This window comes from Gemella haemolysans, from assembly GCF_012273215.1.
Taxonomy (GTDB): domain Bacteria; phylum Bacillota; class Bacilli; order Staphylococcales; family Gemellaceae; genus Gemella; species Gemella haemolysans_A.
Genome location: NZ_CP050965.1, coordinates 918,852 through 976,522 on the forward strand (window position 1 = coordinate 918,852; position 57,671 = coordinate 976,522).

At 30.2% G+C, this 57,671-nt stretch carries 50 protein-coding genes, 6 tRNA genes and 1 pseudogene (2 of these 57 cut by a window edge); 10 read left to right on the plus strand and 47 right to left on the minus strand.

What is annotated here, in order from left to right; translation table 11 throughout:
• The 26 genes from FOC48_RS04335 to FOC48_RS04460 all read right to left on the minus strand — a co-directional run.
• Positions 1 to 41 carry the 5' portion of an acyltransferase family protein gene (locus tag FOC48_RS04335; protein WP_003145891.1) on the minus strand. It extends 1,831 nt beyond the left edge of the window, so only the first 41 of its 1,872 coding nucleotides appear in the window; the start codon lies at positions 39 to 41; the stop codon falls past the left edge of the window.
• A gap of 11 nt (positions 42 to 52) precedes the next feature.
• Positions 53 to 2,221 (minus strand): Tex family protein, encoded by a 2,169-nt coding sequence (locus tag FOC48_RS04340; protein ID WP_003145889.1) that lies wholly within the window; start codon positions 2,219 to 2,221, stop codon positions 53 to 55.
• 1 nt (position 2,222) lies between these two features.
• Positions 2,223 to 3,350 carry an alanine racemase gene (gene alr, locus FOC48_RS04345; RefSeq protein WP_003145888.1) on the minus strand — a complete coding sequence of 376 codons (1,128 nt, stop codon included), beginning with the start codon at positions 3,348 to 3,350 and terminating at the stop codon, positions 2,223 to 2,225.
• Positions 3,351 to 3,354: 4 nt separating this feature from the next.
• Positions 3,355 to 3,708 carry a holo-ACP synthase gene (gene acpS, locus FOC48_RS04350; protein ID WP_003145887.1) on the minus strand — a complete coding sequence of 118 codons (354 nt, stop codon included), beginning with the start codon at positions 3,706 to 3,708 and terminating at the stop codon, positions 3,355 to 3,357.
• A gap of 351 nt (positions 3,709 to 4,059) precedes the next feature.
• Positions 4,060 to 4,785 carry a zinc metallopeptidase gene (locus tag FOC48_RS04355; RefSeq protein ID WP_003145886.1) on the minus strand — a complete coding sequence of 242 codons (726 nt, stop codon included), beginning with the start codon at positions 4,783 to 4,785 and terminating at the stop codon, positions 4,060 to 4,062.
• 272 nt (positions 4,786 to 5,057) lie between these two features.
• Entirely contained in the window at positions 5,058 to 6,365 is a 1,308-nt protein-coding gene (gene der / locus FOC48_RS04360) for a ribosome biogenesis GTPase Der (RefSeq protein WP_003145884.1), read from the minus strand.
• Positions 6,366 to 6,467: 102 nt separating this feature from the next.
• The gene (gene rpsA / locus FOC48_RS04365; protein ID WP_035466759.1) at positions 6,468 to 7,676 is read right to left on the minus strand and encodes a 30S ribosomal protein S1; all 1,209 of its coding nucleotides are present in this window, start codon (positions 7,674 to 7,676) and stop codon (positions 6,468 to 6,470) included.
• An 81-nt stretch (positions 7,677 to 7,757) separates the two neighbouring features.
• The gene (gene trmD / locus FOC48_RS04370; protein WP_003145881.1) at positions 7,758 to 8,489 is read right to left on the minus strand and encodes a tRNA (guanosine(37)-N1)-methyltransferase TrmD; all 732 of its coding nucleotides are present in this window, start codon (positions 8,487 to 8,489) and stop codon (positions 7,758 to 7,760) included.
• Positions 8,489 to 8,998, minus strand: a complete 510-nt coding sequence (rimM, locus tag FOC48_RS04375) for a ribosome maturation factor RimM (RefSeq protein ID WP_003145879.1) — start codon at positions 8,996 to 8,998, stop codon at positions 8,489 to 8,491. Before rimM ends, trmD begins: the two co-directional genes overlap by 1 nt.
• Positions 8,999 to 9,022: 24 nt before the next feature.
• Entirely contained in the window at positions 9,023 to 10,582 is a 1,560-nt protein-coding gene (locus FOC48_RS04380; protein WP_003145878.1) for a PhnE/PtxC family ABC transporter permease, read from the minus strand.
• Positions 10,557 to 11,294: a phosphonate ABC transporter ATP-binding protein gene (gene phnC / locus FOC48_RS04385; protein ID WP_003145877.1), complete on the minus strand. Its 738-nt coding sequence runs from the start codon at positions 11,292 to 11,294 to the stop codon at positions 10,557 to 10,559. Before phnC ends, FOC48_RS04380 begins: the two co-directional genes overlap by 26 nt.
• Positions 11,295 to 11,508: 214 nt before the next feature.
• Positions 11,509 to 11,856 (minus strand): DUF6568 family protein, encoded by a 348-nt coding sequence (locus tag FOC48_RS04390; protein WP_003145875.1) that lies wholly within the window; start codon positions 11,854 to 11,856, stop codon positions 11,509 to 11,511.
• A 150-nt stretch (positions 11,857 to 12,006) separates the two neighbouring features.
• Positions 12,007 to 12,082: transfer RNA gene (locus FOC48_RS04395), tRNA-His, on the minus strand.
• Positions 12,083 to 12,108: 26 nt separating this feature from the next.
• Positions 12,109 to 12,181: transfer RNA gene (locus FOC48_RS04400), tRNA-Phe, on the minus strand.
• A gap of 5 nt (positions 12,182 to 12,186) precedes the next feature.
• Positions 12,187 to 12,262, minus strand: a tRNA-Asp gene (locus FOC48_RS04405).
• A 31-nt stretch (positions 12,263 to 12,293) separates the two neighbouring features.
• A tRNA-Glu gene (locus FOC48_RS04410) sits at positions 12,294 to 12,368 on the minus strand.
• Between the two features lie 11 nt (positions 12,369 to 12,379).
• Positions 12,380 to 12,467, minus strand: a tRNA-Ser gene (locus tag FOC48_RS04415).
• 2 nt (positions 12,468 to 12,469) lie between these two features.
• A tRNA-Asn gene (locus FOC48_RS04420) sits at positions 12,470 to 12,543 on the minus strand.
• A gap of 196 nt (positions 12,544 to 12,739) precedes the next feature.
• Positions 12,740 to 13,624 (minus strand): phosphate/phosphite/phosphonate ABC transporter substrate-binding protein, encoded by an 885-nt coding sequence (locus FOC48_RS04425; RefSeq protein WP_003145874.1) that lies wholly within the window; start codon positions 13,622 to 13,624, stop codon positions 12,740 to 12,742.
• A 157-nt stretch (positions 13,625 to 13,781) separates the two neighbouring features.
• On the minus strand, positions 13,782 to 14,552 hold the full coding sequence (locus FOC48_RS04430; RefSeq protein WP_003145872.1) for a YlmH family RNA-binding protein: 771 nt from the start codon (positions 14,550 to 14,552) through the stop codon (positions 13,782 to 13,784).
• A gap of 4 nt (positions 14,553 to 14,556) precedes the next feature.
• Positions 14,557 to 14,838 carry a YggT family protein gene (locus FOC48_RS04435; RefSeq protein WP_003145871.1) on the minus strand — a complete coding sequence of 94 codons (282 nt, stop codon included), beginning with the start codon at positions 14,836 to 14,838 and terminating at the stop codon, positions 14,557 to 14,559.
• 2 nt (positions 14,839 to 14,840) lie between these two features.
• Entirely contained in the window at positions 14,841 to 15,257 is a 417-nt protein-coding gene (locus FOC48_RS04440; RefSeq protein ID WP_254263198.1) for a cell division protein SepF, read from the minus strand.
• A gap of 268 nt (positions 15,258 to 15,525) precedes the next feature.
• A complete protein-coding gene (locus FOC48_RS04445) occupies positions 15,526 to 16,674 on the minus strand; it encodes an AI-2E family transporter (RefSeq protein WP_003145869.1) in 1,149 nt (382 codons plus the stop codon).
• A gap of 20 nt (positions 16,675 to 16,694) precedes the next feature.
• A complete protein-coding gene (locus tag FOC48_RS04450; protein WP_003145868.1) occupies positions 16,695 to 16,901 on the minus strand; it encodes a DUF1146 family protein in 207 nt (68 codons plus the stop codon).
• Positions 16,902 to 16,925: 24 nt separating this feature from the next.
• Complete coding sequence (gene corA, locus FOC48_RS04455; protein WP_003145867.1) at positions 16,926 to 17,879, minus strand: magnesium/cobalt transporter CorA; 954 nt, start codon at positions 17,877 to 17,879, stop codon at positions 16,926 to 16,928.
• Positions 17,880 to 17,947: 68 nt separating this feature from the next.
• Entirely contained in the window at positions 17,948 to 18,703 is a 756-nt protein-coding gene (locus tag FOC48_RS04460; RefSeq protein WP_003145866.1) for a TrmH family RNA methyltransferase, read from the minus strand.
• Positions 18,704 to 18,824: 121 nt separating this feature from the next.
• Here FOC48_RS04460 and FOC48_RS04465 point away from each other — a divergent pair, with 121 nt between their 5' ends.
• Positions 18,825 to 19,211: a rhodanese-like domain-containing protein gene (locus FOC48_RS04465; RefSeq protein WP_003145865.1), complete on the plus strand. Its 387-nt coding sequence runs from the start codon at positions 18,825 to 18,827 to the stop codon at positions 19,209 to 19,211.
• 163 nt (positions 19,212 to 19,374) lie between these two features.
• Positions 19,375 to 19,635, plus strand: a complete 261-nt coding sequence (locus tag FOC48_RS04470; protein ID WP_003145864.1) for a TM2 domain-containing protein — start codon at positions 19,375 to 19,377, stop codon at positions 19,633 to 19,635.
• Between the two features lie 104 nt (positions 19,636 to 19,739).
• Here FOC48_RS04470 and FOC48_RS04475 read toward each other — a convergent pair whose 3' ends face one another.
• From FOC48_RS04475 to dnaG, 4 genes are all read right to left on the minus strand, one after another.
• On the minus strand, positions 19,740 to 21,164 hold the full coding sequence (locus FOC48_RS04475) for a peptide MFS transporter (RefSeq protein ID WP_003145863.1): 1,425 nt from the start codon (positions 21,162 to 21,164) through the stop codon (positions 19,740 to 19,742).
• A 417-nt stretch (positions 21,165 to 21,581) separates the two neighbouring features.
• Positions 21,582 to 22,922, minus strand: coding sequence for an ISL3 family transposase (locus FOC48_RS04480; protein WP_003148113.1), 1,341 nt, complete (start codon positions 22,920 to 22,922; stop codon positions 21,582 to 21,584).
• Positions 22,923 to 23,121: 199 nt separating this feature from the next.
• A complete protein-coding gene (rpoD, locus tag FOC48_RS04485) occupies positions 23,122 to 24,207 on the minus strand; it encodes an RNA polymerase sigma factor RpoD (RefSeq protein WP_003145858.1) in 1,086 nt (361 codons plus the stop codon).
• Between the two features lie 12 nt (positions 24,208 to 24,219).
• Positions 24,220 to 26,010 (minus strand): DNA primase, encoded by a 1,791-nt coding sequence (dnaG, locus tag FOC48_RS04490; protein WP_003145856.1) that lies wholly within the window; start codon positions 26,008 to 26,010, stop codon positions 24,220 to 24,222.
• A gap of 428 nt (positions 26,011 to 26,438) precedes the next feature.
• Here dnaG and trkA point away from each other — a divergent pair, with 428 nt between their 5' ends.
• Both trkA and FOC48_RS04500 read left to right on the plus strand, forming a co-directional pair.
• On the plus strand, positions 26,439 to 27,818 hold the full coding sequence (trkA, locus tag FOC48_RS04495; protein WP_254263199.1) for a Trk system potassium transporter TrkA: 1,380 nt from the start codon (positions 26,439 to 26,441) through the stop codon (positions 27,816 to 27,818).
• Positions 27,819 to 27,821: 3 nt separating this feature from the next.
• On the plus strand, positions 27,822 to 29,315 hold the full coding sequence (locus FOC48_RS04500) for a TrkH family potassium uptake protein (protein ID WP_003145853.1): 1,494 nt from the start codon (positions 27,822 to 27,824) through the stop codon (positions 29,313 to 29,315).
• Positions 29,316 to 29,336: 21 nt separating this feature from the next.
• On the opposite strand, the gene FOC48_RS04505 is transcribed toward FOC48_RS04500, so the two are convergent.
• The 7 genes from FOC48_RS04505 to FOC48_RS04535 are packed head-to-tail and all read right to left on the minus strand — an operon-like array spanning position 29,337 to position 34,161.
• Positions 29,337 to 29,663, minus strand: a complete 327-nt coding sequence (locus FOC48_RS04505; RefSeq protein ID WP_003145851.1) for a hypothetical protein — start codon at positions 29,661 to 29,663, stop codon at positions 29,337 to 29,339.
• A complete protein-coding gene (gene rsmI, locus FOC48_RS04510; protein ID WP_003145850.1) occupies positions 29,647 to 30,477 on the minus strand; it encodes a 16S rRNA (cytidine(1402)-2'-O)-methyltransferase in 831 nt (276 codons plus the stop codon). Before rsmI ends, FOC48_RS04505 begins: the two co-directional genes overlap by 17 nt.
• Positions 30,478 to 30,789: a GIY-YIG nuclease family protein gene (locus FOC48_RS04515; RefSeq protein ID WP_035466757.1), complete on the minus strand. Its 312-nt coding sequence runs from the start codon at positions 30,787 to 30,789 to the stop codon at positions 30,478 to 30,480. It abuts the gene before it with no gap.
• A complete protein-coding gene (locus FOC48_RS04520; RefSeq protein WP_003145848.1) occupies positions 30,773 to 31,507 on the minus strand; it encodes a tRNA1(Val) (adenine(37)-N6)-methyltransferase in 735 nt (244 codons plus the stop codon). Before FOC48_RS04520 ends, FOC48_RS04515 begins: the two co-directional genes overlap by 17 nt.
• Before the next feature lies 1 nt (position 31,508).
• On the minus strand, positions 31,509 to 32,345 hold the full coding sequence (locus FOC48_RS04525; protein ID WP_003145846.1) for a DNA polymerase III subunit delta': 837 nt from the start codon (positions 32,343 to 32,345) through the stop codon (positions 31,509 to 31,511).
• Entirely contained in the window at positions 32,335 to 32,961 is a 627-nt protein-coding gene (gene tmk, locus FOC48_RS04530) for a dTMP kinase (protein ID WP_003145843.1), read from the minus strand. The genes FOC48_RS04525 and tmk overlap by 11 nt, the downstream gene beginning before the upstream one ends.
• 21 nt (positions 32,962 to 32,982) lie before the next feature.
• Positions 32,983 to 34,161: an aminotransferase class I/II-fold pyridoxal phosphate-dependent enzyme gene (locus tag FOC48_RS04535; RefSeq protein WP_003145842.1), complete on the minus strand. Its 1,179-nt coding sequence runs from the start codon at positions 34,159 to 34,161 to the stop codon at positions 32,983 to 32,985.
• Between the two features lie 294 nt (positions 34,162 to 34,455).
• Here FOC48_RS04535 and FOC48_RS04540 point away from each other — a divergent pair, with 294 nt between their 5' ends.
• Positions 34,456 to 35,541, plus strand: a complete 1,086-nt coding sequence (locus tag FOC48_RS04540) for a branched-chain amino acid aminotransferase (RefSeq protein ID WP_003145841.1) — start codon at positions 34,456 to 34,458, stop codon at positions 35,539 to 35,541.
• Positions 35,542 to 35,725: 184 nt separating this feature from the next.
• Here FOC48_RS04540 and FOC48_RS04545 read toward each other — a convergent pair whose 3' ends face one another.
• From FOC48_RS04545 to rny, 3 genes are all read right to left on the minus strand, one after another.
• Complete coding sequence (locus FOC48_RS04545; protein ID WP_003145840.1) at positions 35,726 to 36,511, minus strand: formate/nitrite transporter family protein; 786 nt, start codon at positions 36,509 to 36,511, stop codon at positions 35,726 to 35,728.
• Positions 36,512 to 36,772: 261 nt separating this feature from the next.
• Positions 36,773 to 37,564: a formate/nitrite transporter family protein gene (locus FOC48_RS04550; RefSeq protein ID WP_003145839.1), complete on the minus strand. Its 792-nt coding sequence runs from the start codon at positions 37,562 to 37,564 to the stop codon at positions 36,773 to 36,775.
• Between the two features lie 439 nt (positions 37,565 to 38,003).
• A complete protein-coding gene (gene rny, locus FOC48_RS04555; RefSeq protein WP_003145838.1) occupies positions 38,004 to 39,557 on the minus strand; it encodes a ribonuclease Y in 1,554 nt (517 codons plus the stop codon).
• A gap of 481 nt (positions 39,558 to 40,038) precedes the next feature.
• Here rny and rplK point away from each other — a divergent pair, with 481 nt between their 5' ends.
• On the plus strand, positions 40,039 to 40,464 hold the full coding sequence (gene rplK / locus FOC48_RS04560) for a 50S ribosomal protein L11 (RefSeq protein WP_003145837.1): 426 nt from the start codon (positions 40,039 to 40,041) through the stop codon (positions 40,462 to 40,464).
• A gap of 13 nt (positions 40,465 to 40,477) precedes the next feature.
• Positions 40,478 to 41,170: a 50S ribosomal protein L1 gene (rplA, locus tag FOC48_RS04565; protein ID WP_003145836.1), complete on the plus strand. Its 693-nt coding sequence runs from the start codon at positions 40,478 to 40,480 to the stop codon at positions 41,168 to 41,170.
• 145 nt (positions 41,171 to 41,315) lie between these two features.
• Here rplA and FOC48_RS04570 read toward each other — a convergent pair whose 3' ends face one another.
• The 3 genes from FOC48_RS04570 to FOC48_RS04580 are packed head-to-tail and all read right to left on the minus strand — an operon-like array spanning position 41,316 to position 43,213.
• A complete protein-coding gene (locus FOC48_RS04570) occupies positions 41,316 to 42,131 on the minus strand; it encodes a hypothetical protein (RefSeq protein WP_003145835.1) in 816 nt (271 codons plus the stop codon).
• Complete coding sequence (locus FOC48_RS04575; RefSeq protein ID WP_003145834.1) at positions 42,124 to 42,837, minus strand: ATP-binding cassette domain-containing protein; 714 nt, start codon at positions 42,835 to 42,837, stop codon at positions 42,124 to 42,126. Before FOC48_RS04575 ends, FOC48_RS04570 begins: the two co-directional genes overlap by 8 nt.
• Positions 42,824 to 43,213 (minus strand): GntR family transcriptional regulator, encoded by a 390-nt coding sequence (locus tag FOC48_RS04580; RefSeq protein WP_003145832.1) that lies wholly within the window; start codon positions 43,211 to 43,213, stop codon positions 42,824 to 42,826. Before FOC48_RS04580 ends, FOC48_RS04575 begins: the two co-directional genes overlap by 14 nt.
• Positions 43,214 to 43,450: 237 nt before the next feature.
• On the opposite strand from FOC48_RS04580, the gene FOC48_RS04585 reads away from it, so the two are divergent.
• The 3 genes from FOC48_RS04585 to arsS all read left to right on the plus strand — a co-directional run bounded on the left by FOC48_RS04585 (position 43,451) and on the right by arsS (position 45,727).
• Positions 43,451 to 44,134 (plus strand): TIGR04283 family arsenosugar biosynthesis glycosyltransferase, encoded by a 684-nt coding sequence (locus FOC48_RS04585; RefSeq protein ID WP_003145830.1) that lies wholly within the window; start codon positions 43,451 to 43,453, stop codon positions 44,132 to 44,134.
• Positions 44,135 to 44,436: 302 nt separating this feature from the next.
• Positions 44,437 to 44,775: an arsenosugar biosynthesis-associated peroxidase-like protein gene (locus tag FOC48_RS04590; protein WP_003145829.1), complete on the plus strand. Its 339-nt coding sequence runs from the start codon at positions 44,437 to 44,439 to the stop codon at positions 44,773 to 44,775.
• A gap of 7 nt (positions 44,776 to 44,782) precedes the next feature.
• Positions 44,783 to 45,727 carry an arsenosugar biosynthesis radical SAM (seleno)protein ArsS gene (gene arsS, locus FOC48_RS04595; RefSeq protein ID WP_003145828.1) on the plus strand — a complete coding sequence of 315 codons (945 nt, stop codon included), beginning with the start codon at positions 44,783 to 44,785 and terminating at the stop codon, positions 45,725 to 45,727.
• Between the two features lie 81 nt (positions 45,728 to 45,808).
• On the opposite strand, the gene FOC48_RS04600 is transcribed toward arsS, so the two are convergent.
• From FOC48_RS04600 to FOC48_RS04615, 4 genes and pseudogenes are all read right to left on the minus strand, one after another.
• Positions 45,809 to 46,126, minus strand: coding sequence for a hypothetical protein (locus tag FOC48_RS04600; RefSeq protein WP_003145827.1), 318 nt, complete (start codon positions 46,124 to 46,126; stop codon positions 45,809 to 45,811).
• A 231-nt stretch (positions 46,127 to 46,357) separates the two neighbouring features.
• Positions 46,358 to 53,860, minus strand: a complete 7,503-nt coding sequence (locus tag FOC48_RS04605; RefSeq protein ID WP_172497872.1) for a Rib/alpha-like domain-containing protein — start codon at positions 53,858 to 53,860, stop codon at positions 46,358 to 46,360.
• A gap of 693 nt (positions 53,861 to 54,553) precedes the next feature.
• Positions 54,554 to 55,018: pseudogene (gene tnpA, locus FOC48_RS04610) on the minus strand (IS200/IS605 family transposase).
• A 507-nt stretch (positions 55,019 to 55,525) separates the two neighbouring features.
• Positions 55,526 to 57,671 carry the 3' portion of a BspA family leucine-rich repeat surface protein gene (locus tag FOC48_RS04615; protein WP_172497874.1) on the minus strand. It continues 1,358 nt past the right edge of the window, so 2,146 of the gene's 3,504 nt are visible here — the last part of the coding sequence; the start codon falls outside the window, past its right edge; the stop codon is at positions 55,526 to 55,528.

Consider the following 57,671-nt stretch of genomic DNA (forward strand, 5'->3'; position numbering starts at 1 on the left):
CTATCTATACTCGGAAGGTATTTTGATTTGTTATTACTCATTTCTACCTCCTCTAATCTTTAAACATCGCTAGTGCAACACGACCTCGTTCTTTGTCTACGTCAATAACATAAACATCAACAATTTGTCCTACACTCAACACGTCTAATGGGTTTTTAATATAATTTTTACTAATTTTTGAAATATGAACCATAGCATCTTTCTTAAGACCGATATCTATAAAAGCTCCAAACTGTGTAATATTTCTAACAGTTCCTGCTAATTTCACACCAATTTGCAGGTCATCTATTGTCAGAATATCTGATTTTAACAATGGTTTAGCAAATGATTCACGTTCATCACGTAATGGCTGTTTTAAATCTTTAATTATATCTTCTAGTGTTTCTAATCCTACACCGATTTTTTCAGCCAGTTCTTTCTTGTCTACAGCTTCCACAGTAGTTGCAAACTCTTCAGTTCCAACTTCCTTTGTAGATAATTTCAATTCTTTTAATAAATTTTCTGCAGCTTTATAACTCTCAGGATGGATACCTGTAGCATCAAAGATATTTTTACTATCCGATATTCTAAAGAATCCTACACATTGCTCATATGTTTTCTTACCTAATCTTGGTACTTTAGCAATTTCTTTAATAGTTTCTATTTTTCCATTTTCTTGGCGATAAGCCACAATATTCTTAGCTATTTGCTTATTAACACCTGAAACATATGATAATAAAGATACTGAGGCAGTATTAACATTTACCCCTACTTTATTTACCGCTGTTTCTACTACGAAAGTAAGCTCTTTTTCTAAAAACTTAGGTGTTATATCGTGTTGATATTGTCCAACACCAATAGACTTAGGATCAATTTTTACAAGTTCACTAAGCGGATCTTGAATACGGCGTGCAATAGATACTGCGCTTCTTTCTTCTACATTAAAATCAGGGAATTCTTCACGAGCTACTTCACTAGCAGAGTAAACACTCGCCCCCGCTTCATTTACTATAACATAATCTTTTTTTAATCCCGCTTCTTTTAAATTTTCTACAACAAATTTTTCAGTTTCACGAGATGCTGTCCCATTACCAATAGCAATCAGATTGATATTATGTTTATTAATAAATTTAATTAGATCTTTTTTAGATTTCTCTTGTTTGTCTACTGATGCTGGTTTATGTGGATAGATAACCATCTTATCTATAAAATTACCATATTCATCAACAATCGCCATCTTACAACCAGTTCTGAACGCTGGATCTATCCCTAGTACTTTTTTATTTTTTAGTGGACTTTGCATTAAAAGCTGTTTTAAGTTTTCTGAGAAAATAACTACAGAATCTTCTTCTGCTTTCTTCGTTAAGTCACTTCGAATTTCTCTTTCAATAGACGGATAGATTAAACGTTTCATACTATCCGCAATACATTCTAATAGTAATTCATTTATTGCTGTTTGGCGATTTTTTGTTAGCCCTCTAAGAATATAATTATGTAATCTATCTTTATCGTTTTCTATACTTACACGAATTATTCCTTCTTTTTCTGCTCTATTTAAAGCAAGAATTCTATGAGAAGCAATTTTCGAAATTTGTTCACCGAATTCGTAGTAGTTTTTGTATGTAGAGTTTTCGTCTTTCTCTTCTCCACCTTTTTTCAGCACTGAAGTGATTTGACCGAATTTTCTAGTGTTTTCTAATACATACTCACGATATTTTGCACTATCAGAAATATTTTCAGCAATAATATCTAGTGCATAATTAATTGCTTCTTCAATACTATTTACTTCTTTTTCTGCATTTATATATTTAGCTGCTTCTTTATTTAAATCATCAATTGATTTTGGTAATTTTAATATGTAGTTAGCTAAATTTTCTAATCCTTTTTCTTTAGCTATCGTAGCTTTCGTACGTTTTTTCTCTTTAAACGGACGATACAAATCTTCTACCCTTTGTAGTTTTTCTTGAGCTAAAATATCTTTTTTCAACTCGTCAGTAAGTAGACCTTTTTCTGAAATTAATCTAATTACTTCTTCTTTTCTTTCTTCAAGAGATTTTAAGTAATTAAATTCATCTTGAATTTGTTTTATTGCAACTTCGTCTAATGAATTTGTTAATTCTTTTCTATACCTAGCGATAAAAGCAATTGTATTTCCTTCTTCTAACAGATTCAATACATTTACTATATATTTATCTTGTATTTTTAGCTTAGTTGCTAAATTTTTTGTAATTTTCTCGTACATTCTATAACTCCATCTTATTTTTATAATAAACTCTTGGAACACGTTTATTTATACAACAAAATATTTCATAACTTATTGTATTTTGATATTCAGCGAATTCGTCTACTGAGACTTTTTGTCCGCTATATTCTCCAAAGAATAGTACGTCGTCACCCACTTTTACATTTTTACTACAACGAACCATAAGTTGGTCCATACATACACGTCCGACAATCTCACACTCTTCAGATCCTACTCTAATTTTAAACCCTTGGGCTCTTCGTAGTAAACCATCTGCATATCCTATTGGCACTGTTGCGATATATTCATCTTGTTTAGCTTCATAACTAACACCATAACCAAGCTTTTGTCCTGCCTGAAATTTTTTCACATGTGTCACTTTACTAACTAAACTAGCTACAGGTTCTAGTTGCACCTTATCTAATTTCTCAATATTTCCGCTAGGATAACATCCATACATAGCAATACCAATTCTTGTAAGATTATACTGATCATCTCTATTGCTATACTTAACTGTACCAGCTGAATTTTCTATATGAATGTATTTTGGTTTATGTGTAAAGATTTTAAGACTTCTTTCGAAATTTTCTGTCTGATAATTGTCATAATTATCATCCTCTCCATCAGCATTTGAGTAGTGTGAGAAAATTCCTTCAAAATCAATTTTTTCCGAATCTAATAAGTTATCAATTTCTTTTAGTTCTTCTAAATCAGAAGTTCCAATTCTTCCCATACCAGTGTCTAGCTTAACATGAATTTTTAATTTTCCTTCAATTTGTTGCAAGTGTACTAAAGATTCTTCTAACCACTCTTTAGAAGGACAAGTTAAAGAGACATTATTTTCTACTGCATATTTAACATTTTGGGAATTTATAACTCCTAATACAAGAACCATGCTATCTTTAATAACATCTTTAAGTTCTAAAGCTTCTTCTAATGTTGCTGTTGCGAAATGTCTAACTCCATTTTGATATAGATGCTCTGCGATTACTTTCGAACCTAATCCATAAGAATCAGCTTTAACAACAGCTAACCCTATTTTTTCATTATTAAGACTATTTAGCTTATTATAATTATTAAGCAATGCATCCAAATTTACTCTTAATTGTGTTGGTCTATCATTAATCATTAATCTAATCCCCTTTCTCTAAAACAACAAACGCCACTACTGTTGTATCAGTATGGCTTATAGTCAGATGTGTCCTAAAGTCACCATATTCTATAAATGGTTTTCCATTTTCATCTTTTTTCACCTCAACATCATGAAAAGAAAATTCCTTAGAAATTCCTACTCCAAGTGCTTTAGAGGTTGCTTCTTTTACGGCAAATCGTCCCGCAAGAAACTCCATTTTCCTTCTATTATTTGTTATTTTATAAAATTCATTTAATTCATTTTCTGTATATAATTTTTCAAGTCGTTTTTTATCATCAACATACTTTTCGAAGCGATGAATATCCACGATATCACAACCGATTCCGTAAATCATTTTTTACCTCTTTATTATATAATCTTACAATATTATAACACTAATACGAATATTATGAAAGCTTTATATACTAGTTACTTAGCTTTATTATTTACTTAAATGAATAGAAAAATCATGATATCGTCATTAACTCATCCCGCAAAGTTTATTGAAAATCTTAAAAGCATCTATAAAACGAATTTAGATAATAATAAGCCACTGTATTTATAAGTTATCATGTAAAACTATTTAAAATTATATCTTTTTAATAGTACATATATAAAAAAATAAACGACTCAAAGATCAAAATTTTAAAAAATTCTTAACTTTAAGTCGTTAAATTATATATCCGTATATTAGATTAATTTTATATTAATCTCTATTATTACTGTTTAATAAGATAAAGATGAATCTTAATAGTTCCATTAAAGCAACCATCGCTGCTGCTACATATGTTAATGCTGCCGCAGTTAGAACTTTTCGACAGTGTCTGTGTTCTTGATCATCTACAATATTTAAATCAATTACTTGCTCTAAAGCACGCTTTGAAGCATCGAACTCTACAGGTAATGTCACTACTTGGAATAGTACTGCAAATAGCATAAAGCCTACTCCAACCCAAGCAACAGTATAACCAAATTGTCCGATTAATCCTGTTAATAAGAATCCTACCATAATAAGAATAGTTGATAAGTTTCCTCCAAGATTTGCTAAAGGTACTAGTGAGTGTCTCCATCTCATCGGTTTGTAGTCGGCTACTTTATCTTGAATAACGTGACCAATTTCGTGTGCAGCAATTGCAACTGATGCAACTGTAGGTTGATCATGTACAATTGGTGATAAAACTACAACATTATTAGTTGGATCATAGTGGTCTGATAATTCAACCTCACCTCTTACTACTCTAACACCTGTAATTCCATTTGCTTGCATTATTATTTCCGCAACTTCTTTTCCAGTTAATCCTGATTTTGTTCTTACTTTTTTATATCTTTCGTATGTTCTTTTTACTTTGAATTGTGCCCATAGTGGGATTAACATAATTAGTAAAAAGTAAAGTATATAACTTCCTGACATTCCATAATATCCTAATGGCATATAGATTACCTCCTAATTAGTAAATTATATAAGATGAATTATACCATGTTTTAAGTATATTTGCTAGTATTTTGACTAAATTTTACCATTAAATTTAAATGAAAATTTCATAAGTTATTTTTCAACAATAGTTTCATAATTTAACTAGCAAAAAGAGCGGGACTGACTCAAAAATCGTGATTCCGTAGAAATCGATTTTGTCGAGTCAGCCCCACTCTCTTAACACTTTATTAAGTTAATATATCGAAATTTGAATACCTAAAATATCCTTACTAGTTTCTTTGTCTTGCTAATAGTTTAATAGGAGTTCCTTCGAAATTGAATGAATCACGAATTCTATTTTCTAAAAATCTCTCATATGAGAAGTGCATAAGTTCTGGATAATTCACGAAGAACACGAATGTCGGTGGATTAATCGCAACTTGCGATGCATAGAAAATATTAAGTCTTTTACCTTTATCTTGTGGTGTTGGATTCATAGAAACAGCATCCACAACGATTTCGTTAAGTGTAGAACTTTGAATACGACGTTGTCTATTTTCATAAGATTCTTTAATTAATGGGAATATGTTAAATACACGTTGTTTTGTTTTTGCAGAAACATAAACGATTTTCGCATAATCTAGGTATGCAAAACTATCACGAATTTTTTCTTCAAATTCTTTCATAGTTTTATCATCTTTTTCAATTGCATCCCATTTGTTTACAACGATGATTACACCTTTTCCAGATTCGTGAGCATATCCAGCTACTTTCTTATCTTGTTCAATAATACCTTCTTCAGCATTAAGAACAACTAAGACGACATCTGAACGTTCAATAGCTTTAAGAGAACGTAGAACTGAATATTTTTCACAACTTTCATAAACCTTACCACGTTTTCTAATACCAGCTGTATCAATTACTACATATTCATCACCATTATGTTTGAAGTCAGTATCAATAGCATCACGTGTTGTACCAGCAATATCAGAGGCAATTACACGCTCTTCTCCTAGGATTGTGTTAATTAAACTAGATTTCCCTACGTTAGGTCGTCCTATTAGTGAGAACCTGATTTTATCATCTTCTTCCTCTTCTTCTAGAACTTTAAAGTTTTTACAAACTTCATCTAATAAATCACCGATACCTAAACCGTGTGATCCAGAAATTGGGAATGGATCTCCAAATCCTAATGAATAGAAATCATAAATCATATGATTCATATCAAAATTATCAATTTTATTTACTGCAAGAACTACTGGTTTATCAGTTTTATATAATAATTTTGCAACTTCTTCATCATCACTAGTAACACCATCGCGACCGTTTGTTAAGAATATAATTACATCGGCTTCATCGATTGCTAATTCAGCTTGCGCTCTGATTTGTTTTTGGAATGGAGTATCTTCTAACTCAATTCCCCCTGTATCAATCATGAAGAATGAATAGTTCAACCATTCTGCTTTTGAATAAATTCTATCTCGCGTAACACCTGCTACGTCTTCAACGATTGAAAGTCTATCACCAATAATTTTATTGAAAATTGTAGATTTACCTACATTAGGGCGTCCTATTATCGCAACTGTTGGTTTTGCCATGTTTTTCCCTCCATATCTTTAAATTTTTACTTTATCTTTATACCTAAAAAATAAAAGCAATAGACAAGCTATCTACTGCCTTTATTTCTCTATTTTTTAAAATTAAAGTTCGATGTCTTTAAATTTGTCACCTAAACTAAATGAAGTATCTTCATCTTTTAAGTAAGAAGTATCGTATTCTGCTTCTTCTTTAACTTCTTCTTTAACTGGTTTTTCTAAAAGTTCTTTGATTGATAGAGATAATCTTTCGCTTTCGAAATCAAATTCTAATACTTTTACAGTAACTTTGTCACCTTTTTTAAGAACGTCTTCTACGTTTGTTACTCTATCATGAGAAATTTGAGAAATGTGAACTAATCCTTCAACTTCTGGTAAAACTTCTACGAAAGCACCGAATGCAGTTGTGTTACGAACAACTCCTTCTAATACATCACCAGCTTTGATTGTAGCACGAGCTACTTCCCATTGAGTTGGTAATAATGTTTTTGCTGAAAGTGAAATTTTTTCATTTTCTTTATCTACAGCGATAACAGCAACTTTAACTGTATCCCCAACTGAAATTACGTCAGAAACTTTTTCTACACGAGCGTGAGAAATTTCTGAGATGTGAAGTAATCCGTCAACTTCACCAATGTTTACAAAAGCACCGAAGTCAGTAATACGACTAACTTTACCTTCAATAACATCACCTTCATTAATGTTTCCGTATACTTCAGCTAATTTTTTAGCTTTTTCTTCTTCTAAAATTACACGTCTGTTTAAGATAATTTTATTTTTAGATTTGTCCACTTCTTCAATTTTGAATGTGTACTCATTTCCTACAAATTTAGATAGGTCTTTTCTAAATTTAGTGTCGATATATGAACCTGGGATAAACGCACGTAATCCTTCTACGTCTGCTAATAATCCACCTTTAGTTTGTCCTGAAACTGTAGCTTGAATTAATTCTCCATTTTCAAATTTTTCAATGATTCCTGTCCAAGATAATTCCATTAATTTTTTATATTCAGCATTTTCTAAAATTTTGTATGATAAATAAATTACACCAGGTACGTCTTCTGATCTTTTTTCACGGTCAGCTCTGATTCCTGTTACTTGAGCTTCTACTTCATCGCCAACTGATAATACTTCTTCAATATTTTCGAATGGTTTTCTTGTAATTTGATTACGTAAAATTACGCAGTCGTATTGAGCTCCTGCTACATCAACGTATACTTTATCATTATCGATTTTAGATACTGTACCAGTTACTTTATCTCCTTTTTTCAGCATTTCTGAGCTATTTAATAATTCCTCAAATGAAGTTGTCATTACTTCTAATCCTCCTGTGCTTACAATACATACTATATTAATATTATACATCAAAAATATAGTTATGTCATTTATTTTATGTTAATTTTTTAATTCTTTTTTTATTTCATCGAGTAATTTTGATTCCTCTTTACTAAATTCATAGTTATCTAGTAAATCTGGACGTCTTAGATATGTTCTTCGTAGACTTTCTTTTTTTCTGTAAGTTTCTATGTTCTTATGATGTCCACTTGTTAGCACATCAGGAACTACCATCCCTTTGTAATCTTTTGGTCTTGTGTATTGTGGATATTCTAAAAGACCTGTTGAAAATGAATCATCTTTATGAGATTCTTCTTTTCCTAATACATCTGGTACTAGTCTAGCAATACTATCAACCATAGTCATCGCAGCAAATTCCCCACCAGTTAAAATGAAATCTCCAATTGAGAGTTCATCAGTTACAAGGGATTCTCTAATTCTCTCATCGTATCCTTCATAATGACCACAGATAAATATTAAATGCTCTTCTTCTGAAAGTTCCTCAGCTTTTTTCTGACTAAATCTTTCTCCTTGAGGACATAATAAGATGATACGTGTTTTATCTGTTTTATCTAAACTTTCTACAGCATTAAATATTGGTTCAGGTTTTAAAACCATACCTTGACCACCACCGAATGGATAATCATCTACTTGATTATGCTTATTCCCAGAGAATTTACGATAATCTACTATATTTATGTCTAATAACTTATTATCTTTTGCTTTTCCTAAAATCGAATGATTTAACGAATCAAACATATCAGGAAATAACGTCAGTATATCAATTTTCATTAGTCAATTAGTCCTTCCATAACTTCGATATCTATTTTCTTATTCTCAACATCTATTTTCTTCACTATATCCTCAATGTATGGTATCAAGATTTCTTTACCATTTTGAGATTTTATAACCCAAACATCATTAGCTCCTGGTGTTAAGATTTCAGAAATTTCACCTAAAGATTTTCCATTTTCATCAAAAACTTCACATCCGATGATCTCATGAAAGTAGAATTCATTTTCTTCCAACTCTCCAATATTATCTGAATCAATTTTAATTTGCAGATTTTTAAGTTTTTCAGCTTCTTCAATCGAGTCAATTCCAACAAACTTCACCAAAAGGTTGTTTTTATGTGTTCTATAGCTTTCTACAGTCACTTCTTTTACAACTTGATTACCACGTGTTATTAATAATTCAGTGCCTTTTTCAAAGCGTTGCTCTTCAAAATCTGTAGATGAAATTACTTTTACTTCTCCTTTCAATGAGTGCGTATTTACAATTTTTCCTACTTTTAAACGCATTTAATCCTCCTATGTAATTTTACACTATTTTTTAACTTTCATTCTAATTAAATATGATATATTTTCTATAATGATTATCGAAAGTGATAACCCAATTAATAATGTTGAAATTCTATTCCAATTTCTATATTCTATATTATTTACAAGTAAATGTCCAATTCCACCTGCTCCAACCATTCCAAGTATCGTAGAATTTTTAATATTTGATTCAAATCTATACAACACTATAGTAACAAATTCAGGGAAATATCCATTAAATATTATTTTTATATAACTAATGAAACTTCCAAGACCTAAACTCTTCGTCATTAAAAGTACATTAGTATTTATCCCTTCTAGAACTTCATTATACATTTTTGTCATTACACCAACTGTATAAATGTATAATGCGAAAAAGCTACTTATTGCCCCTGGTCCAAATCCTCTAAAGAATATTAAGGCTACTATTATTGGCGGGAATGTTCTTAGTATATTTATAAAAATTTTCATGCTTAGCGCTTTATATTTACCAAACAAATTAACAGAAGATAAGTACGATGTAAAAATCGCTGTTACTGCTGCAAATATCGTTGCACTAAAAGCTATTTCAATACTTACCATTAACTCGGTAAACATCTTTGGTACATATGCTAGATCAGGATTTATAATTCCATTCCCCAATACTTTTAACTGTTTTAATCCTATTAAAAATCTTTCTTGAGTAATAGTAATATATTTAGCGACATATAGAATGCTTCCAACTAGAACTATAGGTGTAACAACTCTAATAGTATTTTTTCTAAAGATGAATTTATCAAAAGTTAATTGTGAAGAATTACTATAATTTCTAAAAAAGTAACTCACTAAATCGATAAAAAATATTAAAATTACTAGAGTAAGTATAATTATTGAGACTCTATCATATCTCAAATGATTCAGCTCTTGCCACAATCTTTGACCTATCCCACCTGCTCCTACTAATCCTAGAACACTCGCTCCACGAATACTAGACTCCAATGTTAGAAAATAAACCGAAATTACTTGAGGTTTCAAATTAGAAAGAATTGCATTTTTATATATAATAAATTTTGAGCTTCCTAGTGACTCCATTGCCTCTAGCTGTTTAATCTCTACTTCTTCTGCATACTCCTTAAGCAATTTAGAAGCTGTAAGGAAATTAATTAAATAAATACTTACAAATCCACTAAACACACCTGTACTAAATAAACTAACAAGAATAGCCGCAATAATTAGAAAAGGTATTGTTCTAAAAATAGAAAATACAGCACTAAATATTTTAGGTATTATTTTCAATTTAAAAAGTACATTTGTCAATATCGGTAAAAATAATAACGCTGTAAATAAAGCTAATATTGATGAAAACAAAGCAATATTTATAGTTTCAATTATAGGTTGTTTTAGTTCTCCTAGAATTGTAAAATCAATAGGATACATACGACCTAATAAATTTTGTATTCTTTTAAATCCTACTGAAAAAGTCTTAGCATCATATTGAATGTTAGCAATCAAAAATATACATATTCCAAATATCCCCGCTAATATTTTATTTATATGTTTTTTAATTATAAAGTTCTTCAAATTCATCTTCAGTCACCATAGCAGAATCTTTATAAAATAAAACTTTTCCGTCTTTCAATCCTAAAATCTTTGTACTATATTTTTTTGCAAGATTTACATCGTGTAAGTTAATTAAAACAGTAATTCCATTTTCTTCATTCAACTTTTTAAATGTATCCATAATTAATGTAGTATTTTTTTCATCTAAACTACTTATAGGCTCGTCAGCTAACAATATTGTTGGATTTTGAGCAAGGGCTTTAGCTATTGCAACACGCTGTTTTTGCCCTCCTGATAAATACTTAGATTTTTTAAACGCTTCTTCTTCTAATCCAACCTGTTTTAAATATCCTACACCTTCAATATACTCTTTTTTTGTATATCCAAGTAATAAACCAAGAGCCGACTTATTTACTAAATAAGGAGTTAAAACATTTTCAACTGTATAAAGATTATCAAGAACATTGTAATCTTGGAAGATAAAAGCAATTTTTCTTCTAATAAGTTTCAACTTCTTTTTATTAAAATTTATTATATTCTCACCTGCAATATTAATTTCCCCAGATTTGGGTTTATTTAATAAATTCAAGCAACGAAGTAAAGTTGATTTACCTGCACCACTCTTACCAACTACAGCTATGAATTCCCCTTTTTCAACATTGAACGAAATATCATTCAAAATATTTTTTACTCCATAATTAAAAACTAAGTTTTTAACTTCTAACTTTTCACTTTTCACTCAATCACCTCGTTATCATATAATGAATTTTAAAATAAACTAATAAATACTTTAGCAAAATTTTATAACTACTATTATATCATTTAAAACGTTTTTTTTCAGTAATTTACTTTTAAAATTTATACGATAGATTTACCATTAATTTTTATTATAATTAATTATTGTAGTTTATAAAATAATTAACTCGCCTACCTTAAATAGACGAGTTAAATTATTATTTAATAAATGATGTAATTTCTTCTACAGATAAACTAGAATCACATACAACTTTAACTTCACCAGCTTCAGCAACTAATAAGCCTGGTACTGTTCTAACTGCATATTTTTCACGTAATAAATCTATTCCTGATGCATCAGAAAAATCTTCAGAGTTAATGAAGAATGCTTCTACGTTATTAGAAACAACTACTTCACTAATTTTTGGCATAAACCTTCTACAGAACGGGCATGATGATCTACCAATAAATAGTACAAATTTTTCTTTTGATTCAATCTTCTCAAATGCAGTTTTTGAATCAATTACTTTAAAGTTTGCTAAATCTTGTTCGAATGTTTTTTCCATGTTATTTTATCTCCTTGAGTTTATAGGTTTAATTTTACTCTTATTTTTAAAAAATTTCTATTTATTTGCTTACAAACTTTAAAACTCTATTTTATATAGAAAAAAAGAAGTAATGTAATTCTACACTACTTCTTTGCTAATTTCTAAAAATGGGGCGGCTGAGGGGAATCGAACCCCCGAATGTCGGAACCACAATCCGATGCGTTAACCACTTCGCCACAGCCGCCAAAATATTAAGTTTAAATAAAAAAATGCCTTGAGACAGAGTCGAACTGCCGACACATGGAGCTTCAATCCATTGCTCTACCAACTGAGCTATCAAGGCAAAAATGGCGGTCCCGACGGGAATCGAACCCGCGATCTCCTGCGTGACAGGCAGGCGTGATAACCGCTACACCACGGGACCTAACTCTTATTCTCAATGTATTTAATTCAAATGGTGACCCGTACGGGATTCGAACCCGTGTTACCGCCGTGAAAGGGCGGTGTCTTAACCACTTGACCAACGGGCCAATAAAAAAAACGGAGCAGGAGGGATTTGAACCCTCGCGCCGGTTTCCCGACCTACACCCTTAGCAGGGGCGCCTCTTCAGCCTCTTGAGTACTACTCCAACTCCACAGGCAGGACTCGAACCTGCGACCCTCTGATTAACAGTCAGATGCTACTACCAACTGAGCTACTGTGGATAAATATTTGTGTTCCTAACGAACAATATTTATTATACAAAAGTATTAACATAATGTCAATACTTTTGTATAACTTTTTTTATTTTTTCAATTACATATTTAAAACTCACTTATTATCCTTGATAAAATAGTATTTTTAAAATTCAATTTTGAATAAATTTTTTATAGAATTAATATTTTTTTGAAATTATTCGTATTATTTTACTTTATTCAAATCAATATTCATTTTTTCAGAGATTCTCACTATTGCTTTATATGCGTCATTATTTGGTTCTTCAAAACCAGTAATACTGAATAGATTTGTTAAAATCTGAATTGTTTCTTTATCATTTTGAATATCTAATAATGCCTGTTTTATTTTTTTCTGTGTTTCTTCATCTAAGTTATTAGATGCTACTACTGTTACTCCTGGTATTAGCTCACTTTTTGCAATCGGTATAACATCTTCTTTTAGTGTAGGAAATTCTTTTGTATATTTTCTAATTACATTTTCATAGCTAGCTACTGCATCTACATCTTTATTTAGTAATAATTGTAAGCTTTTATCATGACCTCCACTAAATTGATACTGTATGTCTTTATCTAAATCAATTCCAGCATCTTTCAACATTGCACCAGCATAAATGTAACCTGATGCAGATGAAGGATCAACAAAAGCAATTTTTTTCCCTTTCAAATCAGCTAAGCTTTTTATGTTAGAATCTTTTCTAACAAATACTTCTGCAAAATAACCAGGTTTTCCACTAGTACTTCTTCCTACTAATAAGTTTTTTGTATTACTTTGTTTATTAGAAAGCACCGCAGAAAATGGTGGTACTAATCCAAAATCAACACTTCCACTTCCTATACCTTCTATAACCCCAATATAACTACTAGCAGTGAATACCTCAACTTTCATCCCTAGTTTATCTCCTAGAGCTTTCGCAAATGGTGATAAATCATCTACCAGTTTTTCACTATTGCTGCTAGGTACTACACCAAGTTTTAACACTTTTTCTTCTTTAGTTGAACTCTTTTGAGAACAACCAATTAAAGAAAATACCAATAAGAAAGAAAAAATAGTTAATAATATTTTTTTCATTTTACTTACCTCATAATTATTTGTATAATTTTGTTTTATACAATTGAGTATAGCACAATACATTCAACAATAAAATGAAAACGCTCATTTTTGAAAAAATAATAAAAAATTGTCTCAAAATACGACTTTATGTCTATGTATTGAGACAATCATTTGATTAAATTAATTTTGATATTGTAATTCTATATTTCAAACTCTTCTTATTTTGTTTGTATTCTTTGACTACGAATCTTCCGTACTTCCTAATAGAAATAATATCTTGAATTGTACAATTTTTTTCACCATTTCTAACGATTACATGGTTTAACTTTATAAAATCTTGATCTAAGAACTCTTTCACCTTACTTCGAGACTTATTAGTAATTTTTGCTGCTATTGAATCTAATCTAAATGAAGAACTTACTATTTCAAAATCTTCATATTTTTTTTCTATAGCAACATCAGCTAACTCAACTCTCTCGAAATTTAAATTTACTCTACCAGCTTTCGTGAATTCCATCGTTATATAGTCGGCAATTTCTTCATCAACAAAAATATAAACTTCATTCTCAAGAACAACAATATCCCCAAATCTATTTATATTAATACCTAAGTTGTGAATTGCTCCTAAAATATTTCTATGCTCGATTTTGTTAAATTTATTATTATATTTAGCTTTCAAGCAGACAATATCATAATCTACATCATAATATTCATTTGAAATAATCTTTGCTTTCTTTTTCTCAGCATCATTATATCCACCAAAAAACTCTATTTTAAAATCACTATAATTATATGCAACTATTTGTTCTAAAACTATCTGTTCGAAATTAGTTAGAAACTTTGTAACAGTATTTCTATTTTCCACAAAACTTATACTCTGCAAAAGTTTTTCGGCTACTTCTTTTTGTTCTACTGACGCTTGCTGTAAAAAATTTAATTTTTTCATAATACTATACTGTTTTAAACAACAATGCTATTATAAGGTTTTGTATTACACTTAATACAATAAGCGCTACGACAGGTGAAATATCCAACATTCCAATAGGTGGTATGAACTTTCTAAAAAGTTTTAAATACGGTTCACAAATAGATTCTAGAAATTCTACTATAAAATTATTTTTGATTTGCGGTACCCATGATGTTAAAATATACGCTAGCATACTGTATTCATAAAAATTAAATAAATAAATTATGAATTTATACACCCAAAAATATTCTGTTATATTTAGCAAAATTAATACTCTCCTTCGTAAAAGTCTCCTGACACTTCAACTCCATTAGGAACACATAGGTAAATATCTTCACCTATAGTTTTTAATCTTGCTCCAAGAGCATAAATTCCACCTGAAATAAAGTCTAACAATCTATCTGAAGTTTCAACATCTAATTTACTTAGATTAATAATTACTACTTTATTACGTTTAATATCGTCAACTATATCTTTACTATCAGCAAAAACTAATGGTTCTGTTAAGATTACATTATTTGTTCTTCCTGATGGTTGACTTTGTAAATTTTGTTTACTTTGCACTGGATTCTCCTTTTTTACAACTCTTGGTTTCGGTTGTTCTTGTCTTACTTCTTCTCTTTCTACTACTTCATCTTCAAAATCATCTTCATTAACGAATAAATTATTAAATTTTTTCATCATACTCATATTCTTAAACCTCAACTTACTAATATTTAACTACAATATTATAGCATATTTCTAGCAATAATGAAAATGATTTACTAATATCTACCCTTTTTTTATATATTTAAAATTATATTAATATTTCAAAATACATTTCTAAAATTAATTTATACCATCATAATTATTAATTAACTTATTAAATTACATCCAGCCCAAACACCCATTTCTTAAGTTCAAAAACAAAAATGAACCTTAGAGTTATAAACTCTAAAGCTCATTTTATCAATTATCCATAAAATTTATCGTATCTATCTTTTAGAGAAATTAAAAGTTTAGAAATTAAAACTTTTAAAATTGAATAAACAGGTATTCCTAGGATGGCCCCAACCACACCCGAAATATTCACCCCTATCAAGATTACAAAAATAACCGTTAAAGGATGCATATTCATGCTTCGTCCCATTATGTTAGGAGAAATTATATTTCCTTCTAAAAACTGTACAACTCCCCAAACTACCAACATTTTAACTACCATAACCCAACTTGTTGATGCCGCAACTAACATGGCAGGTGTAATAGCGATAACAGGTCCTAAATAAGGAACTATACTTAAAAATGCAGCAATAGTAGCTAGTGAAAATGCGTAGTGTAACCCTATTACATTATACCCTATAAATAACATTACTCCTATGCATAATGACACTAACATTTGTCCTTGAATATAAGATCCAACTTTTTCATCAATTTCATCAATTGTTTCTGCAACTGGTTTTTCTAATTTTTTAGGTAATAGACTTATTACAAACTTATTGAATTTAGATGCATCTTTTAATAAGAAAAATAGAACAAATGGCATAGTTACCAACACCGAAGCAGTTGAAGAAATAGATGAAACTATCCCCTGAGCAACCGATGTTACAATCGTAATCAATCTTGCACTAATTTTTGAAGCATTTAAGTTCGTATTAACATACTCTACAACTACTTGGACATAAGCATTATCAGAATATTCTTCTAAATATCCTTTTACGATTTCAATATATCTAGGCATTGCGGTAATCAAGTTTTGTGTTTGTTCAACAATTATAGGTACTACTCCAATAATAACAATTAGTATCGTAATTATACCAACTAAAATCGCAAGTAGACTCGCAGAAAATCTTGAAATTTTCTTAGAAAAGAAATTCACAAGTGGATTTAACATGTAATAAAACACATATGCTACAATTATCGGAGTAATTATACTAGAAATTATAGTATTAATTGGAGTAAATATATATGAAATTTCTGTATATAAATAAATAGCGATTCCTAATAAAATAACTATTAATAGTATATATATTATGAATTTACCTCCAATAAACGCTAACAACTTATCTTCTCGAGATTTTTCTAATCTTGATTCTTTATTATTTTTTTCTAATTCTTTATCCATACAATTTCCTTTCTACTGAATTACTTAACTATAGTTAAAGATAATTCATAAATTGTAATAATAGTCATATAAGCAATATACCCTAATGCAAGAGCAACTAGACTTACAAAAACTTTAATTTCCCTAGTACTGTTTTTTTTGAAAAATTTTCCAAAATCAATTCTTAACATAGAGAAATTCGCTAATAATATCATAAAAAACAAAACTGATAATTTGAAAATACTCATAAGTAATCCTCTATACATAATATGTTATTTAAACATATCAAGCCAACCTTTTTTCTTAAATACCCAAAGCATTCCAAATGCTATACCAAACATTATAGCAACCACTAAAAAGTATCCATATTGCCATTCTAGCTCAGGCATGTTTTTAAAATTCATACCGTACAACCCTACTATGAAGGTTAAAGGAAGGAAAATCGTAGATATAACCGTTAGGGTCATCATAATATTGTTTGATTTCAATGAGTTATAAGTCATGAAGTTTTCACGGATATCACTAGCTAACTCACGATTTGCTTCTATAATCTCCGTTTGTTGAACAAGGTCATCATATATATCGTGGAAATATTTTCTGTCATTATCAGTCATTTCGACACGACGAGAAACTAAAAATCTATGTAGTACTTCTCGCATAGGTCTTAATCCACGACGAAGTTTTAATAAGTCTCCTCTTAATTCAAAAACCTCATCCATAATCTTACTTCCAGATTTATAAAAATCAGATTCTTCAATTTCATCCAAACGATTCTCGATTTTCGAGATAATCGGAATATATCCTTCAACTATTTCTGAAACCAGCATATGCATTACATGTAATGGCGAATATTCTGCGCCACGTTGAAGAATTTTTGGTACTATTTTATTAACATAACGTATATGTGAGAGGTGGAACGTTACGATATAATTTTTCCCAACGAACATGTTAAGTGTTTCATAATCATCATCTATATTTTTTAAAACATGAGACACTAAGAATATTTGTTGTCTTGAAATTTCAATTTTTGGTCTTTGTAAAAGTGTTAAACAGTCTTCTATTAAAAGTTCGTGAAACTTAAAGAATGTTGTTAATAGATTAATTTCACTACGTGTTGGCGTATCAAAATCAACCCAAAACCACGCTATATCTTGATCTTTTAGTCTTTCTAAACTAATATCAGTAAGAATGTTTCCTTTTTTATCTACTGCCATAGTTTTTAACATTAGATTTCACCTCTCTCGTTATCTTCACAATTACAATAATACCACACTTATAAAAAATAGTAAATTTATTATTTTAAATTAGTAGAAATATAATGCATCACAATTCCAGCAGCAATAGAAACATTCAAACTTTCTGCTTTACCTGGCATCGATATTTTAAGCAAGTTATTTACTTTATCTAAAATTTCTTCACTTACTCCAGAACCCTCATTTCCGAATATAACAGCAACATTTCCTACAATATTATCTAACTGTTCTATATATTTATCTGCTTTTAAACTTGTTGCGAAAATACTAAAATCTTTCATATGTTCCAGTAAATCTACTAAATCCACATTATCAAAACAATCTATATGGAAGTTACTACCTTGTGTACTTCTAATAACTTTTTGTCCATATAAGCTAGTTGTACCCTTACCTAAAATAATACAATCAAAAGCAAATGCATCAGCAGTTCTAATAATTGTACCTAGATTTCCAGGATCTTGAACCCTATCTAGAATAAGAACTTTCTTATATTTTTTAATATCTAGTTTCTTTTCTTCTATATTACATACCGCTATAATTCCTTGTGTAGTTATAGTATCAGATAAATGTCTCATTACACTATCGGCAACTTTAGTAATTTCTCCTTGAAAAGCTTCAATTAATTTATACTCATCAAAGCTCTCAGAAATAAAAATTTCTTCAACTACATTCGCTTGCATAGCTTCTTCTACTAAATGTTTTCCTTCTATCAAATATTTTCCATATTTTTTTATATTTTTATTCTCTTTTAATTTTTGTATATCTTTAATTTTCTTATTACTAACTGATGTTATCATTTTTTCTCCAATAAATTTATTTTGTACTTTTAGCTTTCATAATAATTATAAACAATATTGAAGAAATATTCAAATTATGATATAATTCACTTACAGATATTATAATAAAAAGGAGTTCATTATGTCATCATTCTTACTATCAACAATAGTTATAGTGGTCGTTTTAGGTGCAGTTGGACTTTTTAATTACTTCAGATTAAAAGGTGCTGTAACAAAACTTCCTTATGAAGAATTCAGAAAAAATCTAAGAAAAGTTCAATTAATTGATGTTAGAGAAAAAGAAGATTTCAAATACGCTCACATTAACGGTGCTCGTAACATGCCATCTTCTCAATTTAATTTCCTTTATACATCTTTAAGAAAAGACCAACCTATTTATCTTTGTGATAAAAACGGAACATTAGCTCCTCGTGCTGCCCTAACTCTTAAAAAGCACGGATATACAAATGTATATATGCTAAAAAACGGTCTACAAGATTGGAAAGAAAACCTAAAAACTAAAAAATAATTTTTAAGTACTTAATTTAATCTTAATAAAGATTGTTAAGTACTTTTTTTATTTTTAAGAAATTTTAGTAAACCCTATAAAATAATGTACTGATAATTATTTATTGAACACTACTATAATTTATGGTATTATATGCTTAATCAATCCAAATGGAGGTCAATTTATGACTAAATATTACTATGATCCTAATATGAACCGTGGATACATCCCAGGAAGATATGTTAATAAAGTTGTATATCTTCTAATTATATTTTTCTTAGGACATTTTGGAATTCAATATTTTTATGTTGGTAAAAATTTTAAAGGAATACTATGCCTATTATTTTGTTGGACATTCATCCCATCGATAATAGCTGTTTTTTCTTTTATAATTACACTGTTTAGACCAACTAATGAACACGGTGATATTTTTATCCATTATTAATTAGATAATAAATTCAATCGCTACGTAAATACTAAAAAAACAAAACTCAAGGCTATCACATCCGTAATAACCTTGAGTTTTTATTACCATCTCCAAATTTCTTATTAAGCTACTTCAGCTTCTTTTTCTTCAGCATCAGCGATAGCTTTTGCTTCTTCTTCTAATTTATCAATATGCATATATTTATTTAAGTATCCTTTAAGAAGAACTAATATTACACCTAGAACAATAACTACTCCTCCAATATAAGTAAATACTTGAGTATAGTTTAATTGAACTGTTAATTTAGCTAAGTATCCAGAAATAATATTTGCTAATGAGAATGTTAGATACCAGATACCCATTGCTAATGATGCATATTTTGCTGGAGCAAGTTTATTGAACATTGCCATTCCGATTGGAGATAAGAATAGTTCCCCAACTGTTAATAATACATATGTTAAAAGAACATACATGATGTTAATTTTCATTCCACTTTCTATATCACCATTGATTGTATTTAGACCTAATACCATTACGACGAAAGCTAATCCTGAAATAATCATTCCTAGCCCCATTTTTGTACCAGTATCTAAATCTCCACGTTTAGTTTTACTCAATTTGATCCAAAATGCTCCAAATACTGGTGCTAATACTGCACATAACAGACCATTAAATGATACTAACCATGGTGTTGGTACTGTCCAACCAAAAATATTTCTATCTACAGCTTTTTGAGTTAAAATTGCAAATGAAGTTTGAGTTTGGAACCAAGCTGCCCAGAATAAAGTTGAGAATACAAACATTACTGCCATAGCTTTCATTCTATCCATATCAATTTTTGTTAATGGATGGTTAACTGATTTTTTAGCAGTTTTACTTGCTGTTGGATATTTACCTTTATCTTTTAACCAAGTAGGTGCAAAGAATGCGAATACTGCAAATTGTAAGAATGCTAGAGCAGCAGCAGCTAAGAATCCAACACGATATCCATAAGAAACAATTTTTCCGTCATTAGCAACATTTGCAAACCAGCTATCTGTAATTAATCCAAATACTATTGGTCCAAATAAACTACCAATGTTAATCGCCATATAGAAGACACTATATGCTGCATCTTTCATTGTAACTTGGTCACGCTCATAAAGAGCACCAACTATAGCACTGATATTCCCTTTACCAATACCCGCTGCAACTAATAAAAGAATTAAACTTGAAATTACTGTCCATAATTCACTAGTTGAAAAGTATAATGCAATATAACCTATACAACTAAACAATGTCCCTAAGATGATAGATTTTTGAAGACCTAGATATTTATCGGCTAACCAACCACCAATAAGAGCCATCATATATCCTGCAGCGGCATAGTAACCGTATAAAGTTACCGCAAATCCTTTTTCAAGACCTAATCCACCTTCCGAAGTCCCTGTTGTGAAGAACAGAATCATGAACCCGATGATACCATAAGCATAAAAGTTTTGTATAACAGTTGTTAAATTTACTAAATGAAGACCTTTGGGATGTTTCATTTTTTCTTTTTTTTCCATAACATTTTCCTCCTTAATTTATCCTCGTTATGTATTTACAATTACATTATATACTAAGCTTTTATAAAAATCAATTTATTTCTGAAATGTTGCGTTAGCGCCAATTTTACACCATAAATATATTTTCCTATTTTTAAAATTTTATGTACTATAACAGCAAAATTATACATGATTATTTTACTTTTATTCTTTTATTATTTTATAATACGTAAAGTTGATTTCAAATGATAAATTATATCGATTACATTAAAAAAATGTTAAAAAAATTTATATACAATAATATCTTAGTTTCAACAAATATATATTTTAAAATAGATATTTTTCATAAATAAAAAGACAGTCTTTAGACTGCCTTTTTACTGTTATAATAAGGCTCTTTGTCAAATTCGGGGCATGGAGAAAAATAGGAAATGAAATCTAGGCAGCATTTTGCTGCTTAGATTTTTTCTTGTTTTCTTTAAGTTTGACATTATTTTTATACTCAGAAACAAATAATCTAGACATAATTAAAATGCGTAATCTGAAATTACTAAAGCTAGAATATCCATAAGATACTCTCTTTAGTAGTTTTATTTTATTATTAAATCCTTCTAATGGACCATTAGAATACTTATATTTAACAGCATTAAGCATATACTCTTTGTGCTTTTTCATAGTATTTATAGCTTTAGATACACCTTTAGATAATCCTCTAGTATCCATATCTATATACTTCTCTAATTCTACAGAATCTTTAGCCTTAATAGCTTCTCTTATCTCATGCACTCTCTCATAGCTAGGTGTAAATTCATCATCTATAGCTAATATATAATCTAATACTTCTTTTCTAGTTACATAGCGTTTAAAGCTTCTAGAATAGAATGTTTTTGTTGAATTTACTTTATCTCTATCTTCTAATATTACTTTCCAGAAGTTCTTTAAAATAGTGTAAGTAGAACTTTTTTTATTCTTATATTGGTTCATTAGTTTTATTCTAGCTTTATTTAATTCTCTATTAATATTTTGTACCATATGGAATCTATCTATAATTATTTTAGCGTTAGGAAACATCTCTCTAATCATATTCATATAAGGAGGGTAAATATCTATACAGATTGTTTTTACTTTCTTTCTTACTTTCCTTGGATATCTCATAAAGTACTGTTTTAATATATGTTGAGTTCTTCCATCTACAATATCTATAAAATCATGTGTTTTAGCATCTAAGAATACGAAGCTCATTCCATTTTTACTGTCTTTAGTTGACTTTATCTCATCAAAACATAGGTGTTCTGGTAGGTTTGAATGAGTCTTAATTTCTACGGCTTCTCTACATGATTTCATTACTCTTACTACTGTAGATACTGATACATTACTTAATTCAGCTATATCTTTAAATGATATTGTCTTAGAAAGATTCTTCATAATGTGAAATATAAGATTTTTAGATATACTGCAGTGTTTTTGTACAAATAATGTTTCAGCACAAAACTTAGAATTACATTCTTTACATTTAAAGCGTTGTTTCTTTAATCGTAGATATGTAGGGCATTCTGATATCTTTAATAAAGCTACTTTTAATGGATCTGTGAATCCATTTTTAACTATATTATTTCCTTCTTTTATACAACCACAGTTTGTACAACACTTTGGATTGTATGATAAAGTCCCATGAAATACGAATGTATCTTGACCGTCTACATTAATTAAATCAAGTTTATCATCCATAGTTATATTTTGGTCTTTTATTAATAGTAAATTTGTGATAAAATTAGACATGACAAATATCCTTTCTTAGTTAATTATTTTTCTACACTTTAATTATATTGGGTATTTGTCTTTTTGTATATAAAAATTGAAATCCGGGGCTGGAATTTTTCCATGCCCCGGATTTAGTATACAACCTATAATAATTTCTTTAAATACTATCCATTGCCATTATTATAAGTTTAATCAATTTAAGCAATTCAATTAAATATTACTCCATAAACCCTTTTAGTTTGTTAAGCTTAGATGGGTGTTTTAATTTTCTAATAGCTTTCGCTTCAATTTGACGGATACGTTCACGTGTTACTCCAAACGCACTACCAACCTCTTCAAGTGTGTGAGTCTTACCATCTTTTAGACCGAAACGTAGTTTTAATACATTTTCTTCACGATCAGTAAGAGTTTCTAAAATCTCTTCTAGTTGTTCTTTTAATAATTCGTTAGCCGCATGCTCTACTGGAGATTGTGCATCTTTATCCTCGATAAAATCTCCTAAATGTGAATCATCTTCTTCACCAATCGGTGTTTCTAATGATACAGGTTCTTGAGCTATTTTTAGTATCTCACGTACTTTTTCTGGAGTCATATTCATTTTTTTAGCGATTTCTTCTGGTTTAGGTTCACGCCCTAAATCTTGAAGTAATTGTCTTTGAATACGAATCAGACGGTTAATTGTTTCAACCATGTGAACAGGGATACGAATTGTTCTAGCTTGGTCGGCAATAGCACGAGTAATCGCTTGACGAATCCACCATGTTGCATATGTTGAGAATTTGAATCCTTTTGAGTAATCAAATTTTTCAACAGCTTTAATTAATCCCATGTTTCCTTCTTGGATTAAGTCTAGGAATAACATTCCACGTCCTACATAACGTTTTGCAATACTTACTACAAGACGTAAGTTAGCTTCAGCTAAATCTTTTTTAGCTTGTTCTTTTTCCGCTTCTGTTCCTGTTTCAATAATTTTTGAAAGTTCTAATTCTTTTTCTTTTGATAATAAAGGAACTTTACCAATTTCTTTTAGGTACATTCTTACAGGGTCATTTGTTCTGATTCCAGCTGGAACTGATAAATCTTCTAAATCTAGTTCCTCTTCCTCTTCTTCTACATGATTTGCATTAATTAAAATAATATCTTCACTATTTAACTCTTCATAAAAATCATCCATCGCTTCTGAAGAAATGTCTAATTTTGACAATGCATCTACAATCTCTTCTTGAGTTAATTCACCCTGTTTTTTACCTTTTTCTAACAATTCTTTTTTTATTGTTTCAAAATCTTTTGCTTTCTTAGCCATGTTCTTCTCCTTCTATTTCTTATACTTTTTCAACTGTGACAGCAATTCTTTTTGAGTTTCCACATCCATTTCTTGAATCGCAACCCTGAGTCTGTCTTTTATCTCTTCTAATGTAATTTGATTATCTGAAAAATACTTGATATAGTCGCTTACAACTTCTACAGTTGGATTTTCTTCTATTAGAAAATCTGTTTCATCAATATAAGTTGCAAGTCTGACAACCTCATCATCTTCAATACTATGAATGAATTTATGAATATGAAACTCAAGATTATTATTATAGTAAATAACCAAGAAATCCATAAGATTCACAAATACTTCTTGTGGGAAATTACATTTCTCTATATCATTATATTTTTCAATAAACAATGCCCTATCAACAAAAAAGTATTTAAATAACTTGCACAACTTTTTGTCATAATTCGTTACTCTAAACAACTGTGCTGGATTAGATGGTGCTACCCATTCAACAGCCGCTTGTTTTCTTTTCACATTCACTTGACCTAATTCTCTAAGAAGAACTTGTCGCTCGATTCCGAACTCCTCTGCCAAATTAGTAAGCAATATGTATCTTAATGATTCATCTTCCATATAAGCAATATTTTTAAGTAATTCGTTTTTATACTGAATTCTTAGTTCAATATTAGTCTTAGAATCATTTTTACAATATTCAATTTTATAATTAATAAAGTGTTCTTTATTATTTTTTATATAGTTTACAGCATCAAAATCTTTATTTTTAGAATTTTTATCTGATAAAAACTCATCTAAATCTTTAGCTCCAGAAAATTTTAATTTATAGACATTATCTGTTGTCTGGATAATCCTATTCCCAATTTCTATCTGTGCTTTTGAACCAGCGTCATCATTGTCTAAACTTAATGTGACCTTCTTCACAAGTGATAAAATCTCTTTTAATTTATTATTGTCTATATTTGTCCCCATCAAAGCAACAGCATTCTTTATACCATTTTGATGAGCTTTAATAACATCCATATAACCTTCACATAATATTACTTCATTCTCTTTAGCTATAAAAGCTCTCGCATCCGAGAAGTTATATAAGACTGTTCTTTTTTCAAAAATTTTCGTTTCATGCGTATTGTAGTATTTCGCAACACTTTTATCCGTAGACATAGTTCTACCCGAAAATGCTACAACTTGATTTTGATTATTTTTTATAGGAAACATTACTCTGTCTTTAAAAACATCGTAATAATTGCCACTTTCATTTTTTCCTAATAGCCCAGCTTCAACCATTAAATCTAAGCTAATTTGATTAGAATTAAAAAAGTTTAAAGCTATATTATTATCTCGGGGAGCATAACCTATATTGAAGTGTTTAATAACATCTATGCTAAGTCCCCTATTCAATAAGTAATTAAGCGCCTCTTCAGCCTCTTTTGTATTTAGTAAAATATAGTTATAATAATCTGCTAAAAGCATGTGCCCATAATACATTATGTCCAGCTCATTATTTAAATCGTAATTAGCTTCTAAATTCACTTTTGACTCTATATTCAGTCCTAACCTTGCCCCAAGCTTTACGATCGCCTGATTATACGTAATATTTTCAATTATCGAAACAAATTGGAAAATATTTCCACCTTTACCGCATCCAAAACAATGGGCTATTTTTTTCTCTGGAGAAACAGTAAACGATGGTGTTTTCTCATTATGAAACGGACATAAACCTAAATAATTTTGTCCTCTTTTTTCTAATTTGACATATTCACTAACTAGACTAACTATATCAATATTATCAAAAATATAGTCAATGTCTTGTTTAGATATTTTTGCCACCTTACTCCTCCTCTTCCTCAATTTACCATTAAGAATAAATGAATAGATTATTTCCCAACACTAATTATAACATAAACAAAGGGATTTTGATAGACTTTGTTAGAATATTTATATTATCACACTAAGTTAATTTTACCTCTCAAAATTAATATTATATTATTTCTACAATCATACATTTAGATTTTATTATGATAAATTTTATTAGAATATTACTGTTATCAATTCCATAGTATAAAGATTAACAATTTTAAACTCACTTAAAATGATATTTTTAAAAGATTATAATTATACATTTTGATAAGATACAATTTAAATCAAACTTTTCCTTAAACCCACCTAGTATATCAAATCAGTCATTAGTGAAATCATATGGTATAGAAAATTCTTTTAATTTAGGTTATAATATGAATATCATTTAAAAAAGGAGTATGAAAGTGAAAGTAATTATAGTCGGTGGTGGTAAAGTCGGAGAGCTTCTTTGTGCCGATTTTTCTAACACGTTTGATGAAGTCACAATTATAGATACAAATGAACGTCGTGTTGAAAAACTTGTTGAAACATATGATATAAATGGATTAATCGGTAACGGAGCAAATTCAGACATATTATTAGAAGCAGATGCAGCTAATTCTGACATGTTTATTTCAGTAACTACTAGTGATGAAATAAACATGATATCTTGTATTGCAGCTAAACAAATAGGAGCAAAATATACGATAGCAAGAATTCGTAACCCTGAATATTCTAAAACAAAAGAATTTATTAAACAGTCTCTAGGAATAGATCTTATGGTTAACCCTGAGTACGAAGCAGCTAAGCAAATTTTCTATATGCTTAAGTATCCTACCGCAACAAAAGTAGAAAGTTTTTCAAACAATAAATTTAATATTCTAGAAGTATTAATAAATGAAAATAGTTTACTAAAGGGGGTTTCACTTATTGATAGTAGAAAATACATTGATTTCCCTTCCCTAGTATGTTTAGTTGAAAGAAAGGGAGAAGTATTCGTTCCACGTGGGAATTATATATTTGAAGTTGGAGATAAAGTTCATATAACTGCTTCAAATAAAAATCTAAAGAAATTCTATAAACTATTAGGAAATAAAGAAAATTTAGAAAAGAAAATAACTTCATCTTTAATAATAGGTGGAGGAAAAGTAGCCTACTATCTTGTAGAATTTTTACAAAAAGCTTCTTTCTACACTAAAGTAATAGAAATTGATAAAGAAAAAGCAATTTCTTTGAGTGAGACATATCCTGAAATTGATGTTATTTGGGCTGACGGAAGCGATCGTGATACTTTAATAGAAGAAGGTATCCAGACTTTCGATAGTTGTATATCTTTAACTGGTTTAGATGAAGAAAATATTATAATTAATATATACGCACATAAACTTGGTATTAAGAAAACTGTAGCAAAAGTTAATCGTGCATCTCTAAAACAGATAGCTGAGGATATCGGTCAATATTCATATATTACTCCTAAAGAAATCGTGGGAAATATAATAAAAAAACATACAAAATCTTTACAATGTAGTCGTACTACAGATATAGAGAATTTCTATAGAATAGCGAATAATAAAGCTGAGGTAATTGAGTTCAAAATCTCAAGCGAAAATTCAAAAGTTATCGGTATAAAATTAAAAGATCTTGATATTAATGATAATACTCTTATCGCATTTATAATTCGTAATAATAAACAAATCTTCCCAAATGGTGATGACGAAATTAAAGTGAATGATAATGTCGTAGTAGTTAGTTATCAACAAAAAATTGAACATATCGATGATATTCTTGCTAGGAGGTAATCTATGAATTTTAAAATGATTTTTAATGTTCTAGGTAAAATGCTAATTCTTTTAGCCGCTTTACTAATACTTCCTACAATTATTTCATTAATATATAAAGAACCTACTTATGTGACTAACTCATTTTTAATTACTATAATGATATGTTTTACAGTATCATTATTACTACATTTTTTAACAAAAGATGTTACCGAACGTGATTTCTACAAAAGAGAAGGTTATGTAATAGTTACCCTTACTTGGGTTATCTTTTCAATTCTTGGGGCACTTCCCTTCTATATTTCAGGGGAGATACCTCATTATATAGATAGTTTCTTCGAAACAGTAAGTGGCTTTACAACTACTGGTTCAACTATTTTAGAAGATATTGAGACTTTAAACAAGAGTTTACTATTTTGGAGAAGTTTCACCCACTTTATAGGTGGTATGGGGGTTATTGTATTTGCTCTAGCAATTTTACCAAGATCTCCTCATACTATTCATATAGCAAAAGCCGAGGTACCTGGTCCTTATTTCGGGAAAGTTGTATCTTCTATGAAACAAACAGCAATTTATCTATATGGAATATATATAGCACTTACAGTACTTTTGTTTATATTCTTAATGTTTGGCGGCGTTGGATTTTTTGATAGTATAAACCTAGCTTTCTCTACTGCTGGAACCGGTGGCTTCTCAGTAAGAAATGCAGGAATCGCATATTATAACAGTACTTATGTTACAGTAGTAATCGCTATCTTTATGCTTATTTTCTCAATGAATTTAAGTTTATTATACTTTATTATTTTTAAAAGATACTTCAAAGTTCTAAAAAGTGAAGAACTTAGATGGTTCTTTGGAATGATTGGTATACTTTCTGTAATCATGTTTCTAGATATTTATCGTTCATATGATACGCCAAACCATAGTTTATTAGATGTATTTTTCACAGTTTCATCTGTTGTTTCCACTACAGGTTTTACATATAATGACTTTAACATTTGGCCAGTATTTTCAAAAATGATAATCTTAATACTGATGATCGTTGGAGGTTGTACAGGAGGAACTGCTGGTGGAATAAAAATTCCACGACTTATTTTCTTCGTAAAAAATGCCAAACTAAGTATAAGTAAAGCTTTAAACCCTAGAAAAATAGCGATGGTTAAAATAGATGGAAAAGTAATAAAAGACACTACTCCACTTTCTAACTATTTACTATTATTCGGATTTGTATATGTGATAATATTATTCTTAATAACATTCCAAATCAACGACTTTGAAGATGCAATTTCTTTAACAGTTACATCAATCAGTAACGCTGGCCCAGCATTCAATCACTATGGTCCAATGAGTAACTTCTCACAAATACCATATTTTACTAAAATTATATTATCTATCTCAATGCTATTAGGTCGTTTAGAATTGATGCCATTAATAGTATTCTTCTCTGCTAATACATGGAAAAAACGTAGAAAAAAAGCTAGAGAAAGTCAAAGAATAATAAATAGTTATAATGAGTAATACAAAACAAAAAGACGAGTTCTACTTATAGATCTCGTCTTTTATCATTGAAACTATCTCTTGAATTTCTTCATTAATTCGTTCATCAAGTTCCTCTTTTGTAATTAATTCATCATTATGAGCTTCAGTATATCCTAGAATCACACCTAGAGAATTCTTTACATTATGCAACATAATTTTTTTCTTCTGTTCATTTTTATCTAAATCTGAACTTCTTCTATATATTAGATATATATTTAAGAATACAAATACTGTTAAAGGTAGGAAAAATATTTTTATGTGAATTGCGGCAATTAAAAATATTATTACCAATACATTTACTATTATGAAATTAATCATATTTTTCATGATATAAACTATAAACCTCTTTTTTATTTATGCCGTATTCTTTAGCAGTATTTTTAATAGCTTCTGATTTTTTTTCACCATTTTGTACTTTTTCATAAATTATTTCTACAATATCATCAAGATTAAATTCATTTTTTTCTTCATCTTTTGAAGGAGAAATAATAACAACAAACTCCCCTTTTTCCTTAATCTCTTCACCCAACATATCTAATATTATACTAGCTTCAAATGTTTCAATTTGTTCAAACATCTTTGTAAGTTCTCTCGCTACTGCAATTTTTCTTGTTGGGGATATTTTTACGATTTCTTCCACTAAGTTTTTCACCCTATGTGGACTCTCATACAAAATACCAGTTGTTTTTGAGCTTAAAATAATTTCTAACTTTTGTTTAAGTTCTTTAGTTTTTCGTGGTAAGAATCCATAAAAAGTATAATTATATGATTCTATTCCACTTGCCACTAATGCAGTAAGTCCAGCATTAGCACCAGGTAAAGCAACAACATCAAGTCCTGCTCCCTTCACCTTTTCCACCAGTACATACCCTGGATCTGAAATACATGGCATCCCAGCATCTGTTACCAACGCTATTTCTAATCCCTCTTCTAAGTATTCTATTATTTTATCACTCATCTTATCTTCATTATGTTCATGGTAACTAAGTAGTTTTTTACCTTTTATTTCATAATGATTCAATAATTTTTGTGTATTTCTTGTATCTTCACAAGCTATAATATCCGCTTCTTTTAGCACCCTTAATGCTCTTAAAGTAATATCTTCCAAATTACCTATTGGCGTTCCTACTAAATATAACATTTATTTTTCCTCTATTTTTTTATTTAAATCTTTTACTTCTTGCCTTTTACTTGCATCTAAATTTAATAAAATATATTCTTCTTTTTTAGTACGTGTTAATTTCTTAAATAAACTTTCAGCTCTCGTCGCTTCACTTTTAGTTTCAAATTCTTCAAAGTACAAAAGTTTTACCGGCACTCTAACCCTAGTGTATTTCGCACCTTTTTTTGCATTATGAGTTTTTATTCGTCTAACAATATCAGTCGTATATCCAGTATACCAAGTTTTATCACTACACTCAACTACATACATAAAACTACTCATAAATACCATACACTTTCTTCATTTCATCTGTATAACTTCCATCTTCATTATAAATATAAAATGGTTGTTCTACTTTGATATCACTAACTTTCGAGATACTTCCTTCAATTAATACTATTTTACTAGTATCACTTGTTTCTTTGCTATAAACAAATCTAATTCTTTTAATAGCTAAGCCATTTTTTTCACATTCAGAAATAATATCACTTATCCTGTATGTTCGATGTACCATAGCAAACTTACCATTTTGTTTAACCAAATATCTTATTGCTTTTACAATATCACTTAAATTACATAAAAGTTCATGACGTGAAATATTATGATTTAACTTTTCACGTTGATTCGGCATATTCTCCACTGGAAAGTACGGTGGATTACAAATTACATAATCAAACGATGATGGCTTATAGTATTCTTTCACATTTTTTACATCACCATTTCTTACTTCTATATTCGTAATTCCATTAAGTTCTATGCTTTTTTTAGTAAGTTCAACTAAGTCTTCTTGAATTTCTAACATTTCAACTTTAGCATCTGATTTTTCTCTTAGAATAATCGAAATCCCACCATTACCACTACAAAGTTCAATTATACTTTTTTTGAAACTTCTCGGTACATTAGCAAAATAAGGAAGTAAAAAAGAATCTGTTGACATACTATAATGATCAACCTTCTGCAAAATTTTAAAATTTTTTGAAACTAAATCTACTCTCAAATTCTCTTCCATACTAACCTCGCAATAAAAATTCTAAATTGATTTTATCCAATAAAACTGTAAATAAAAATTTTTCTAAAACTAATGTTGCATTAACATTAGCATTTAAATCAGCTAAAGCAAGCAGTACTTTCTCTTGAACTTTACTTATGTTCACTATGTCATGTTGACTAGATTCAGAATAACTGTTTGTAGTTTTAATGCTCAAATATTTAAAAAACTCTAATATATCTTCCTTAACTTTAAGTAAGCCTAGAACATAGATATTAGCCATATGTGGCTTCCTACTATATCTTTTTACATATTCAGAAACAATCTTTATTATTTCTTCATTTTCTGTAACTTCCCTATCTTCACTCTGCCCTACTAATTTTATCTGTTGACATCGTGAAATAATAGTCGGTAATACTGCACTAATATTTTTACAGCTAAGAATAGCAATAATATCGTCTTCAGGTTCTTCTAAAAACTTAAGCAAGCTATTTGCAGCTTGTTCTGTCATTTTTTCGATATCTTTTATCCAATATATTTTTTTACCATAAAATGATTTAATACTTAAGTCAGATTTCAATGTTTGAATTTCATCTTTTTTTATAGAAGTATCACTAGTTAATTTATAAAAATCTACATAGTTGCCGTGATTTATACTGCGACAATTGTTACAGCTCTCGCAACTAAAAAATTCTTTATTTTTATTTTCTAAACAAAATATTGCTTTAACAAAACTTAAAATAAACTCATCAGAATATAAACTATCCTCGCCTATCACTAGATAGGCATGGGATAGTTTATTAGTTTTTAATGTATTTGTTAAAGATTTTATTACAATTTCATCTTTACTAAAGTTCATTGTCTAAAAATCCTTCCAGTATTGAAAGTGCCTGTTTTTGAACATTTTCATAAGTATCACTTGCATCAATTACTTTGATGCGCTCTGTATTCTCTTTCGAAAGGTCATCATAACCTCGTTTTACATTTTTATAAAAGTCTAAACTTTCCTGATCCATACGGTTATTGTCGTCTCTATTTTTTGTACGAGCTAGACCTACCTCAACGTCTACTGAAAAGTATAAAGTTAAATCAGGTTCTAAGTTATCAGTAGCATATGCATTAATATCCAATATATCTTGTTTACTAAGTCCACGACCATAAGATTGGTAAGCTACTGAACTATCAACAAAACGATCGCATATAACTATATAACCTTCATTTACATGTGGAAGTATTTTTTTTACAATATGATCGCGTCTACTTGCACAAAATAGCAAACTTTCAGTTTTAGCGTCAATATCGTTAGAACTATCAAATAAAAGTTCACGAACTTTCTCACTAAAATCTGTTCCTCCAGGTTCACGTGTTGTAATAACCTTATAACCTTTTCTTGTTAAATACTCTGTAGCAAAGTTAATAAAGCTCGTTTTACCTGAACCATCTGAACCTTCTACTGTTATGAATTTACCTTTCATTCGAATAACCTTTCTACTATATTATTTATTCATAAATTGAGAAATTCTTTCAACTGCTTCTTTAATATTCTCGATGCTTGTTGCATAACTAATTCTAAAGAAGTCATTATATGCGCTACCAAAAGCTGTTCCCGGAATAACTCCAACACGAGCTTCTTTCGTTAATATTTTACAGAACTCCATAGCACCTAAATCACGGTACTTAGCTGGAATTTTAGCAAAGATATAAAACGCTCCATCGATTTCAGGAATTTCAAATCCTAATTCACGTAGTTTTGGAACCATATAATCTTTTCTTTCTCTATATGTCTCAATCATAAGTCTATTGTATTTATCCACATTTTCATCATTAAGTGCTACTACCGCTGCGTCTTGAATAAATGTAGCTGCACCAGAAACTGTAAATAAGTGGAATACTCCAATTTTTCTAATCATCGCTAATGGAGCTGCGATGAATCCTACACGCCATCCTGTCATAGCATGAGATTTAGATAATCCACTAATAAGAACAGTTTGTTCCGGAATAAATTCCGCTAATGATGTGTGTTTGTAATTATATGTAATATCCCCATATATTTCATCACTAATTACAAAAATATCATATTTTCCTAATACATCAGCAATAGCTTTAACTTCTTCTCTTGTATATGTAACACCACTTGGGTTATTTGGATAGTTAATTAATATTGCTTTTGCATCTTTATTTTCTTCTAAAGCTTTTTCTAAATCGCTAGGAAGAACTTTAAACCCATTGTCAACTGTATCTATAAATTTGATATTACATTTATTTAAAATACCAACTCCCTCATAAGCTGAGAAGTATGGTGTTACTACTAAGATAGTATCTCCCTCGTTAGTAACAGCAGAAATTGTGTGTTCTATCGCAGCCGATGCCCCTATTGTTACGATAATTTCATCAGGGCTATAATTTAAGTTATATCTTTTCTCTAAATTCGCAGCCCATGCTGTACGTAACTCAGCAATACCATTATTTACTGAATAGTGTGTTCTATTATTATCTAAAGCGCGTTTAGCAGCTTCTTTAACTTCTTCTGCAGTGTCAAAATCTGGCTCTCCCAAAGTTAATTTGATAATTCCTTCTATAGAAGAAGCATATCTATCAAACTCTCTTATCGGTGAACCTGTAAGGTTTGCAAGTGACGTGTTGAACTTATTTTCTAATGATTTTTTAATTTCCATAAATTTATCTTCCTTCCTTATTATATTAGATACATTGTTAATGTAATACTACTAATATTGTATCATATTTTTAGTAAAAATAGAATTCATATTAGTAATATAGAATAAAATTCCAATCAATGTTTACATATAATTTTATAGCATTTTTCAGAAAATTTTTAACATCTAATTTCGGATATTTTGATTAAAATTTCAGAAAATTTAAAGAAAAGTATTGAAAAAAACTTTGATTAGTATTATAATAACTTTAACATATTTAAAAAATTAATTGTTTATAAAAGGAGAAATATTATTATGACAAAACTAACAGTAAATGATATAAGAGTAGAACTTACTAAAAATCCAAAGGAAAAAACACCAGATGATAAATTAGGATTCGGTTCAGTATTCACTGATCACATGTTCGTTATGGATTGGTCATCTGACAAAGGTTGGTATGATCCACGTATCGTACCTTATGGACCTATCCCAGTATCACCTGCATTAAACGTATTACACTACGGACAAAGTGTTTTCGAAGGAATGAAAGCATATAACGCAAATGGAGAAGCTGTTTTATTCCGTCCAGAACAAAACTTTAGACGTTTAAATAAATCATCAGACCGTATAGCTTTACCACAATTAGATGAAGAGTTCGCATTAGCAGCTCTTAAAAAATTAATCTCTATCGATAAAGACTGGATTCCAAAATCTGAAGGTACTTCACTATACGTTAGACCATTCTTATATGGTTCTGAAGAAGCACTTGGAGTACACCCTAACCATGAAGTTAAGTTTATAATTATCTTATCTCCATCAGGAAGCTACTTCAAAGCTGGTCTTCAACCTAATAAAATCTTTGTAGAACACGAATATGTACGTGCTGTACGTGGTGGATTTGGATTCGCTAAAACTGCAGGTAACTATGCTGGATCTCTTAAAGGTCAAAAGAAAGCTCAAGAACTTGGTTACTCTCAATCTCTATGGCTTGATGGAGTAGAACAAAAATACATCGAAGAAGGAGGAGCAATGAATATCTTCTTCAAAATTGATGGAACATTCGTTACACCTGAATTAAACGGTTCAATCCTTCCAGGTATCACTCGTGCATCAGTATTAGAATTACTTAAATCATTAGGTGAAAAAGTAGAAGAAAGAAAATTATCTCTTGAAGAAGTTTACGAAGCATATGACAATGGAAAACTTGAAGAAGTATTCTTATGTGGTACTGCTGCAGTAATCGCTCCTGTTGGTGAATTATTCGATGGTACTAAGAAATTAGAACTTATCAAAGATGATAAACCAGGAGAATGGACTCAAAAAATCTACAACCTACTAACTGGTATCCAACTTGGTAAAGTTGAAGACAAATTCGGATGGGTTGTTAAAGTAGAAGAATAATATAAAAATAAAAGATTCCAAGTTAAACAATTTGGAATCTTTTTTATCTTGTTGTTATTTATCCAAAGTACAAATAATATGTAATACAATAAAAAGATGAAGTATAGTATAACACCAACTTCATCTTTTTTATTTATTTGCTAATATTATTAATGTAAATTATATTTTATCGACTTTTATAAACTTATTTTTTGTAAGCAAATGTGTATAGAGCAGAAACTAAAGTAACAGCTCCAACAAAGTTTCCTAAGAATACTGTTCCCATGTTTTGGATAAATTGTAAAACAGAGATATTTGCACCTTCAAACATAGCAGCTGGGATTGCGAACATGTTCGCAACCAAGTGTTGGAATCCAATAGCAACGAATGTCATAATTGGGAACCATACACCAAACATTTTACTACCTACATCTTTAGCAGCGAAGTTTAACCATACTGCCATACCTACTAACCAGTTACAACCTACAGCTGAGAAGAATACTTGCCAGAATGTTAAGTATACTTTTGATTCACCAGCTGAAATAGTTTTAGCTGCAATAGCCCCACCAGTTAAACCAGTTAAATGTCCTAAGAAATAAGCAATAACTAATGAACCTACAAGGTTTGCAAATGAAATAACAACCATGTTTTTAGCTAATAGTTTAAAACTAATTTTCTTATTAAACCATGCAACAGTTACAGCCATCATATTACCTGTAACTAACTCTCCACCACCTACTAAAATACAAATAAGTCCGATTGGGAAAACAGATGCCCCTAATAATGCACCAATTCCTCCGAATTCTTTAGGAATTGATCCTGATACACGAAGTAAAGCTAAGAAACCTACCCCGATGAATGCACCACCTAAGAATCCTAAACTTAACATGTATTTAAGGCTTGCAGTCGCTTTAGCAACACCTTTTTTACAAGTTAACTCGTAAGTTTCTTGTGGCTCTAAAAATACTTTAGATTCTACAGTGTTTGTCATAATAACACTCTCCTTAAAAAATTTATAATAATTACATAGATACAACCTTTTCTATATCTACAATAAAGATTATACAATAACAACGACATTTTTTCAACCCCTGTTTTAATACAGATTTTATTAAAATCTGTACAAATTAATAAACTTAGTTGAAACTTATCTAACATAACTAAACAAATATATTACTACTTTCAATATAAAGTAAAAAATATAACCACCAGAAATAAAACGTTTCCCAATGGTTATATTAAATTATAATTTTTAATTATTATTTTTATAAGCTATTGTATATAAACCAGCAACTAATAGTGCTCCACCTAAAAAATTCCCTAAAAAAATTACACACATATTATTAAAAAACTGTAATAGTGTAATATTAGCGCCACCAAACATTGCTGCTGGGATAACGAACATATTGGCTACAACGTGTTGAAACCCAACGGCTACGAATGTCATAATTGGAAACCACGTCCCAATTATTTTTCCACTTACATCTTTAGCACAGAATGATAACCATGCCCCCATACCTACTAGCCAGTTACACCCGACACCTGAAAACAGACCTTGCCAAAGTGTCGCGTTAACTTTTGACTCAGCAGTAGCTAATGTTTTCGCAAATGTCGCCCCTTCAGTAAGTCCCGTCACATGTCCTAAAAAATATGCTACGAAAATAGCGCCTACTAAATTTGCTAAGGTTATAATAATAAAATTTTTCACCAGCATTCCTAGACTAACTTTTTTATTAAAAAATGCTAATGTAACTGCCATCATATTACTTGTTATTAATTCTCCACCACCTACTAATATACATATCAAACCAATTGGAAAGACAGCTGCACCTAATAATACACCTAATCCTCCAAACTCATGTGGGATAGATCCTGCAACTTTTAAATAAGCAAGATAGCCTACTGCGATAAAAGCCCCCCCTAAGAAACCTAAACTCAACATATACTTTAAGTTTCCCGAAGCTTTAGCTACACCTTTTTTACTAGTGTATTCATATAATTCATTAGGCTCTAAATAAGCCTTTGTATGTATATATTCTGACATAACTTTTGTCTCCTTATAATATTCTATAAATATTATACAACAACAAAATATTATTAACAAACAGAGTATCAACAGCACCTTGTTATATATTCTTATTTTAATATATATCAAAAATTATTAACTAAATATCATTTTGTCTACTTCATTAACTATTTGACTAAATTTCACTATATTACATATCTATATTCATCACATAAATATAGATATACATTTTTATATTTTTAAAGATTCATATTTATTATTTTTTAATTATAAGGTTTCGAACTAGTATATATAATAGATATCAACCTAATATCAAATTAACTTCTTTTAAATTGTTTTAGATTTATCTTATTAACACCAAAGAAAATTAATTATAATTTTTATATGATGTTAAAGAAATAAATATTCAAAATCTATATACAAAAAAGCGATTGGACAATTCCAATCGCTTAATTTATTATCTTGCAAGCTTAACCGCTCTAACCTCACGAATAACATTAACTTTAATGTTTCCTGGGTATTGCATCGTTTCTTCGATTTTATTTTTAACTTCTTTGGCAATTTTGTAAGTTTTTGTATCATCTACTTCTTCAGGATTTACGATTACTCGAATCTCACGACCTGCTTGAATAGCAAATGTTTTTTCAACACCTTTGTGTTCATTTGCGATTTCTTCAAGTTTTTGTAGACGTTTAATATAGTTTTCTAATGACTCTCTTCGAGCTCCTGGACGTGATGCAGAAAGTGCATCCGCTGTGGCAACAATGACAGAAATAGGGTTTGTTGGTTCTGTATCACCATGGTGCGAAGCAATTGCATTAACAACAATTGCATTCTCTTTATATTTAAGAGCTAATGCTACACCAATTTCAACGTGTGAACCTTCTACTTCATGATCAAGTGCTTTACCGATATCGTGTAGTAAACCTGCACGACGAGCTGTAGCAACATCTAAGTCTAACTCAGCCGCGATAAGTCCGGCGATATACGCTACTTCCATAGAGTGTTGTAGTCCATTTTGACCATAACTTGTTCTATATTTTAACTTACCTACGATCTTAACTAAATCTGGGTGCATGTTGTGGATTCCAAGATCAAATGTAGCTTGTTCCCCTGCATCTCTAATAACTTGATCAATGTTTTTACGTGCTTTGTCAACAGCTTCCTCAATTTTTGAAGGATGAATACGACCATCATCGATAAGTGATTTAATCGCTGTTTTTGCAATTTCACGACGAATAGGATCATATCCAGAAAGGATAACTGCTTCTGGAGTATCGTCAATAATTAAATCTACTCCAGTCAATGTTTCTAAAGTACGAATATTTCTTCCTTCACGTCCGATAATACGACCTTTCATATCATCACTTGGAAGATCAACAACTGATACAGTAGTTTCACTAACTACATCTGTTGCAAAACGCTGTAACGATTGAACAATAAGTTCTTTTGCACGTTTATCTGCAACGCTTTTCGCCTCTAGTTCTTTATTTCTAATATATATTGCCATGTCTTTAGCCATATCAGTTTCAACTGCGGCCATAATCTCTTCACGAGCTTGTTCTTCTGTTAAGTTTGCAATTCTTTGCAACTCTGTTTCTTGTTGAATTTTAAGTTGATTAACCTCACTACTTTTCTCTTCAAGAAGCTGAGATTTTTCTTCCAATTTCATCTCTCTTGAACTTAACAGTTCATCTTTTTTATTCAGAAGTTCTGTTTGACGTTCTAATGAAGATTCCTTTTGAACGATTCTATCTTCTTGTCTTTGAATATCTTGTTTTTTAAATTCTGCTTCTTTATTAGCAATATTGATTATCTCTTCAGCTTCTTTTTTAGCTATTGTAGTTTCTTTTTCTACTATATATCTAGCTTCTTTTCTTGCCTCACCAATAATATGTTCGGCATCTTGCTTAGATAATTCTAATCTCTTTTGAATAGAATTTTTTGAAATAATATATCCAAATAAAAGTCCAACAAGTAAAGCTGCAATACTGATTATTCCATAAATCATTTTGCAACCTCTTTCTATTTTGAAAAATTTTTTATTATGATATTGTACTTTTGTCAGAATTTTAAACTCTGGCAATCTATCACATACCATAACTACAATTCTACACTACCTATAGTGAAAAGTCAATAGTTCACTTAGGGAAAATCTAGTTACTATAATCTTTTTCTTCTATATTATAACTTAATTACTTAATTAATTCTTTCACGAATTTTCTTTAATTATTTTATAGAAATCACTTGATTAAATTTTGACTTAGTTGTATTATTTTACTATCTACTCAATAACTAAGTAGAAATATTTTTGCTCTAGATTATAAAAATTGAATTTTTTTAAAAAAACTCAATAAAATACTTGAATTTCCATATTTGCTATGGTATTATAATTAAGTATGTAAAAATACAAAACTTGATTGAGTGGGAGAACGAAAAATTTCAAGTCGTTCAAATGACCACATCACGAAAAATATATAGGAGGTTTTATCGTGGCTAAAAAAGTTATAAAAGTTGTTAAATTACAAGTACCAGCAGGTAAAGCTAACCCAGCTCCACCAGTTGGTCCAGCGTTAGGTCAAGCTGGTGTAAACATCATGGGATTCTGTAAAGAATTCAATGCTCGTACACAAGACCAAGCAGGATTAATCATTCCAGTAGTAATCTCAGTATATGAAGACCGTTCATTTACTTTCATTACCAAAACACCACCTGCACCAGTATTACTTAAAAAAGCAGCTAAAATTGAAAAAGCATCTTCTGTACCTAACCGTGACAAAGTTGCTACAGTTTCAAAAGCTCAAGTTCAAGAAATCGCTGAACTTAAAATGGCTGACTTAAACGCAGCTTCTGTAGAAGCAGCTATGCGTATGATCGAAGGTACTGCAAGAAGTATGGGTATCTTAGTAGGAGAATAGGAGGATAATTATAATGGCAAAAAAAGGTAAAAAATATCTTGAAGCAGCTAAATTAGTAGATTCTTCTAGTCTATACTCTGTAGTAGAAGCAATCGAATTAGCTAAAAAAACAAGTACAGTAAAATTTGACGCAACTGTAGAAGTTGCATTCCGTTTAGGAGTTGACACTCGTAAAAACGATCAACAAGTTCGTGGTGCAGTAGTTCTTCCTAAAGGAACTGGTAAAACTGCAAAAGTTTTAGTTTTTGCTAAAGGTGATAAAGCAGCAGAAGCTGAAGCAGCAGGAGCTGACTACGTAGGACAAGGTGAATACATCACTAAAATCCAACAAGGTTGGTTTGATTTTGACGTAATCGTAGCTACTCCAGACATGATGGGAGAAGTAGGTAAAATCGGTCGTGTATTAGGACCTAAAGGATTAATGCCAAACCCTAAAACTGGTACTGTAACTATGGACGTTACTAAAGCAGTTAATGAAATCAAAGCTGGTAAAGTTGAATACCGTGCTGAAAAAGCTGGTGTTGTTCACACTCCAATCGGTAAAGTTTCATTCTCAACTGAAGACTTAGTTGAAAACTTCAACGCTGTTCAAGACGCTTTAGCTAAAGCTAAACCAGCTGCTGCTAAAGGAACTTACTTCAAATCTGTAGCTGTAACTACAACTATGGGTCCTGGAGTTCGCGTTAACACTGCAGAATTCAAATAAGAATTATTAATAAAAAGAAGATTTGGTTAGCCAAGTCTTCTTTTTTTATCCCCTTTTTTCTTTCAAAATAATAGACAGTTCCTCTATAACTTATTTAAAAAGGTACTGTCCATTTTAATATTCTGTTTTCTTATTTTACGTTTTTTTACTTTTTCATTGAATTATCGTATATTGTTACTATTCCAGTTTTTGATGCTTCTTTTACACCACTATAAAATTCTTTTCCAGCATCTAAATAAAATTTATATCCGCCAGTAATTAATAATAATACTAAAATGATCACTAACTTTATTCTTTCATTATTATTTTGTTTATTGCTTTTCTTCACGCTATTTATAACATAAACACACATAAAATGATATACTACTACCAATAAAATTAAAATCAATATTTTTACTAGATTAAATTGTGTACTATCATATTTTGGTCCTGTAAATGCACTATAAACGCCCAGTAAAACAAATCTAACTATACTTACAATAAATTGGTATATTAATATATCCCAAATAAAGAAATAAATTAATGATTTTTTGGTATTTACCATTTGTGTTATAGCTAAATTAGATAACGCTATAATAGTAAGTATTGCATAGATATATTCTATAACACTTACTCGATTATATATGAAATCTAATATGAAAGCCAATATTCCTCCTAAGAATAAACTTACATAAGTAGTATAATAAATGTATCTAACTTTATTTTTCATTGAAATCGGAAGATATTCTATATATTGTTGTTCAGAATCATCATATTTTCTTCCATTTATGACTATAATTAATGAGCTAATCAGAGCTAATATTATATATGTTTTATCAAATAATAATTCTAGTATAGTAGTTATTGTAACAAAGTAATATAATATATATAATCCTTTGTAAAATAATGGCATACCATAGTTTCTACTTGATATTAAATTCCAAATTGCTCCAAATTTTGTTTCATATTGTTGTTTAATCATTTTCATTCTCTCCTTTCAATAGTGAAAGTAATATTCGCTCTATATCATTAGTCTCAAATCGTTCTTGTAATTCTACCACATCTTCCTTACTAGTAACTTGACCATTTTCAAATACAATAATATAGTCGACCAGGTTTTGTATTATATATGGTTCTTCGGTAACTATAATTATCGTTTTATCTTCATCCATATATTCTCTAAGAAGTGCTATCATTTCTTTTCTAGCTATTAAACCAACACCAGAAAATGGATTGTCTAATACTAATATTTTAGTTTTTGTAAAAAATCCTATAGAAAATAATAATATTTTCCTCTCTCCTTGAGATAGTTCATAAATTTTCTTATGACGATATACTTTATGTTTACTCAGAAATTCGAAACATTTCTCCAAATTAAATCTTTCATCTAATTTATATATTTTATATAGCACCTCATCTACTCGTAAAGAATCTGAAAATAAAGGTTTATCAGCTACATATGAGTAAAGATTTTTAATGTCTACTTCATTTTCATGAAAATTTAGATTATCGTAAGTAATCATATTTTTCTCTGAAGATAAACCTCCTAAAAGTGCTTGAAGAAACAATGTTTTACCACTTCCACTGTTACCTGTAATTGCATAAACATACCCTTTTTCTAGCTCCAAATCAATTGGACCTAGTTGAAATGTTCCTTTATTAATCAATAAATTATTAACTTTTATCATAACTATTCTCCTCCATTACACTATTAAATATATTCTTAATATCATTTATATTAAGTCCATCGTTAATAGCCTTATCAATTATGCTCTTCAGTTCGTCTGAGTACTCTTCTTTTTTTATCGTTAAGACAGTAGCTAAATCAATGTCATTTACGAAATATCCAACAGCTCCTTTTGAATATATTAGTTCTTCTTGCAGCAATACCTCATATGATTTTTTTACTGTAATTATACCAACCTCTAACTCTTTAGCTAAACTCCTAATAGAAGGTAATTGATCATTATTTTTTAAGCTACCATTTAGAATGTTACTTTTAATTTGTTTCGCCACCTGCTGATATATCGGAACAGATGACAAATTAGAAATTTTTATTTCCATCATACTCCTCCTAATTAATCTGTTTTAATATAATTAAAATAGTTTAATTAGATAATAAAACGTTTTTGTATCTACTGTGATTATACAATAGATACAGTTTATTTGTCAATATATATTTTATTGAATTATATTTTTTATGAAACGTTAGTTAAACTAAGTAATTTAAACATATATTTTATTTGGAAAAAATTTTTTACATGGTATAATTGTATTAACTATTATTTTAGGAGTGTATTTATGATAACTATTATTGTGCCAATTTATAACGAAGAAAGAACAGTACGTGATTTCGTTTATAATCTATATTGTTTGCATAATATTAAAGAACACGAAGTACTTTTCATTGATGGTGGTTCTACAGATAAGACAAAAGAAATATTAGATGAACTCTCTTATTTCGGTTATTCATACCACTTATCAGATAAAAAAGGACGAGCAAATCAGATGAATTATGGAGCTAAAATCGCAAAAGGAGACATATTATGGTTTGTACATTGCGATAGTGTTCTTCAGAAAGATGTTATTGAAAAAGTACTTACTTGCCCTACTGAAGTCGGTTGTCTAAAGATTCGATTTTATCCAAATAGTTTTCCTATGTGGGTTAATTCATTAGTTTCTAATATGCGTGCAAGTATTACTAACCTAGCATTTGGAGATCAAGCTATATTCATAAAAAAACAAGTATTTGAAGAAATTGGTGGGTATAAAGATATGCCTTTAATGGAAGACTACAAACTTTCTGAAGATTTAAGTGCACGAAGTTACAAAATTACAGTTATAGACTCCCCTATCACATCATCAACAAGAAGATATAAAAATCATACAGTAAAAACAATGTGGCAAATGCAAAAATTCCAAAAAATGTATCGACGTGGTGTTCCTGTCGAAGAACTAGCTAAAATGTATAAAGATGTGAGGTAATTTAATTTATATAGTTCTAAGAAAAATCTTCTAAATACTATAAAAGCTTACATGAAAACTAATAGAAATATAATTTATTTATATCTAAGTTCGCTTTATATGAGCTTCTTAGATATCTAATAAGCTTTGAGAGCTAATTCGACAAATTCAAATTCTTTGGAATTCCGATTTTTAAGTAGCTCTTGTTTTTAGTTTAAAATTATGTATTTATTTACACATTATATATAGTTCAATTTCATTGATTATTTATGGAAACTAACTTATAATTAATTTATATACAAATTTTAGAGGAGAGAATAAATATGGCGGAATATTTTAAAAAGAAACATTTAATAGAATTTGGTGAAGGAAAATTTGGTGAAGATGCACCTGAGTATTGGAAAAACTTCATGAATTACTACGGTAATGTCATGGCTGAAGGAGAATTAACAACACGTGAGAAAGCTCTCATTGCACTTGCTGTAGCTCATGCTGAAGCATGCCCTTATTGCATCGATGCATACACTAGTACATGTCTTGAAGAAGGCTGCGATCAAGATCAAATCGCAGAAGCTATTCATGTTGCTGCTGCAATGAAAGCTGGTATTACCCTAGTGCACGGTCTTCAAAGTAAAGAACTATCAGATAAATTAACAAACTAAATTTATTATGACTGAATTAAACATACCCAAATTTTTTGATCAAGTAGAGGAAAAACAATATTTACTAACCGAAGAATTTCCAGAAGTTATGCAAATTAACGTAGGTAGTTTATGTAATATTACATGTAGTCATTGTCACGTTGATGGTGGACCTACAAGAAAAAATAACATGGTTCGAGAAACTTTTGAACAAATAATCGAAGCATTTAAGGTTGGTAAATATAAAACTATGGATATTACAGGCGGCGCTCCTGAGATGAACCCAAACTTTAGATGGTTTTTAAAAGAAATCTCACAGTATGCCAAAACTGTAATCGTAAGAACAAATCTTATTATCCTAGACGTTCCAGCTTATAGAGATATACCAGAATTATATCGTGACTTAAAAGTTCAAGTAGTAGCCTCATTACCCTACTATAACGAAAAAGTCGTAGCTAAGCAACGTGGTAAAGGTGTTTTTCCTAAGTCAATAGAGGTACTGAGAAGACTTAATGAATTAGGTTATGGTAAAGAAGAAGATTTAGTATTAAACCTAGTTTATAATCCAAATGGAGCATTTTTACCTCCTAAACAAGAAGCACTAGAAAAAACTTATAAGAAAAAACTATATGATAATTTTGAGATTGTCTTTAACAACTTATTCGCAATAACAAATAATCCTATCGGTAGATTCTCTGAATTTCTTCATAGGGAAGATCTTTACGAAGGTTATATGAATAAACTATATAAAGCATATAATCCTGCAACACTACCAGGTCTAATGTGTAGAAATATGATTTCTGTTGGTCCGGATGGGTCTTTATATGATTGCGATTTTAATTATATTGAAAAACTAAAAATCTCAGGAGAAATCAACCATGTGAGTCAGCTTGTAGATAATCATACAGGTGTACGTAGAATTGTTACAGGTATGCATTGTTACGGGTGTACAGCAGGAGCTGGTTCATCTTGAGGTGGAGAGACTTGCTAGCATAGGTTATGCTAATTATATACAAAAAGAAGCCATAAATTTTGGCTTCTTATTTTTTATATACTATTTTTTTATTAATGTATTTATAATATTACCTGCAATATAACTAATTCCATTGCTACTTGTAAGTTTAAATAATTCATTCATATCTGGAGTTAGTGCATTGTCTTTAGAATATGATTCCAGTGCTTTATTTATCATTGGAGACACTAATCCTGCACCTTGACCTTGATTTAATTGTTCAAGTGCCTTATTTAAGATATCACCAACAAAAGATGGAACTTGATTACTACCGATAATACTATTTAATAATTCTTTAATTTTGTCATCAGATCCATTACTTCCTGAAGATAAAACATTATCTAATATATTTTTTAACATTTTACACCTCTCAAATTTAATAATATTATTTTATCGAATGAAACATAAATATACTATAGATATGTTCAAGTTTCTAAAATTAAAACCCAGGGTTGGAGTTTTTCCATTCCTCAACCTTAACAAAGATACTATTTTTTTCAGTATGATCCTTCAAAAAAGCACTCCTGATTTTCATCAAGAGTGCTTCTTCATTTACTACTTCAAAGTAAAATTACTTTAAGAATAGTTTTTTTATTTTTGTTTGCGTCTTCTTGCAGCCGTTGCTAATCCTAAGATTGCTAATCCTAAACCTGCTAATGCAGAGTTGTTATCTGCGATACCTGTATTAGGTAATACTTTTTCACCTGCTTTAGCTACTGGAGCTTTCGGTACTTCTGGTTTTGTATTTTCAGAAGGTTTTTCTGGTTTAGCTGGTGTTTCAGGTTGTGGTTTATTACCATTTTCACCTTGTGGTTGTTCTGGAGTTGTTGGTCCAGCTGGTGTTGATGGTTCAACATGTTTAGGTGTTACTGTTACTGGTACTTCTACTGTAACTTTACGTCCATCAGGTAATTCTACTTCTACAGTTACAGATGGTTTAGCACCTGGTGTTGCAGTTGTTGGAATTTCTCCAACTTTAGTAACTTTCCATCCTTCTGGAAGGTCTACATGTTTCTTAACATCTTCTTCAGTTACTGGAGTTCCTACTTTTACTACTACTGGAGTAACTTTAGGTTTTACAATTACTGGTACTTCTACTGTAATTTGTTTTCCATTTGGTAATTCAATTACTACTGGAACCACTGGTTTAACACCTGGTGTATCTGTTCCTGGTTTATCTCCGATAGAAACAATTTTTCCACCTTCTGGAATCTTAACGTTTTTCTCAACGTCTTCATTAGTTATTGGATCTCCAATATTTTTAACGATATCCTTAACTGGTGTTACATTTACTGGTACTTCTACTGTAATTGTTTTACCATTTGGTAATTCTACTGTTACTTTAACCGGATTCTTCTTACCTGGTGTTGTTAAGTCTGGGATGTTTTCTACATTCGTTACTTTTCCACCTTCTGGAATCTTAATTCCTTTAGTGTAATCCTCTGGTGTTAATGGTGTCTTAGTTACTGGTATTTCGATTTCCTTAACTGGTGTCACTGTTATCGGTACTTCTACTGTAACTACTTTTCCATTCGGTAATTCTACTGTTACTTTAACTGGATCTTTCTTACCTGGTGTTGTTAAGTCTGGAATGTTTTCTACATTCGTTACTTTTCCACCTTCTGGAATCTTAATTCCTTTAGTGTAATCCTCTGGTGTTAATGGTGTCTTAGTTACTGGTGTTTCGATTTCCTTAACTGGTGTCACTGTTATCGGTACTTCTACTGTAACTACTTTTCCATTCGGTAATTCTACTGTTACTTTAACTGGATCTTTCTTACCTGGTGTTGTTAAGTCTGGAATGTTTTCTACATTCGTTACTTTTCCACCTTCTGGAATCTTAATTCCTTTAGTGTAATCCTCTGGTGTTAATGGTGTCTTAGTTACTGGTGTTTCGATTTCCTTAACTGGTGTCACTGTTATCGGTACTTCTACTGTAACTACTTTTCCATTCGGTAATTCTACTGTTACTTTAACTGGATCTTTCTTGCCTGGTGTTGTTAAGTCTGGGATGTTTTCTACATTCGTTACTTTTCCACCTTCTGGAATCTTAATTCCTTTAGTGTAATCCTCTGGTGTTAATGGTGTCTTAGTTACTGGTGTTTCGATTTTCTTAACTGGTGTTACATTTACTGGTACTTCTACTGTAATTGTTTTACCATTTGGTAATTCTACTGTTACTTTAACCGGATCTTTCTTACCTGGTGTTGTTAAGTCTGGGATGTTTTCTACATTCGTTACTTTTCCACCTTCTGGTATTGTAATTCCTTTAGTATAGTCTTCCGGTGTTAATGGTGTCTTAGTTACTGGTGTTTCGATTTCCTTAACTGGTGTTACATTTACTGGTACTTCTACTGTAATTGTTTTACCATTTGGTAATTCTACTGTTACTTTAACCGGATCTTTCTTACCTGGTGTTGTTAAGTCTGGAATGTTTTCTACATTCGTTACTTTTCCACCTTCTGGTATTGTAATTCCTTTAGTATAGTCTTCCGGTGTTAATGGTGTCTTAGTTACTGGTGTTTCGATTTCCTTAACTGGTGTCACTGTTACCGGTACTTCTACTGTAATTGTTTTACCATTTGGTAATGTTACTGTTACTTTAACCGGATCTTTCTTACCTGGTGTTGTTAAGTCTGGTAGATTTTCAACGTTTGTTACTTTTCCACCTTCTGGAATCTTAATTCCTTTAGTGTAATCCTCTGGTGTTAATGGTGTTTTTGTAACTGGTGTTTCGATTGGTTTAGGTAAAGCTTCTACAACATTTACTGGTACTTCAATCACTTTTGTAATTTCATTTCCATCTTTATCTGTGTATTTAACTTGTACTTTAGCTGGTGTTTGTTTTCCTGCATTTTCTGTTCCAGGTACAGTGTTTGTTTCAACATTTGTTACTGTAACTGTTACACCTTCTGGTAACCCTTTAAGATTTTTAGCTGCTTTTTCTGCTTCTTCTTTAATAGCTTTTTCTAATTTAGTTTTATCGCTATTTTTCAGTACTACTACACCTTCTGGTTTAACTTTTGGTAATACTGTTACTGGTACTGGTACTATTTCTTCACGTTTATTAACCCCTGAACCGTATGTTACTGTTACTGGAGCTGTCAATGTATCATCTCCAACTTTTCCAGTTGTTTCAGGAAGTTTAGTTTCATCTACTGTTTTCTCATTTCCTTTAGTAGTAACAGCATCTTTTAATTTTTCTGAAGATGGTTTATCTCCTTCTACTACATAAACAGGTTTTGCAGTTGAAACTTTTGGTTTAACTTTAATTGTAAACTCTTGATCTGTTTCTTTCCTAGTATCAAACGTTGGATCCTGATCAAATGGATTATCTACAATATCATATCCCATAGATTTCAAAACATCAACACGTGCTTGAACTTTTTCTTCTGGAATTTTATCTCCTGATTTACCAGTAAGATCATCAATATTATATTTCGCATCTAATGGTGTTTCAACACCTTTCTCATCTACTGAAACAAATTTAACTTTTGCTTTTTGATCATCTTTATCATAGGTAATCTTGATATTTGCTTTTGGATCTGTAATTTTCGGTGGTTTATATCCTTGTTCTGGATTTGCAGGATTTACTGGTTCTAATGGTGTTCCATTTCCATCTTTCGGAGTATATCCATCTTTATGAGGAATAATTTGCGTAATTTCTCCTGTTTTCGTTGGATCGTTTGGATCATTAGGGAATGGAATTGGTTCTCCATCCTTACCAGTTGTTGGATCAACTGGAATCCAGCTTCCAATCTTCGTATAAGTAACTTTATCAGTTTCATCAGGAATTACTTTTGTATCTTTTACAGGAGTTACTGCTTCTTTCGCTGGAATTTCTTTTTTATCTGCAATATATCCAGGTAGAACATCTACCCCAACTTTATCCCATGTTTTATTTGGACTTTCCCAATCTGTATAAGTTACTTCTTTAGTAACAAGATTAACGCTCGCTTTTCTTGTGAATGGCACCGTTTGAACAGTATCATCCTTAGCTTTTACTTCAGGAGCTGTATCAGAATCTTTCTTCACATAAGAAATCACACGTTTAGCAGTTGTATTCAAATCAGACTCTTTTAATCCATCTGGCCATTTAAGATCTGGATTTTCTCCATTTGGATCTACTGGACTATCTTTTTCATGAGGTGTTGACGAAGAAACTTCAACAATTCTAGGTTTTACAACAATTTTAAATGTTTGAGAAGGTGCTGATGAACCATCTGTTGGGTTAACATCTTCCTTGTCATCAAATGTTGGATAGTGATTATCTTGAGTATGATATTCATCACTTTCTACTTCATAACCTTGGTTTTTAAGTTCTTTGATTTTGTTATCAACATCCGTACTTGCTGGTAATTCTGAACCAGATTTACCAGTTAAATCAAAGGTAGAAACAACCTCATTAGCTCCTCCATCTACTTTCTTCTCAATGACTACTTTAGCTTTCTGAGTTGACGGAGTATACGTAATTGGTGATGTTCCAAAATTATCAGCTGGTGTAAATCCTTCTGGAACATTGTATCCTTGTGTTGGATCGTTTGGATTTTTCGGTGTTAATTCTTGTCCGTTATATACTGGAGTATATCCTGGTACATAAGGAATTGTTACAGTACTAAAGTCCCCTGGTTTTGTTGGATCTGTTGGATGATTTGGATAATTTATTTTTTCTGGTGCTCCTTGTGGTTTCTTACCTGCTGGGTACTCAGGAACAAACGAACCAATCTCCTTATAAAGAACTTTCTTCACTTCAGAAGATACTGTTCCATTTTGTGTTGGCTTAGGAGCATCTTTTTCTGGTACAAGTTTATCCGCATTATCTACTAATAAATAATTATTTATAACTCGAGATTCAGCTGAATTATACTTACCATTAGTACCATCTGCTTTAGCATCTGTTAATTTATCAGCTTCATTGTAAACTTCCCAATCAGAGTAAGTTACCTCTTTTGTTTCTGGGTTAACCGTTGCTGTACGTTTATACGTTACTTTTTGTACTTTTTCAGCGTATAGAGGAGTTGCATCATCTTTGTTTGCATCTTCTTCTTTTAGATACTTAATTGTACGTGTAACTTCTTTAACTAAGTCTTCTCGAGTAACTCCTGCTGGATATTTACCAAGATTTTCGTCTCCTTCTTTTACAGGTGTATCTGCTGTTTTTGGAGATACTGGAGCTGTTGTGCTTGGATTTGTTGGGTCTGTTGTTACTGTTGGATCTACTTTAATTAAATCTAATACGTGAACCGTTACATCGACTTCTGTTGATTTCTTACCTTCACTATCAGTTGATTGAACTTTTACAGTATAATCTCCAACTGTAGTTGTATCTAAGTTACCTGCATTACTTACTGCGATTGTTGGTTTAGTAGACTCAACTCCATCACGATCATCTTCTAAGTCAGTTGCTGATGGTTTAGCTTTTTCTAAAACTTTAGCATTGTTCCATTTATCAGCTTCTTTTGTTTTATAAACATATAAATCTCTTTTCTCAACTGCTACTGTTGGAGCTTCGTTTAGAACATTAGCATAAGCTGGATCTGATTCGTTACCTGCTTTATCAAGCACAGTGACTTTGATACGTTTGTCCGGATTTGTTGTCTCATTCGCTTCCGTCAAATCTGTGCCTGCTGGAACTGGAACAACTAATTTACCATCACGTACTTCAACTTTTGTTGCACCATTATACCAACCATCTGCTTTCTTCGTTAGAGTAATTGGTGTTTTACTATTCGGTAAAGTAACTTTTAATGAAGTTAATCCACCAATAGCTTCTTTAATATTCTCTACCTCAGTGTTCGCATCACGGTTCGTTCCGTTATTTCTATCGTTTTCAGCAATATCTTGTTTTTCTCTAGTTTCATCTGTTAAGTTTGTTTGTTTTTCCGTAGGAACAGAAACTAGCAACTCTTTAACTTGATTTTTATCAGTTTTTTCGCCAATAATACTATCTGTATGGACTGGTTCTACTGTAGGAGCAACAGGTTTAACAGTATCAATATAAATTGTTTTATTGTAGTAATAATCTGGATTATCTGTATTTCCAAGTGCATTAAATGTATTTCTATATGGACTATTTGGATTTACAACGCCTGTATTTTCTAATACTCTGTTTCCTTGTAAATCTGTAAATCCTTCTTTAATTTCTGCAGTTACTTTAAAAGTAGCAGTCCCTTTAAAGTTTTTCGCTGTTGTGAAATCAATACCGAATGTTCGAGTTCCATTTTTGGCAGGATCAGAATCCCCCGCATTGAATTTCAATCTAAGTGTTCTAGTTGTTTCATCATATGATACCACTTGGTAAGGACCAGGCCAATTCCATTCATTTGCTTTTTTTACAGAATCTTTTAATTCAACACCCTCAGGAATTTTTACAGTATATTCATAAGCACCATAAGTTGGTAACCCTCCTACATTTTTCACAGTTACTCTTAATTGACCAGACTCTTTATCTTTATACAATACATCTTGACCATATGAAGAAGTTGATTTATTACGGATAACATCTGTTGTCATTTCTAAAGCTGCACCAACAGTCAAGTTAACTCCTCCTACAAAATATCCATCTTCAATTTCTGTTTTACCATTTACAGGATAAGTCTTTTTAAATGCCGGACCATCTTCTAATGCTTTAATCGTTATTTTAATTTTTTTAGTAGTATTTGGAGTATTAATAATGGTTCTCCAGAACCCAAAACCATTACCATTTCCTCCATCTCCATAAGGAGTTGAAACGTGTGTTGTTTCACTATTATTATTCGCATCTGTTACTGTTCTTAAAACTTCACCCGTATCTGCATCTGTAACTGTGATTTCTACTTTTTCACCAGTACCAGCAGTCCCCATATTCCCATATGCTCCACCCGTTAATGCACTAAGGTATAATCTAGAATTCGGATTAACATTAAATTCTTTTGAAATTTGTGTACCTTTTTTATTCAACTGAATATAATAGCCTTTACCGACAGCAGAATGTTCTGCATTATTTAAAGGAACACCAGGTACACTTGAGTAGTTAACACCATTTGCATAGTTTTGATTTGCTTTATTAGGCGCTAAAGGATTGTTTGGAGTAGGAGTATCGTTATACTGTCTCTCTATACTTCCATTATTATCGTAAACTTTAGATGGTTTGGGTTCAAATCCAGCAGGTCTATCAGCCGCAACTTCTGTTGGAGCTTCAGGTTTAATAGCTGTTACATAATTATTTGTTCCTTCTATTTTCCATCCATCAATTTCATTTTCAATTCTTTTTTCTTTCCAATTATAAGTAATTTTTCCTAATTTCTCTGGTGCTGGGTTCGGAATAGCAGCATTATTTCTCGAATATTGGTTTTCGACTGTTGTAGATTTTTTCACAACATCTGGTGTATTAAAATCAATATCTCCGAATTGATTTTTCAAACTTGATATAACGTTATCTACTGGGTTAGCTCCCACCCCTCTTTTATTATTACTAGTAGGACCTTCTGCAGCTTTTTCTCCTACACCAGTAGGTGTTGTCCTAAATCCACTTTCCCCTTTACCTGGTATAGCCTTCCCATTTCTTAGATCTTGGTTTTTATTTACTTTTTCTTCTTTAACTTCTGCCTTAGGCTTAGCTTCTGAAGTTTCTTTAGGTTCTGCTTTAGCTTTCGGCATACTTTCTAATACGAAAGCTCTATTTTTTAATGCTACTGTCGCTTTATCAACTTCACCTTGTGTAGCTGTTTCACTTGCTTCTAAAGCTTGAGCATTAGCTAATTCTGCTTTTCCTTCTTCAATTGCTGAAGCTGTTTTTTCTGTTACAGTTGCTTTTGCAATTGCATTTTGGACACGCGCGATTGCAGCACTTAGGTTAGCTCTGTTTGCTTTTGCTACTGTTGGTGCAGGTGTTTCTTCTTTAGCTGTTGTCGTTGCAGCTGGTGTCGTTGCTGATTCATTAGCATTGTTTACCACAGTATCGTTACTCGCTAAAGCGTTACCCCCTCCTAAGAATGCAAATCCAGCTGCCACTAATACTGAAGCTGTTCCAACATTGAATTTTTTAATCCCGTATTGATTAACTTTTTCAAGTTGTTTTTGTTCATTCATTTTTTTATTATTTTTACTATACATATTAATCCTCCTTTAAATCTATAGTTATAAATCAAAGAAATTATATCGTTACAAATTTATTTGTATAATTAAATATTTTATAATTCTTTTCATATAAATTTAGTAACTTTTAAAATTAAAACCTCCACTAAAGTTAATTATACTATACGATAATATATTTATCAATAATTAAAGGAATAAAAACTTTATCAAATTCAATTCAAATTAATTCACAATTATATTTATATTACTCATTTGATATTTGTATCACAGAAAATTATTTGCACACAAAAATCAATTAATACAATTTTATTTGTTAAATTAATTTTAAAAATTCGTTAATTTTTTTAATTCTTCGATTCAATACTATTTTTAAGCTTTTTATATTTATTTTATTCACTTATGGCATTTCTAACTTTCTTCTGACCTCAGTTTATAAATTTATAACTAACTATTAAATTACTTAAGCCATCTCTAAGATAAAATTATATTCATACTCGATTTAAATTTTTATTTGCAAATTATATTATTTTTTACATTTATTTTTTTAAAATAATTATTTTAATATAACTAAATAATGACCACCCCTGAAAAGGGGTGGTTTTCTCTTCGGGTATAACCCTTTGTTACTAACACGCACCTCAAGGCGCTGGCTTTCACATTCGTTCAAGCCCTATTGTATTTTGACGCCCGCTACCCGTTAAACGGGTTTATCTACTTTTTCTTATTTCCAAATGGATTTGTATATTCTTTTGTTGTCAATTTATCTATTGAAATGTCATGCGTTTCTTGTTCTCTGATATATTTTCTTATTGTACTTTCAATCAAACCTACAGTACTTACATAGTATCCTTCTGCACAAAATTTTCTATTCCCATACTTATATTTCAAGTTTGCATGCATATCAAATATCATCAGTGAACTTTTTCCTTTCAAATACCCCAGAAAACTTGATACACTATATTTCGGTGGTATTAATAACAGCAAATGTATATGATCTGGCATTATATGTCCTTCTATTATTTCCACTCCTTTATACTTACATAACCTTTTTATTATATCTACTATATCTCGTTTGTATTGATTAAATTCTATTTTTCATCTATACTTAGGGGTAAATACAATATGGTATTTACATAACCACTTTGTATGCGATAAACTATTATGTTTATTTGCCATAATTAAAATCATCCTTTCTTTATTTTAGAGCTTGAACTACTCTTATTTTATCAAGAAAGGATGATTTTTCAATTGTTTAACTTTTATATCGCACCCGCATAGCGGGTGATTTTTTGTTTCGGAGACTTTGCCTCCTCAACTAGCTAAAGCCATTAATCTAAGCAGCAAAATGCTGCCTAGATCTTATTTCCTATTTTTCTCTATGCCCCGAACTTGACAAAGAGCAAAAAAAATCTAAGTAGCAAAATGCTACCTAGATTTCATTACCTATTTTCTTCATCTATCAAATCTTATGAGAAGACTATTATTTTTACCGTTTTTTTAAATAATCGGGAAATAGACTCAATAAATTTTAATGTTTTGAGCTAGTTTATTTACAAGAATAAATATCTACTTAAATATCTCATTAAACAGTCTGACATATAGAACAGACTCTCATTATAACAATTATTTTTATTATATCTCATATTTCTCATTTTTACTTTGTTATTACAACATAATCACATACTATTCTTTTCTTTTAAATAGAATAAATGTTAAAGCCATTACTATAAACGCTCCTAATGCTGCTAATCCTTTTTCTTCTTTTCCTGTATTCGGTAATTTTTCAATATTATGATTTACTCTTCTTATTTCTCCTTTGCTGTGTTGATTCTTTTGTATAATATTATCTTTAGACATTTTTTGTTCTTGAATTTCTATCTGATTTGACGAATTATTATTATTAATTATATCCGTAATTCCTTTGACTTTATTTACAAATGCAAACTTGCTAAAATGATTTGTTTTAAATACTAATTCACCATTTTCTTCCTTAGATTGAATCTTTTCTAATTCTCCATTATTTTTAATATGATAAACTCCAATATTTTTCATATTTTCTCCTGCGAGTGCAACTCTAACAGTTCTATTATCTGTAATTTTATTTACTTTACCTTTTTCTAATAAATCTATATCAAAAATTCTTACATAATTTACATTTAATTTTTCTTTGATATTATTTATTAATTTGTGATCTTTTATTTCATTAAATAATATTTCATTAGCATTTATAACTTTATCAAATTCTACTGTTATTTTATCGTCTCCCGACAATGCTTTTAATTTAAACATAGTTTTATTGTTATCTTGAGTTTTAATATTTTCAATTAACTTAGATTTTTCTTTTTGTTTATCCACTTCTTTTATTTGTTTATCATAATCTAAACCATTTTTCGTCTTGTCGAAAGTATTTGTTTTTGACTGCGCATTATTATCACTTTGTCCGTCTGATTCTTTTGATTTATCTGTATTTTTTTCTCCCATTTTTTCTGGTAATTTCGGAGTAGATTCTTTTTCTTTACCTGGAGTTTTTGTTTCACTTTGTTTTTCCATTTCTGGTTTCACTTGTGGATTTTCTCTATTTATCTCTGGTTGTTTTTCTTCTCCTGGTACGGCTTGCGGAGTTGGCTTATTCTCTTCTGGTTGTACTTTATTATTTTCATTTTGTTTCGATGATTCTTTTGATTTATCTGTATTTTTTTCTCCTATTTTTTCTGGTAATTTCGGAGTAGATTCTTTTTCTTTACCTGGAGTTTTTGTTTCACTTTGTTTTTCCATTTCTGGTTTCACTTGTGGATTTTCTTTATTTATCTCTGGTTGTTTTTCTTTTCCTGGTACGGCTTGCGGAGTTGGCTTATTCTCTTCTGGTTGTACTTTATTATTATCATTTTGTTTCGATGATTCTTTTGATTTATCTGTATTTTTTTCTCCTATTTTTTCTGATAATTTCGGAGTAGATTCTTTTTCTTTACCTGAAGTTTTTGTTTCACTTTGTTTTTCCATTTCTGGTTTCACTTGTGGATTTTCTTTATTTATCTCTGGTTGTTTTTCTTTTCCTGGTACGGCTTGCGGAGTTGGCTTATTCTCTTCTGGTTGATTACGCTGAGGTATATTTGCATTATTACCTTTATTAGGTTTCTCTTTTTTCACTTCCCTCCATCTTGGAGTAAGTTCCATATCTTTAACAATTTCTTTAGAGACATCTTCACTCCATCCTGCAAACTGATAACCCTCTTTAGATGGTGTTGGAATAAATCCATCAGCTATTTTTCTATTTTTTCTTACTTTTAATGTAACTTTAGTTTTGTTCTCACTTCCAAAATAGAATGTTACAGTATAAAAATCCTCCATTGGAATACTATATTTTTCTCCAACAGCTACTGTTGTTAAACTTGGTGTATTTTTAAATAAATCTTCTTTAGGTGTTAACGTTGGTGTAGATTCCCCTGCGTTTCTCGTATCGAACGATAGCAAGTTTAGTCCTTTAATTTTTGTTGCTCCATCAAACATATTTGAAAAATCAACTACCTTTGAAGTATTGAAGTTATCTCCAAATACAATTTCTTCCAGTTTTTCCATCTTGTGAAACATGTAACTTAAATCTTGAACATTTGATGTATTAAATTTACTTAAATCAACTCTCTTTAATGCTGTACCTTGTAACATTGACTTCATACCAGTTGCATTTGTAGTATCAAAATTAGTGAAGTCAATTTTTTCTAATTTATCATAACCATAGAACATACTTTGTAAAGTTCCATTCGCTTTAACTTTACCTTTAAATACAACTTTTTTTACTTTATCTTTATACTTTCTAATATCTTTTCCATAT

Excerpts from the sequence above, each read along its gene's own strand:
- FOC48_RS04440 (WP_254263198.1), bottom strand. The coding sequence starts at position 15,257 with ATGATGAAAAAATTTAATAATTTATTCGTTAATGAAGATGATTTTGAA.
- FOC48_RS04580 (WP_003145832.1), bottom strand. The coding sequence starts at position 43,213 with ATGGAAATAAAAATTTCTAATTTGTCATCTGTTCCGATATATCAGCAG.
- FOC48_RS04430 (WP_003145872.1), bottom strand. The coding sequence starts at position 14,552 with ATGAAAAAATTAAATTTTTTACAGCAAGCGTCAGTAGAACAAAAAGAA.
- FOC48_RS04450 (WP_003145868.1), bottom strand. The coding sequence starts at position 16,901 with ATGAGTATTTTCAAATTATCAGTTTTGTTTTTTATGATATTATTAGCG.
- arsS (WP_003145828.1), top strand. The coding sequence starts at position 44,783 with ATGACTGAATTAAACATACCCAAATTTTTTGATCAAGTAGAGGAAAAA.
- FOC48_RS04535 (WP_003145842.1), bottom strand. The coding sequence starts at position 34,161 with ATGGAAATTAAAAAATCATTAGAAAATAAGTTCAACACGTCACTTGCA.
- FOC48_RS04515 (WP_035466757.1), bottom strand. The coding sequence starts at position 30,789 with ATGGTATTTATGAGTAGTTTTATGTATGTAGTTGAGTGTAGTGATAAA.
- FOC48_RS04505 (WP_003145851.1), bottom strand. The coding sequence starts at position 29,663 with ATGAAAAATATGATTAATTTCATAATAGTAAATGTATTGGTAATAATA.
- rpoD (WP_003145858.1), bottom strand. The coding sequence starts at position 24,207 with ATGGCTAAGAAAGCAAAAGATTTTGAAACAATAAAAAAAGAATTGTTA.
- der (WP_003145884.1), bottom strand. The coding sequence starts at position 6,365 with ATGGCAAAACCAACAGTTGCGATAATAGGACGCCCTAATGTAGGTAAA.
- FOC48_RS04380 (WP_003145878.1), bottom strand. The coding sequence starts at position 10,582 with ATGAATTTGAAGAACTTTATAATTAAAAAACATATAAATAAAATATTA.
- rplA (WP_003145836.1), top strand. The coding sequence starts at position 40,478 with ATGGCAAAAAAAGGTAAAAAATATCTTGAAGCAGCTAAATTAGTAGAT.
- FOC48_RS04605 (WP_172497872.1), bottom strand. The coding sequence starts at position 53,860 with ATGTATAGTAAAAATAATAAAAAAATGAATGAACAAAAACAACTTGAA.
- FOC48_RS04550 (WP_003145839.1), bottom strand. The coding sequence starts at position 37,564 with ATGTCAGAATATATACATACAAAGGCTTATTTAGAGCCTAATGAATTA.
- corA (WP_003145867.1), bottom strand. The coding sequence starts at position 17,879 with ATGTTAAAAACTATGGCAGTAGATAAAAAAGGAAACATTCTTACTGAT.
- FOC48_RS04500 (WP_003145853.1), top strand. The coding sequence starts at position 27,822 with ATGAATTTTAAAATGATTTTTAATGTTCTAGGTAAAATGCTAATTCTT.
- trkA (WP_254263199.1), top strand. The coding sequence starts at position 26,439 with ATGAAAGTGAAAGTAATTATAGTCGGTGGTGGTAAAGTCGGAGAGCTT.
- FOC48_RS04480 (WP_003148113.1), bottom strand. The coding sequence starts at position 22,922 with ATGTCTAATTTTATCACAAATTTACTATTAATAAAAGACCAAAATATA.
- FOC48_RS04540 (WP_003145841.1), top strand. The coding sequence starts at position 34,456 with ATGACAAAACTAACAGTAAATGATATAAGAGTAGAACTTACTAAAAAT.
- FOC48_RS04390 (WP_003145875.1), bottom strand. The coding sequence starts at position 11,856 with ATGGAAAAAACATTCGAACAAGATTTAGCAAACTTTAAAGTAATTGAT.
- FOC48_RS04600 (WP_003145827.1), bottom strand. The coding sequence starts at position 46,126 with ATGTTAAAAAATATATTAGATAATGTTTTATCTTCAGGAAGTAATGGA.
- FOC48_RS04355 (WP_003145886.1), bottom strand. The coding sequence starts at position 4,785 with ATGCCATTAGGATATTATGGAATGTCAGGAAGTTATATACTTTACTTT.
- FOC48_RS04425 (WP_003145874.1), bottom strand. The coding sequence starts at position 13,624 with ATGAAAAAAATATTATTAACTATTTTTTCTTTCTTATTGGTATTTTCT.
- FOC48_RS04475 (WP_003145863.1), bottom strand. The coding sequence starts at position 21,164 with ATGGAAAAAAAAGAAAAAATGAAACATCCCAAAGGTCTTCATTTAGTA.
- FOC48_RS04445 (WP_003145869.1), bottom strand. The coding sequence starts at position 16,674 with ATGGATAAAGAATTAGAAAAAAATAATAAAGAATCAAGATTAGAAAAA.
- FOC48_RS04545 (WP_003145840.1), bottom strand. The coding sequence starts at position 36,511 with ATGACAAACACTGTAGAATCTAAAGTATTTTTAGAGCCACAAGAAACT.
- FOC48_RS04470 (WP_003145864.1), top strand. The coding sequence starts at position 19,375 with ATGACTAAATATTACTATGATCCTAATATGAACCGTGGATACATCCCA.
- rsmI (WP_003145850.1), bottom strand. The coding sequence starts at position 30,477 with ATGTTATATTTAGTAGGAACGCCAATAGGTAATTTGGAAGATATTACT.
- FOC48_RS04585 (WP_003145830.1), top strand. The coding sequence starts at position 43,451 with ATGATAACTATTATTGTGCCAATTTATAACGAAGAAAGAACAGTACGT.
- rimM (WP_003145879.1), bottom strand. The coding sequence starts at position 8,998 with ATGCGTTTAAAAGTAGGAAAAATTGTAAATACGCACTCATTGAAAGGA.
- tmk (WP_003145843.1), bottom strand. The coding sequence starts at position 32,961 with ATGAAAGGTAAATTCATAACAGTAGAAGGTTCAGATGGTTCAGGTAAA.
- acpS (WP_003145887.1), bottom strand. The coding sequence starts at position 3,708 with ATGATTTACGGAATCGGTTGTGATATCGTGGATATTCATCGCTTCGAA.
- FOC48_RS04590 (WP_003145829.1), top strand. The coding sequence starts at position 44,437 with ATGGCGGAATATTTTAAAAAGAAACATTTAATAGAATTTGGTGAAGGA.
- FOC48_RS04525 (WP_003145846.1), bottom strand. The coding sequence starts at position 32,345 with ATGAACTTTAGTAAAGATGAAATTGTAATAAAATCTTTAACAAATACA.
- rny (WP_003145838.1), bottom strand. The coding sequence starts at position 39,557 with ATGATTTATGGAATAATCAGTATTGCAGCTTTACTTGTTGGACTTTTA.
- FOC48_RS04570 (WP_003145835.1), bottom strand. The coding sequence starts at position 42,131 with ATGATTAAACAACAATATGAAACAAAATTTGGAGCAATTTGGAATTTA.
- FOC48_RS04465 (WP_003145865.1), top strand. The coding sequence starts at position 18,825 with ATGTCATCATTCTTACTATCAACAATAGTTATAGTGGTCGTTTTAGGT.
- FOC48_RS04520 (WP_003145848.1), bottom strand. The coding sequence starts at position 31,507 with ATGGAAGAGAATTTGAGAGTAGATTTAGTTTCAAAAAATTTTAAAATT.
- FOC48_RS04575 (WP_003145834.1), bottom strand. The coding sequence starts at position 42,837 with ATGATAAAAGTTAATAATTTATTGATTAATAAAGGAACATTTCAACTA.
- FOC48_RS04340 (WP_003145889.1), bottom strand. The coding sequence starts at position 2,221 with ATGTACGAGAAAATTACAAAAAATTTAGCAACTAAGCTAAAAATACAA.
- rpsA (WP_035466759.1), bottom strand. The coding sequence starts at position 7,676 with ATGACAACTTCATTTGAGGAATTATTAAATAGCTCAGAAATGCTGAAA.
- FOC48_RS04460 (WP_003145866.1), bottom strand. The coding sequence starts at position 18,703 with ATGATAACATCAGTTAGTAATAAGAAAATTAAAGATATACAAAAATTA.
- alr (WP_003145888.1), bottom strand. The coding sequence starts at position 3,350 with ATGATTAATGATAGACCAACACAATTAAGAGTAAATTTGGATGCATTG.
- trmD (WP_003145881.1), bottom strand. The coding sequence starts at position 8,489 with ATGAAAATTGATATACTGACGTTATTTCCTGATATGTTTGATTCGTTA.